Consider the following 56,792-nt stretch of genomic DNA (forward strand, 5'->3'; position numbering starts at 1 on the left):
CGAACCCGGAAGCTAAGCCTGACAGCGCCGATGGTACTGCACTGGGAACGGTGTGGGAGAGTAGGACACCGCCGGACCACCCTTCACGAAAGGGCCCGCCCACCAGGGCGGGCCCTTTCGCATGCCCTGGCCGTCTCGGGGGGAGTGTCCTGAGAGGATGAGGGGGTGGTCGAAGGAGGGGACTCATGACGTCAGGCAGGATCATGCACGGTCGACGCGTCCGCCGGCTGGCGGCGCGGACGCTGCCGCGGCCCGTGGCCGAGCGGGTGCGAGAGGTGCGCCGCCGACGCCGGCAGGAGGCGGCCGCGGCGCGCCGGGAGCAGCGTGCCGCCGAGCGGAGGGCGGAGCTGCTGGGGTCCGACCCGCAGGTGCGCGTGGTCGCAGCCGGCTCGTGGGAGGGCCCGGGCCGGGTGGTCGAGGACTTCACGACCGACCAGGCGCGCGAGCACAACCTCAGGCTGGTCGCCGACGTGCTCGACGCGGAGGGGGTCGGCTACTTCCTGGTGCGCGGACACTCGGCCCGACGGTGCGTGTTGGGCGTGCACCTGCGTGACCGGCCGACCGTGTTCCGGGCCATGCGGGCGCGTCACGACCTGAGCGCCGTCTGGGCGGTGAAGCCGGGTCCGGGCGGATCGGCCGCCGTCGCCTGCGCCTACGTCGACGGCGGGCTGGACAGCGGGATCAAGTCCAGCATGGTCGTCCGGTTCGCGGAGCCGCTGGTGTCCGGGTCGGGCCGGGTCGTCGGAGGTCTCGAGTTCGGCTGTGACGTCGAGTTCTGGCAGGACGCCGACGACCTGCTCGCAAAGGAGAGCGGCCGCCGTCGGCTGGACGAGCTGCGGTCGCAGACACCGCACCGGGCGCTGTCAGGTGCGCTGGTGGCCCCGCGGACGAACCGGGTGTCCGACGTGGTGCCGCGATCGGCGCAGCAGCCCGCCGTGGCCTGCGTCGGCGGACGTGAGGTCCCGACCTTTCAGCCGTTCACCTGGACGCTCACCGAGGACGTGAGCTTCCCGGTCGACGTGGTCTACACCTGGGTCGACGGAGCCGACCCGACGCACGCGGCCCGACGTGCTCTCTACTCGGGAGAGGCGCCGGTGGGTCTGGGCGCCAACGCCTCGAGGTATGCGAGCCACGACGAGCTGCGCTACTCGCTGCGGTCACTGCACATGTACGCCCCGTTCGTCCGGCACGTCTACGTCGTCACCGACGACCAGGTGCCGTGGTGGCTCGACGCGGGGGCCGAGGGGATCACGGTGGTCGACCACCGCGACATCTTCGCCGACCCGTGTGCGCTGCCGACCTTCAACTCGCACGCCATCGAGGCCCGTCTGCACCACATCCCGGGTCTGTCCGAGCACTATCTGTACCTCAACGACGACGTCTTCCTCGGGCGGATGCGCCGGGCTGAGGACTTCTTCCACGCCAACGGCATCGCCCAGGTGCCGTTCTCCTCCGCGCAGTTCGGCATCGGGGACACGGTCGAGGGTGAGGTGGCGCCGAACTCAGCCGGGAAGAACGTCCGTGCCCTCTTCCAGTCCGACTTCGGGCGGGGGATCACGCACAAGTTCAAGCACGCCCCCCACCCGCAGATCCGGTCGGTCATGACCGAGCTCGAGGAGAGGTACGCCGAGGTGGTGGACCGCACGACTCGGACCCGGTTCCGCTCCACCGCCGACGTGGCCATGGCCGGCACCATGCATCACCACTACGCGCTGTTCACCGGGCGTGCCGTGTCGGCACAGATCCGGATGCGATACGTCAACATCTCCTCCGCCGACGCCGTCCGTCGCCTCGAGCAGCTGGGTGCCTCGACCTCGGTCGACAGCTTCTGTCTCAACGACGTGGACACGCCGGAGGGATCGCGCGAGGAGGTCCAGGCGATGGTGGGCCGCTTCCTGGAGGAGCGCTTCCCGTTCCCGTCCCCGTGGGAGCGTCGACCGGTCTGACCGTCCTGCTGGGGACGACGTCTGCAAGTTCTTGCAGCTTCCTGTTGTGTTCTGTGCAGGATGGCTCTAGGTTGAGCAGCAACGTCCCTCAGCCCGACCCTGGAGACCGCAATGACGCGTCCGCTTCTCGCTGCCTGCGTGGCCACCGCCCTGCTCGCCACCACCGGGGCCGCCACGCTCGCCGGCCAGACCCTCGCCCCCGCACCAGCCGCGGCGCAGGAGCCGCGCACGGTCACCCTGGTGGGGGACCTGCAGGACGAGCTGGGGTGCGACGCGGACTGGGCTCCCGGTTGCGACGCCACCCGCCTCGACCCGGTGGAGGGCAGCCCCGACGTCTACCGGTCCACCTTCGAGGTCCCCGCGGGGCGCTGGGAGTACAAGGTGGCTCTCGACGGTGGATGGGACGAGTCCCACCCGGAGGGCAACCTCGCGGTGGAGGTGCAGGGGCCGGCCGCGCTCGAGTTCTCCTTCGACGACACGACCGACGAGGTCGGGCTGGTGCCGCTGCTCGACCCGCCGGACGCCGCGCAGGACGAGGCCCTCGCCGGGGAGAGCCTGCGGGCCCCGGTGACCCGGGAGCAGTTCTACTTCGTCATGGCCGACCGGTTCGCCAACGGCGACCCGTCCAACGACACCGCCGGGCTCGACGGCGACCGGCTGACCCACGGGTTCGACCCCACCGACAAGGGCTTCTACCACGGGGGCGACCTGGCCGGCATCATGGACCGCCTCGACTACATCGAGGGCCTCGGCACCACCGCCATCTGGCTGACCCCGAGCTTCAAGAACCGCCCGGTGCAGGGCAGCGGTGCCGATGCCAGCGCCGGCTACCACGGCTACTGGATCACCGACTTCACCCAGATCGACCCGCACCTGGGGACCAACGAGGAGATGAAGGCGCTCATCGACGAGGCGCACTCCCGGGGGATGAAGGTCTACTTCGACATCATCACCAACCACACGGCCGACGTCATCGACTACGCCGAGGGGGAGTACGGCTACGTCGACAAGGCGACCGAGCCGTACCGGGACGCGTCGGGGGCCGCCTTCGACGACCGCGACTACGTCGGCAAGCCCTTCCCGCTGCTCGACCCCGAGGTGTCCTTCCCCTACACGCCGGTGTTCCGGACCGAGGAGGACGCCGAGGTCAAGGTGCCGGCCTGGCTCAACGACCGCACGCTCTACCACAACCGCGGCGACTCCACCTTCGCCGGCGAGTCCAGCCTCTACGGCGACTTCATCGGGCTGGACGACCTGTTCACCGAGAACCCCGAGGTGGTCGACGGGATGGTCGACATCTACTCCACCTGGGCCGACCTGGGGATCGACGGCTTCCGCATCGACACCGTCAAGCACGTCAACCTGGAGTTCTGGCAGGAGTTCAGCCCGCGGGTGCTCGAGGCGGCGCGGACGGACAACGACGACTTCTTCATGTTCGGCGAGGTCTACGACTCCAACCCCGACTACCTGTCGGGCTTCACCACCGAGGGCGAGCTCCAGGCCGTCATCGACTTCGGCTTCCAGGCCCGCGCCATCGGGTTCGCCAAGGGGGGTGCCACGACCGACCTGCGCAGCTTCTACGCCCAGGACGACTACTACACCGACACCGACTCCAACGCCTACCAGCTGCCGACCTTCACCGGGAACCACGACATGGGGCGGGCCGCGATGATGCTGGCCGGTGACCACTCGGGGCAGGACCTGCAGCGCCGGGTCGAGCTGACCAACGCCCTCATGTTCCTCACCCGTGGCCAACCGGTCGTCTACTACGGCGACGAGCAGGGCTTCATCGGCAGCGGTGGCGACAAGGACGCCCGGCAGGACATGTTCGCCACCGAGGTCGAGCAGTACGCCACCGAGCCGGTCATCGGCGCCCCGTCCGGGGCGCGGGACCGCTACGACACCGGCCACCCGTTGTACCGCCAGATCGCCACGCTGAGCGACCTGGTCGCCGCCAACCCGGCGCTCGCCGACGGGGCGCAGATCCACCGCTACGCCAGCGACGACGCGGGCATCTACGCCTTCTCCCGGATCGACGCCGACGAGCAGGTGGAGTACCTCGTCGTCGCGAACAACTCCGAGGAGCCCCGGCAGGCCGAGCTGTCGGCCTACGGGCCGCGCACGATGTTCCGGGCCATCTACGGAGACCGTGGCCGCATCCTCACCGACGCCGGGGGCCGGCTCACGGTCGACGTCGACCCGCTGTCGGTCGAGGTCTACCGGGCGCAGAGCCCCCTGCGACCCCGGCGCGAGGCGCCCGCGGTGACGTTGCGCACCCCGTCAGCCGGTGACGTGGTGGGCGGTCGTGCCGAGATCGCCGCGGCGGTCCCGGAGAACGTCTTCGCCCAGGTCACCTTCGCCTACCGCCCTGTCGGCGTCTCCGACTGGACGGTGCTGGGCACCGACGACAACGCCCCCTACCGGGTCTTCCACGACGTCAGCGGTATGCCGCAGGGCACCCTGCTCGAGTACCGCGCCGTCCTGGAGGACCACTCCGGCAACGTGTCCGGGTCCTCCGGCTACGGCATCGTGGGGGAGCCGGGCACCGGAGGCGGTGGCGGCGGTGGGGTCGACCCCATCGGTCCCGTCGAGCAGCCGGACGCCGTCATCGTGCCCGGCAACCACAACGCGGCCATGGGCTGCGCCGGCGACTGGCAGCCCGACTGCGACGAGGCCCAGCTGTCGCTCGACGCCGCCGACGGCGTCTGGAAGCAGACCTTCGACGCCGGCACGATCCCGGCCGGCGACTACGAGTACAAGGCCGCGATCAACCGGTCCTGGGACGAGAACTACGGCGCCGGAGGCGTCCCGGGCGGGGGCAACATCGCCTACGCGGCGGACGGCGGACCGGTGAGCTTCTACTACGAGCACGCGCGCCACTACGTCACCTCGGACGCCGAGGGCCCGATCATCACCGCCCCCGGGTCGATGCAGAGCGAGCTCGGCTGCCCGGGCGACTGGTCGCCCGACTGCATGGCGCCGTGGCTCATCGATCCTGACGGGGACGGCACCTACACCTACGCGACCACGCAGATCCCGGCCGGGACCTACGAGGTCAAGGTCGCGCACGGGCTGAGCTGGGACGAGAACTACGGCGCCGGAGGCGCGCCGGGCGGGGACAACATCGGCTTCTCGGTGCCCTCGGCCGGGGTCCTCACCACCTTCAGCTACGAGCTGGAGACCCACGTCCTCACCGTCTCCACCTCGCAGGCGGGGGTCGCCCCCGACCTCACCTCGCAGCGGGCCTACTGGGTGGCCGACAACCTGGTCGCCTGGCCGGCCGACGACGTGGACGACCCGCGGCTGAGCGACTGGCGCCTGCACTGGTCGGCCGACGGCGGGCTCGCGGTGGACGCCGAGGCGGTCACCGGCGGCAGCAGCTCGGCGCTGACCCTGGTCCCGGAGGGTCTGCCGGCGCAGGTGCTGGAGGACTTCCCGCACCTGGAGGGCTACCTGGCGCTGCGTCTGGACCGGCAGAGCGCCCGCGCCGCCGACGAGATCCTCACCGGGCAGGTGGCGGTGGCGAGGTATGACGACCTCGGCCGGCTCGTGGATGCGACCGGGGTGCAGATCCCCGGCGTCCTCGACGACCTCTACGCCGAGAAGGCGGCCGACGCCGACCTGGGCGTCAGCTGGCGCGGACGCAGCCCGAGCCTGCGGCTCTGGGCCCCGACCGCGCAGGACGTCGACCTGCTGACCTGGCCCGCGGGCGGCTCCGGGGAGCCGCGACGGACGGAGATGCGCCGCACCTCCGACGGCACCTGGTCCGTCGCCGGCAAGACCGCCTGGACCGGCCGGGAGTACCTCTACGAGGTCGACGTCTTCGTGCCGTCGACCGGTGCGGTCGAGACCAACCTGGTGACCGACCCGTACTCCGTCGCGCTGACCCTGGACAGCCGCCGCTCGGTCCTGGTGAACCTCGACGACCGCCGCTGGCAGCCGCGGGCGTGGCGCGAGGCCTCGGCACCGCGGCTGGAGGACGAGGTCGACCAGACGATCTACGAGCTGCACGTGCGCGACTTCTCGGTGTCCGACCCCGACGTGCCCGCAGAGCTGCGGGGGTCCTACCTCGCCTTCGCCGAGGACGGCTACGGCCGACGGCACCTGGAGGCGCTCGCCGACGCCGGCATGAACACCGTGCACCTGCTCCCGACCTTCGACATCGCCTCGATCCCGGAGGCGACCGCGGACGCGGACGCCGTGCCGACGCCGGACTGCGACCTCGACGCGCTCCCGCCGGACAGCGAGGAGCAGCAGGCGTGCGTCATGGCGCAGGCCGACGCCGACGCCTTCAACTGGGGCTACGACCCGTGGCACTTCATGGCGCCCGAGGGCTCCTACGCCTCGACGACCGCGGCCGCGCAGGGCGGGACCCGGGTCGCCGAGTTCCGCACGATGGTCGGGGGCCTGCACGAGTCGGGCATGCGGGTGGTCCTGGACCAGGTGTTCAACCACACGGCGCAGTCGGGGCAGGGCGACAAGAGCGTCCTCGACAAGGTCGTGCCCGGCTACTACCACCGGCTCGACGACGTCGGCCAGGTGGAGACCTCGACCTGCTGCCAGAACATCGCCACCGAGCACGCCATGGCGCAGAAGCTCATGGTGGACGCCGTGGTGCTGTGGGCCCGCGACTACAAGGTCGACGGCTTCCGCTTCGACCTCATGGGGCACCACAGCCGGGAGAACATGGAGGCCGTCCGGGCCGCCCTCGACGAGCTGACCCAACGTCGCGACGGGGTCGACGGGACCCGGGTGACGCTCTACGGGGAGGGGTGGAACTTCGGCGAGGTCGCCGACAACGCCCGGTTCTACCAGGCCACCCAGGGCCAGCTGGACGGCACGTCCGTCGGCACCTTCAACGACCGGCTCCGCGACGGCGTGCGCGGGGGCGGGCCGTTCGACGAGGACCCCGGCGCGGAGAAGGGCTTCGCCACGGGCGGCTCGAGCGGCAACGACACCGACCTCGTGCAGCTCGGCCTGGCCGGCAACCTGCGCGACCTCGAGCTGCGCAGCCAGGAGACCGGCGAGGTGGTCACCGGGGAGCAGATCTCCTACAACGGCGCCCCCGCGGGGTACGCCGAGCACCCCGACGAGGTCGTGACCTACGTCGACGCCCACGACAACGAGACGATCTTCGACGCCCTGACCTTCAAGCTGCCCCAGGACCTGCCGATGGAGGACCGGGTGCGGATGAACACCCTCGCCCTGTCCACCACCGCCCTGTCCCAGTCGATCAGCTTCTGGCACGGCGGGGCCGACCTGCTGCGCAGCAAGAGCCTGGACCGCAACTCCTACAACAGCGGCGACTGGTTCAACGTGCTGGACTTCACCCGGACCGACAACGGCTTCGGCCGGGGCCTGCCGCCGGCGGCCGACAACGAGGACAAGTGGGACCTCATGCGCCCGCTGCTCGCCGACCCGGCGCTGGCGCCTGCCCCGGCCGACATCGAGCAGGCCTCGGCGATGGCCGCGGACCTGCTGCGGCTGCGCTTCTCGAGCGACCTGTTCCGGCTGGCCGACCCGGAGCTGGTCCGGGACAAGGTGTCCTTCCCCGTCTCCGGGACCGAGGACGGTGACGCCCAGGTGATCGTCATGCGGGTGGACGACACCGTCGGCGCGGACGTCGACCCGGAGCTGGACGGGCTGGTGGTCGTCTTCAACGCGAGCGCCCAGCCGGTGGACCAGGTCGTCCCCGACCTGGCCGGGGAGCAGCTGGAGCTGTCGCCGGTCCAGGCGGGCGGCGCCGACGAGGTGGTCAAGGACGCGTCGTGGGACCCGTCCACGGGCACCGCGACCGTGCCGGCCCGGACCGTGGCGGTCTTCGTCCAGCCGTGAGCGGCGGGGCAGGATGGGCCCGTGGAACTCGATGCCCTCGACCTGCTCGCCGCCCGTGCCCACTGGCTGACGCGTGACCTGGTCGCCGTCCCCGACCAGGACGAGGAGCCGCAGGGCGCGTCGTGGACCCTGGCGGTGGCGCCCCAGGGCGGGATGGACCGGCGGGGTCGGGGGGCGGCGGAGGAGCTGCCGCTGACCCCCCTCGACGGGCCCCTCCCCGCCGGGGTCGTCGCGAGCCGTCCGCACCTGGCGGCATACCGGGGCCTGCGGCTGGGCGTCGACGCCGCGGAGCGGGCCCGCACGCTGCTGACCGGGCAGGTCGCGCTGCTGTGCCGCGACGGTGCCGGCCGGCTCCTCCTGGCCACCTCTCTGCAGGTCCCCGGTGTCCTCGACGACCTGTATGCCGAGGCGGCCGCCGACCGGGTGCTCGGTGTCAGCTGGGCGGGGCCGCGAGGCCGCAGGGTTCCCACCGTCGCGGTCTGGGCACCCACCGCCCGCGCCGTCGAGCTGCTCCTGTGGGACGGGGTGCCCGACCCCGGCCGGGAGCGGGCGTGGCTGCCGGGCGGCGATCCGATGCGGATCCCGATGCGACGCGAGGACGACGGCGCCTGGACGGTGACCGGAGCCCCCGCGTGGGCGGACCGCTGCTACCAGCTCGAGCTCGACCACGTCCTGCCCCGCACCGGGGAGCGTCGCCGGGTCCGGTCGACCGACCCGTGGTCGGTGGGGCTGTCGCTGGACTCGCGGCACAGCGTGCTCGTCGACCTGGAGGACCCGGCACACGCCCCGCGCCGGTGGCTCGACGCCCCCCTGCCGACCGCTGTGCGGGCGGTCGACCAGACGATCTACGAGCTGCACGTGCGCGACTTCTCCCGGGACGACGAGGGTGTCCCGACGCAGGAGCGCGGGTCCTACCTCGCGTTCGCCGCCGAGGGGGAGGGTCGTCGCCACCTGCGCCGGCTCGCGGAGGCCGGGTTGACCAGCGTCCACCTGCTCCCGACCTTCGACCTCACCTCGGTGCCGGAGGACCCGGCCGCGCAGGCGCACGAGTCGGCCACCGCCCTGGCCGCACTGCCGCCGGACAGCACCGAGCAGCAGCGTCGCGTGCGCGCGCACGCCCCGCGCGACGCCTTCAACTGGGGCTACGACCCGTGGCACTTCCTCGCGCCCGAGGGCTCCTACACGAGCTCGCCCGGCCAGGCCCACGGCGGTGCCCGGACCGCCCAGTTCCGGACGATGGTGGCCGCGCTGCACGAGCTCGGGCTGCGGGTCGTGCTCGACCAGGTCTACAACCACACGACCGACTCCGGGATGCACCGCTCCTCCGTGCTCGACCGGGTCGTCCCCGGCTACTACCACCGGCTCGACGCGGACGGCCACGTCGAGACCTCTACCTGCTGCCAGAACGTCGCGACCGAGCACGCCATGGCGCGCCGGCTCATGGTGGACGGGTGCGTGCTGTGGGTGCGGCACTACCGGGTCGACGGCTACCGCTTCGACCTCATGGGGCACCACAGCCGCGAGGACCTGCTGGCCGTCCGGGCCGCCCTGGACGCGCTCACCGTGGAGCGGGACGGGGTGGACGGTGCCGCCGTGCACCTCTACGGCGAGGGCTGGGACTTCGGCGAGGTGGCGCAGGGAGCACGCTTCCGACAGGCCCGCCAGGGGGAGCTGGACGGCACCGGGATCGGGACCTTCAACGACCGCCTGCGCGACGCGGTCCGCGGCGGCAGCGTCCACGACGCCGACCCCCGCTCCGGGCTGGGGTTCGCCACCGGCGGCCTCGACCCGCGGCACACCGACCTGCTGCAGGTGGGCCTGGCCGGCGGTCTGCGGGCGTTGCGCCTGCGCTCGCAGCAGACCGGTGAGCCGGTGAGCGGCCAGGAGGTGGACTACGGCGGCCTGACCGGCGGCTACGCCTCCAGCCCGGACGAGGTGGTGAACTACGTCGACGCGCACGACAACGAGACGCTGTGGGACACCCTCGTCCTCAAGCTGGTCCCGGGGACGCCCATGGCGCAGCGGGTGCGACGCAACACCCTGGCCCTGGCGACCGTCACGCTGTCGCAGGGCATCTGCTTCTGGCACGCGGGGGCCGAGATCCTGCGCAGCAAGAGCCTGGACCGCAACAGCTACGCCTCGGGGGACTGGTTCAACCACTACGACCCCGCGCTGCGGGACAACGGCTTCGGCCGCGGGCTGCCGCCGGAGCCCGACAACGGGGCGCGCTGGGCCCTGATGCGCCCCTTGCTGGCGGACCCCTCGCTCGTCCCCACCACGGCCGACATGACCCTGGCCCGAGACTGCGCCCTCGACCTGCTGCGCCTGCGGCGGGCCCACCCGCTGCTCCGGCTGGGGTCGGCCGAGGCGGTCACGGCAGCCGTCTCCTTCCCGGTGTCCGGGACCGAGCACGGTGCCCCCGACCTCGTCGTCATGCTGGTGGACGGCCGCCGGCTGGAGCCCGCGCCGCGCGGGGACGACGCGGTGCTCGTGGTGCTCAACGCCTCGACCGAGGCACGCACGGTGACGGTGCCCGGGCTGGCCGGTCAGCGCTGGGAGCTGTCCCCGGTGCAGCGGGAGGGTGCCGACGAGACGGTCAAGGGCACCCGGTGGCGGCTCGCCGAGGGGCAGGTGCTGGTGCCCGGGCTCACGGCTGCCCTGCTCGTCCGGTGACCGACGGCGGCAGGGGGAGCGCGCAGGTGTAGACCACCACCCGCCGGGCCTGAGGGTTGCCCTGACCGACGCGGCGGTAGCGCTCCAGCACCTCCAGCAGCTCGGCCCGCAGCGCGGTGGCCTGCTCCGCGGTCACCTGCACCATGTGGTCCTCCAGGCCGCAGGTCTCGCGCCACGCCGGGTGCTCGTCGTCCTTCCGGAGCAGCCAGCTGCGGGCCTGGTCGCCGAAGTACGCGAGGTAGTCCAGCGCCAGCCAGTCGGCCGCCTGGGCGTCGTCCTCGTCCAGCGGCTCGTCCTCCTGGCCCATCGCCGGCGCGAGGTCCAGGGCCCGCCACACCCGCCGCCGCCCGGTGCCGGTACCGGTGTCCTCGACGAGGCCCACCTCGGCGAGCTTGCGCAGGTGGTACGACGTGGCCCCGGTGTGGGTGTCGAGCGCCTGGGCGAGCTCGGTGGCCGTCGCGTGACCGTGCACCCGCAGCTCGGCGAGCAACCGGCTGCGCAGCGGGTGGGCCAGCGTACGCAGGGCGGAACGCTCGGTCATCTCAGGTCTCCTGCTGGAAGCTCTCGCGGGTCGTCCCGGCCCGGGCCGTGTCGGGGTTGGAGGCGAGGAAGGCGTTGACCCACCGGGCCGCGGGGTCCGCGTCGATGAGCACGGCCTTGACGAGCAGCGTCGCCGGCAGCGCCAGCAGTGCACCCACCGGGCCCAGCACCCAGGCCCAGACGATGAGGGAGATGAAGGCCACCGTCGGGGTGACACCGACCGCGTCGCCGGTGAACTTCGGCTGGATGAGGCTCTGGATGACGAAGTTGAGGGCGCTGTAGACCACGACGACGAGCAGCGCGTTGACCGGCCCGTTGGCCAGCAGTGCGACCGCCGCCGGGGGGACCAGGCCGATGACGAAGCCGATGTTGGGGATGTAGTTGGTCAGGAAGGCCACGACGCCCCAGGCCAGGGCCAGGGGGACCCCGAGCCAGAACAGCGCGACGACGTCCAGCACGGCGACGATGAGGCCGAAGAGCGTGGTCACGACCCAGTAGCGGCGGACCCCCTGCGCGAAGCTCGCCAGGGCGTGGGCGACGTTAGGGTGCTGCTCGTCGACGAGGGCCATCCGGCGGCCGGCGCTCATGGTGTCGATCATGAGGAAGAAGATGACGATGACCGTCGTCGTCAGGAGGCCGAGGATCCCACCCAGGTTGCCGATGACCCCACCGAGGGCACCGATGAGGCGGGCCGGGTCCAGCACCGACTCCAGCTGTCGGGTCAGGGTGTCCTGCTGCAGCCCGTAGCCCTCGAGGAAGGTCACGGCCTGGGTGTAGAGCTCGCGGTAGCGCTGGCGGTACTCCGGGGAGCTGAGCTCTTCCACCATGGCGGCCGCCGACCACCCCAGGGCGGTGAAGAAGGCGATGAGGAAGGCGAAGATCGCGCCGCCGGTGAGCACGGCGGCGATGATGCGCGGCACTCCCACGCCGACCAGCCATCGTTGCAGCGGGGCCGCGGCGAGGACGAGGTTGAGGGCCAGGAAGGTGGGGGCGATGTAGTCACGCAGCTGGTTCAGCCCGAGCAGGACGGCGAAGGCCAGCGCGATCCCGAGCAGCACCACCACCGCCCGCGGCCACGGCGACCCCGCGGCGGGCGTGGGCGTCGGCGCCGGGGGAGTGACCGCCGGCGGTGGGTGGCCGGGCCTGCTGCGACGCAGGGAGGGTAGGACGGGCACGGCGGGCTCCTCTCGACCAGCCTGAGGCTACGCCACCCAGGCGTCGATGCACAATAGTTGTGCACCAAGCCGCGGCCGTCGCCGGGAAGCCGCCCTGCATACCCCCGGTGACCTGCTGTTTCGTCCTCTTTGGGGGATCTGCGGGCGCTCGGTAGACTTGAACGGTTGCCCATCACCAACTCTCGAAGAAGGTAGGCGAATGCGCACCTACTCCCCGAAGGCCGGCGAGGTCACCCGCGCCTGGCACGTCATCGACGCGACGGACGTCGTGCTGGGCCGGTTGGCGTCCCAGACCGCGATCCTGCTGCGCGGCAAGCACAAGACGATCTTCGCCCCGCACATGGACACCGGCGACTTCGTCATCATCATCAACGCCGACAAGGTCGCCCTGACCGGTTCCAAGCTGGAGCAGAAGAAGGCCTACCGCCACTCCGGCTACCCGGGTGGGCTGAAGGCCGAGACCTACGAGCAGCTGCTCGAGAAGCACCCGACCCGCGCCGTGGAGAAGGCCGTCCGCGGCATGCTCCCGAAGAACTCGCTGGGGCGGCAGATGATCTCCAAGCTGAAGGTCTACGCCGGTGGTACCCACCCGCACGCGGCCCAGCAGCCCGCCCCGTTCGAGATCTCCCAGGTCGCCCAGTAAGGAAGCCGAAGGACCTATGACTGTCAACGACATCGACACCGCCGACGGCGCCGACTTCGACGAGAACGCCGTCTCCGAGTACACCACCGAGTCCTCCGCGGCTCCCGAGGCTGCCGCGCAGCGCCCCAGCGCGTCCTCCCCGGGCGCCGGCACCGGTCGCCGCAAGCAGGCTGTCGCCCGCGTGCGCATCGTGCCGGGCACCGGCCAGTGGCGGATCAACGGCCGCACCCTGGCCGAGTACTTCCCCAACAAGGTGCACCAGCAGATCGCCGCCGAGGCGCTGACGCTGCTCGAGCTGGACGGTGCCTACGACGTGCTCGTCCGCGTGCACGGCGGCGGCCCCTCCGGGCAGGCCGGTGCGGTCCGCCTCGGCGTGGCCCGCTCGCTCAACGGGGTCGACTCCGAGCTGAACCGCCCGGCCCTCAAGCGCGCCGGTCTGCTGACCCGTGACGCCCGCGTCCCCGAGCGCAAGAAGGCCGGTCTGAAGAAGGCCCGCAAGGCGCCGCAGTACAGCAAGCGCTGACCCCCCGCGCCCGGCCCCGGCCGGCGCGCGACGACGGCCCGCCCGCAGCCTGGCTGCGGGCGGGCCGTCCCTCGTCCCGACGCGGCGTCAGCGCAGGCTGACGTCGTCGACGAGGAAGGACGTCGCCAGGGTCGAGTCCTCGGCGGCGACCAGGCGCAGGGTGACGGTCCGCCCGGCGAAGGCGTCGAGGCTGACGCTGCGCTGGACGTAGCCCGAGGACGCGTCGAGGTTGGACCAGGTGCCCAGCACCGTCGTGCTGCCCCCGGAGACGACCTGGACCTGCATGCGGTCGTAGGCGCTGGAGGTCGTCGTCTCCTGGGTCACCACCCGCAGCCACAGGTCGAGGTCGGCCCCGGCCGAGGGCACGCTCACCTGCTGGGTGATGGCCTCGGTGCGGCTCTGGCCGTAGCCGACGAGCCAGGCCTTCGCGGAGCCGCTGCGCGCGGCATACCCGGTCGTCCCGATCGACGCGGTGTCACCGCTCCACCCGGTGGTCCCGGACTCGAAGCCGCCGTTGGTGATCGAGCCGCCCGGCACCGGGGTCGGGTCCGGGGTGCTGCCGCCGGACTGCAGCGCCGGGGTGTAGAGCAGCCGGTTCGGCGACCCCGACCCGAGCCCGGTCAGCTGGCCGGTGGTCGAGGCCCCGGTCAGCGCCGTGGCCACCTGCGCGGGCGACGCCGAGGGGTTGCCCTGCAGGTAGAGCGCCGCCGCGCCGGCCACGTGCGGGCTGGCCATCGAGGTGCCCGAGATGGTGTTGGTGGCGGTGTTCGAGGTGTACCACGCCGAGGTGATCGAGCTGCCGGGGGCGAAGAGGTCCACGCAGCTGCCGTAGTTGCTGAAGCTCGACCGGGTGTCGCTGCTCGTCGTCGAGCCGACCGTGATGGCGCTGGGCGCCCGGGCGGGGGAGACGTTGCAGGCGTTCTGGTTCTCGTTGCCCGCGGCCACGACCACGGGGATGCCCCGGGCCACGAGCCGGTCGACGGCCGCGTCCGTCGTGGTGGACGCCGGGCCGCCCAGGCTCATGTTGACGACGGAGGGTCGGGGAGCGTTGTTCGCCACCCAGTCCATCCCCGCGATGACCCCGGCGTTGCTGCCGCTCCCGCTGCAGTCCAGCACCCGCACCGGCACGAGCGTGGTGCCCTTGGCGACGCCGTAGGTGGAGCCGCCGACGGTCCCTGCGACGTGCGTGCCGTGCCCGTTGCAGTCGGTGGTGCCCCGGCCGTCGTTGATCGCGGTGTACCCCGCGGCCGTCCGGCCGGAGAAGTCGCCGTGGGTGGTCCGGATGCCGGTGTCGATGACGTAGCTGCGCACCCCGCTGCCGGTGGCGGTCCAGGTGTAGGACCCGCTGAGGGGGCGGGTGCGCTGGTCGATGCGGTCCAGGCCCCACGGGGGGTTGCTCTGGGTGGCCGACACCGAGACGACCGAGTTCTCCTCCACCCAGGCGACGTCGGGGTCCCTGCGCAGGTCGGCGAGCTGGGCTGCGCTCAGCTCGGCCGAGTAGCCGCCGACGGCGGTGTAGGTGTGCCCGACCCTGATCCCCTTGCCCCGCGCCTGGGCGACCTTCTTCTCCGTCGCCGCCGCGACGGCCTGCTGCGCCCGCTCCGAGGCGCGGTCGCTCGGACCCCGCTTGCTCTGCGCGGCGACGTCGAGGACGACGATGTAGGACCCCTCCACCGCCTCGGTGGTGCTCTCGACCAACGGGGCCATGGCGTCCGGGCGCTCGGGCGCCGCGACCGAGGGCACGGCCAGGCCGACCGCGGCGGCCAACGAGGCCGTGACGGCCAGTGAGGTCCTACGGGTGCGCTGCATCTCTGCTCCTTCATGAGGCGGGGCGTTCGCGACGGTGCGGACGCTCGGCTCACTGTGCGCCCCTGACGCTGCGTCAAGGGCGGCCGGGGTGACGCTGCAGACGGAGTCTCTACCGAATGCTGACCGATGCTTGACCCGGTCGAGACCCCGGCTTGACCTGGGCCCCGGAGCGGGTGGGGAGCGGACCCGCCGTCACCTGGGTGCGGCATACTGCCCTGTCAGCCCTTCGACCCGCAGCGAGACAGGAACAGACCATGGGACGACTCTTCGGCACCGACGGCGTACGCGGCCTGGCCAACAAGGACATCACCGCAGAGCTGGCGCTCGACCTGTCGGTGGCCGTCGCCCATGAGCTGGGCGGGCACAGCGTCTTCGGTGGCAACCGGGCGACCGCGGTCGTCGGGCGGGACCCGCGGGCGTCCGGGGAGTTCCTGTCCGCCGCCGTCATGGCCGGGCTCGCCTCGGCCGGGGTGGACGTGCTCGACGCGGGCGTGCTGCCGACCCCGGCCATCGCCTACCTGACCCAGCGGATGAACGCCGAGATGGGGGCCATGCTGTCGGCGTCGCACAACGCGATGCCGGACAACGGGCTGAAGTTCTTCGCCAGCGGCGGCCACAAGCTGGCCGACGAGATCGAGGACCGGATCTCCGAGCGGATGGGTGGTGGGTGGGAGCGTCCCACCGGTGCAGGGGTGGGGCGTATCCGGCCGTTCGAGCGCGGCGCCGAGTTCTACATCGAGCACCTGCTGGAGGCCGCACCCGGCCGCCTGGACGGGCTGCGCATCGTCATCGACGCCGCCCACGGGGCCGCCTCCGAGGTCGGGCCGGAGGTGTTCCGCCGCGCGGGCGCCACCGTCGACGTCATCGGTGCCGACCCCAACGGGCTCAACATCAACGACGGCGCCGGCTCGACCTACCTCGACCAGCTGCAGGAGGCGGTACGGCTGCGCGGCGCCGACATGGGGGTGGCCTTCGACGGTGACGCGGACCGGTGCCTCGCGGTGGACGCGCGCGGCGACCAGGTCGACGGCGACCAGATCATGGCCATCCTCGCGCTGAGCATGCGCGAGCGCGGGGAGCTGCGCGACGACACCCTGGTCGCGACCGTCATGAGCAACCTGGGTCTGCTGCAGGCCATGGAGCGGGAGGGGGTGCGGGTGGTCCAGACCGCGGTCGGCGACCGCTACGTGCTGGAGGAGATGCGGGCCCACGGCTACTCCCTGGGCGGCGAGCAGTCCGGCCACGTCATCATGCTCGAGCACGGGACGACCGGTGACGGTGTGCTGACCGCCCTCGCGCTCGCCCAGCGGGTCGTCGCCTCCGGGCAGGCGCTGCACGAGCTGGCCGGCGTCATGACCCGGATGCCGCAGGTGCTCGTCAACGTCAAGGACGTCGACAAGGACCGCGTCGGGCAGGACGACGGGGTGAGCGCCGCCGTCGCCGAGATCGAGGCCGAGCTGGGCGACCAGGGGCGGGTCCTGCTGCGCAAGTCGGGGACCGAGCCGGTCGTGCGGGTCATGGTCGAGGCCGACTCGCCGGAGCGGGCGGCGGACTGCGCCGACCGGCTGGCTCAGGTCGTGCGCGACCGGCTGGCGCTGTAACCCAGCAGGGTCTCGATCTCCTCCACGCCGGTCACCGGGCCGGCGACGACGCCGTCGGCGTCGACCAGGACCCCGGCCGGCCGCCACCCGGCCCCCAGCGACGCGTGCAGCCGGCCGGCAGGGTCCCACCACACGTCGGTGACCCCGGCCACGCGTGGCTCGGACCACGGCGGCTCGGTGTGCACCAGGTGGACCCCGGTGCCGGGGTGCTCCCGGCGCCACCCCGGCAGCCGTCCGAGCACCTCGAAGGTCGGCCCGCACCAGCAGGTCACCAGCACGAGCACCTGTGGCCCGGACAGGCCCAGGGAACGGAGGGTGACGACGTCCAGGTCGCGGTCGACCAGGGGGGCGTCGGGCAGGGGCACCGCCACCCACCCGGGCCGGTGTCCGGGCTCGCCGGGTGCCCGGTCCTGCGCAGGGGCGCGTGACCGGCCGGGCGCGGCCGCCAGGACGGACTCCGTGCGGGGACGGGCGGGGGCGGCCGTGCCCCCGAGGGCGAGGGCCGCCACGGCGCAGACCACGAGGGCGGTGGTCAGCCACCACCAGTCCGAGCCCGCGAACGCCCTCATCAGCCCCCAGGCGGTGTGCCCGAGCGCGGCGCCGACGGTCGCGGTCGCGGCGAGGCCCACCAGCAGCAGGTTGCGGACCAGGGTGCGCGCGGTGATGCGGTGGTCACCAACCCTGCCGAAGCACGCGCAGTCCGGCCGGGGGTCCAGGCGCAGGGCGTGAGCCACCACGGCCGTGAACGCGAGGCAGAGCAGCAGCGCTGCGGCGGCGCCGACGGCATACGTCGACACCCAGGGCGAGAGCAGCAGCACCGCGGCCCCGAGCTCGGTCCACGGGAGCACGCGCTCGACCATCCGCGGCCGGACGGGGGCGGGCAGGCGCAACGCCCGGACCATGTCGGCGGTGGCACCGGGGGCGGAGAGCTTGGCGAGGCCGGCCAGACCCAGGACCACGACCAGGGCGAGGACGGAGAGCACCAGGGCGGCCGGCACGGGTCAGACGAGCTGCGTGAGACGCCCCGTGTCGACGTCGTACCGGAAGCCGCCCACCTGCGCCCGGCCCTGGATGAGCGGGTGGGAGGTGACCCGGTGGACGTCCTCGGCGAGAGCGGCCTCCTGGTCGCTCACCACGTGGAATCGCTGCCACCAGGCATCGATCCCGGAGCGCTCGGTGATGGTCTCGCGCAGCTCGTTCTCGGTCTTCGCGGCCATCGCGCAGCGGGTGTGCGGGATGACGAGGATGCGCTGCACGCCCAGCAGGTGGACACCGAGGACCAGGGCCTCGAGCGCCGCGTCGGTGACCCGCCCGCCGGGGTTGCGGAAGATCTTGGCGTCACCGTGGGTGAGGCCGAGTATCTGCAGCGGCTGGATGCGGGAGTCCATGCAGGTGACGATGGCGACGCCGGCCCGTGCGACGCCGTCGAAGCCCTCGAGCTCGTCGGCGTGCGCGACCGCGAAGGTCTCGTTGGCCGCGAGGAGGTCCGCGAACGGCGAGCCCTCCCGGGCGTCCGAGGTGGGGGAGGAGGAGGTGTCCATGGCCCTGGATCCTAGTGGCTGCGGTGCCCTGGCGGTGGCCGTCGCGCCCTCAGCCGAGGGAGAGGTCCTCCCGGGTCGGGGCGGCCGCACCGGCCCGGGCCACGGTCCAGCTGGCGCAGGCCACCGCCCGTTCCAGCGCGGGCGCGATGTCCTCGAGCTCGGCCCGGGAGAGCCGCTCCCGGGCGTCGGTCGAGCCGAGGAGCCCGGCGTCCAGCAGACCGCTGACGAGCCCGGACATGAAGGAGTCACCGGCGCCCACCGTGTCCACGACCTGCACCGTCAACGAGGGCAGCTCCAGGGTGGTGTCGTCCCGCGAGAGGTGCACCACGGCCCCGTCGCCGCCCCGGGTCACCACCACGAGGTGCGGGCCCAGCTGGCCCCAGCGGTGCACGATCTCGATGACGTCCGCCTCGTCGTCGGTGCCGTAGAGCCACGCGACGTCCTCGAGGCTGGCCTTGACCACGTCGCTGCGGCCGATGCACTCCTCCATGCGGCCCCGCGCGTCCTCCGGCGCCCCCATGATCGTCGGTCGCGCGTTCGGGTCGTAGGACACGGTCGCCTCCCGCCGTGCCCGCTCGATGAGGTCGACCACGGCCGAGCCGCCCGGCTCCAGCGTGGCGGCGATGGACCCGGTGTGCACGTGGCCGACGCCGTCGAGGTCCTGCGGCCCCACCTCCCAGGCCAGGTCGAAGTCGTAGGTGGCGACCGCGTCGGCGTCGAGGTGCGCCGTCGCGGTGGACGTCCGAGGTGCGTCGTCGGAGCCGGGGGTGAGCGTCACGCCGTGCTCCTCCACGTGGCTCCGGACCCGCTCGCCGCGCTCGTCCTGCCCGAGGTATGCCGTGAGGCGGCTCTCGTGGCCGAGCGCGGCCACCCCGATGGCGACGTTGGCGGGGGACCCGCCGACGTGCTCGCTGCGCTCGCCGCCGTCGTGCGGGACGACGATGTCGATGAGCGCCTCGCCGACGGTCAGCACCGCCGCCATCAGAGGGCGTCCGGCGAGAGCGCGTCGGCGATGGCGGCCACCTTGTCCAACCGGTGGTGGGAGGTGATCTCCCGGATGGTGCCGGAGCGCGAGCGCATGACCAGCGACTGGGTGACCGCGGTCCCGGAGCCGTACTGCACCCCGTGGAGCAGCTCGCCGGTGGTGATGCCGGTCGCGACGAAGAAGCAGTTGTCGCCGGTGACGAGGTCGTCGGTGGACAGCACCCGGTCGAGGTCGTGGCCGGCGTCGACGGCCTTCTGCTTCTCCTCGTCGTCCTTGGGCCAGAGGCGCCCCTGGATGACCCCGCCCATGGCCTTCATGGCGCACGCGGTGATGATGCCCTCCGGGGTGCCGCCGATGCCGATGAGCATGTCGACCGACGACCCCTCCCGCGCCGCGGCGATCGCGGCCGCGACGTCGCCGTCGGTGATGAACCGCAGCCGGGCGCCGGCCTCGCGCACCTCGTGGGTGTAGCGGTCGTGCCGGGGCCGGTCGAGCATGATGACGGTGAGGTCCTCGACATACCGCTTCTTGGCTCGTGCGATCCGACGCAGGTTCTCCCCGACCGGCAGCCGGATGTCGACCCGGTCGGCGACGTCGGCGCCGACGACGAGCTTGTCCATGTAGAACACCGCGGACGGGTCGTACATCGTGCCCCGCTCGGACACGGCCATGACCGCGATGGAGTTGTCCATGCCCTTGGCGGTCGGGGTCGTCCCGTCGATGGGGTCGACGGCGACGTCGACCGCGGGGCCGTTGCCGTCACCCACCTGCTCCCCGTTGAAGAGCATCGGGGCCTCGTCCTTCTCGCCCTCGCCGATGACGACCACGCCGTCCATGGCCACCTGGGAGATGACCTTGCGCATGGCCTCGACCGCGGCGTTGTCGGCGAGGATCTTGTCCCCCCGGCCGACCCAGCGGCCCGCGGCCAGCGCGGCGGCCTCGGTGACCCGCACCAGCTCGAGGGCGAGGTTGCGGTCCGGGAGGACCTGGTCGGTGGTCTTCGGTGAGCGGTCGGCCATGAGCCCCTCCTTGGGCGAGACGGTGCAGACATCACCCTATCGGGTGCGCTCGCCTGACGGCCGGGACGGCGGAGGTGCGACGATAGGAGGGTGAGCACCGCACCGGACACCGCACAGGGACCGCCGGCCGCCCCGGACCGTCGCCGGCAGCGGTTGGCGTCCTACTCGGTGCGCAACATGGTCTATTCCACCCTGCTCGTGCTCGCCGTCGTCCTGGTGTGGTGGTCGCTCACCTACAACCCGGACGAGCAGGAGCCGCGCCGGGTGGAGGTGGGGGCGACGGCGTCGTATGCCGTGGCCCAGGCGGACTGGCCGGTGTGGGTGCCGGACCTCGGTGAGGACTGGAGCCCGACCGTCGTCTGGTTCGAGCCGCTGGCGGAGGTGCCCACGTGGCACGTCTCGTACGTCACGCCGCAGGGGGAGTACCTCGCGCTGCACCAGGCGGCCGACGTGAACCAGGCCTGGCAGGACGAGGTGCTGGCCGGTGCGGAGCAGGTCGGCGAGACCGACCTGGCCGGGCCGACGGGGGAGCACACGTGGCAGGTGTGGGAGGCCGACTCGGGCAACGCCGAGAACGGCTGGCTGCTGGGCCCGCAGGACACCGACGGGAGCACGGTGGTCGTGCACGGCACGGCCGACGAGGCCGAGGCGGTCGAGCTGCTCGCCGGCCTCCAGGCTCGCGACTAGGTCGCCGGACCCGGTTCAGCCCGTCGCGTCGGCGTCGGCGTCGGCGGAGTCGGTGGCGCCAGCGTCCTCGCCCCGTCCGGTCGCCCGGTCCAGGGTCTCCTGGGCGGCGTCCAGCTTGCTCTGGCAGTGGGAGGCGAGCTCCTCGCCGCGCTCCCATAGGCCCATGGCCTCCTCGAGCGGCACCTGCCCGGACTCGATGCGGGCCACCAGCGCCACCAGCTCGTCGCGGGCCTGCTCGTAGCTCAGGTCGTCCACCGGGGGCAGGTCTGCGGTCGTCAGGCTGTCGTCGGAAGTCACCGGTCCACCGTACGCGGCCCCACGGCGCCGGGGGGTCTAGCTAGGACGTCCCACGAAGCACACCCTCACCACTGGTCGCACGCTGCGGGGAAGTGCGCATCAGCGGGCGTCATATCGCCGCCCAACCGCACTGTCGCCGCACCGCGAGGCCCCTGTGGTCGCTGTGCCGCCTGTGGCCGGCGTCCGGCGCCTACCGGGTGACGGGCCGCACCGCGAAGTCGCCGCGGGCCACGGTGACGCGCAGCATCTCCTGCCCGTCGACCTCGTCCCGGTCGCGGACGATGGTGCCGTCGCCGTGACGCACCACGGCATACCCGCGCTCCAGCGTGTGCTGCGGGGAGACCGCCCGCAGGTGCCGGACGAGCTGGTCGCTGCGGTCACGCTCGCGGTCCAGCCGGGACGCGAGCGCCGTGCGGCCCCGAGCGTGCAGCTCGGAGACCTCGCGGCGGTGCTGCGCGACGATCGCGGCGCGGTCGGCCATGACCGGGCGGGCCATGAGATCACGGAGGCGCTCGCGCTCGCGGTCGAGCCGGGTGAGCAGGGCGCGCCGGGCCCGTGCGGTGACGGTCCGCAGCCCGGCGAGCTCGTCCGCGACGTCCGGGACCACGGCGGCGGCGGCGTGCGTGGGGGTGGAGGCCCGCAGGTCGGCCACGAAGTCCAGCAGCGGGGTGTCGCTCTCGTGCCCGATCGCGGACACGACGGGGGTGCGGGCCGCCGCCACGGCCCGCACGAGCGCCTCGTTGGAGAAGGGGAGCAGGTCCTCGAACGAGCCGCCGCCGCGGGCGATGACGATGACCTCCACCTCGGGGTGGCCGTCGAGCTCGCGCAGGGCCTCGGTGACCGCGGTGACGGTCTCGGCGCCCTGCACCGGCACCTGTCGGACGTCGACGACCGCGGCGGGCCAGCGCCGCGCGACCCCTGCCAGCACGTCGCGCTCGGCGGCGGTGGCGCGCCCGGTGACCAGCCCGATGCGCCGCGGCAGGAAGGGCAGCGGGCGCTTGCGCTCGGCGTCGAAGACGCCCTCGCTGCGCAGGAGCTGGCGCAGGTGCTCGAGCCGGGCGAGCAGCTCGCCGACGCCGACGTGGCGCATCTGTCGCGCCTCCATCTGCAGGGTCCCGCGCTTGGTCCAGAACGTCGGCTTGGCGTGCACGACGACCCGGGCGCCCGTCTCCGCCGGCGCGGGCATGGCGTCGAGCGCGCCGGTGGGGATGGCCACCGAGAGCGACATGTCGACGTCGGTGTCGCGCAGGGTGAGGAAGGCCGTGGACATGCCCGGGCGGCGGTTGAGCTGCACGATCTGCCCCTCGACCCACAGCGGCGACATCTTGTCGACGTAGTCGCTGATCTTCATCGACAGGGTGCGCACCGGCCACGGGGTGGACGCGGTGGTCTCCCGCGCGGTGGGCGGCAGCTGGGGTGAGGGCACCGCCTCAGGGTATGCCGCGCCCGCTCGCCGACCGTGGACCTGCGGCCCGGGCGACGACGCCGCCGGTCGCCGGGCGTCCTCCTCGGTCGGCAGGGCACACTCGCGTCATGGACACGAGCGGCGACGGGTCGGCGCCCCACCTGGTGCTGGTCCACGGCACCCGGATGAACGCGGCGCAGTGGGAGCCCTACCGGGCGCTGCTGCCCGAGGTCGAGCTGCTGACCCTCGACCTGCCCGGTCACGGCGCCCAGGTGGGGCAGGAGTTCAGCGCCGGGTCCGCGCTCGCGGCGATCGACCGGGCGGTGCGGCAGGCCCGAGAGGAGGCCGGTGGCGTGCCGCCGGTCCTGTGCGGGCACAGCCTGGGCGGGTACCTCGCCATGATGTGGGCCGCGCAGCACCCCGGGGAGATCTCGGGCCTGGTGCTCCTCGGCGCGACGGCCGACCCGCGCAGCCGGCTCGCCGGGGTCTACCGGGGCTTCGCGAGGCTCCTGCCCGTCGTCGGTCCGGATCGCATGGCGCGGGGGGTGAACGCGGTCATGCGAGCCCTGGGCGCACGTGGCGAGCACGCCCAGCTGCTGCCGGACGGTGCGGCATACGCGGCGCTGCCCGCGGCCTGGGAGCTCGTCATGACCGAGGCCGACCCGCAGCTGCTCGGGGCGGTCCGGGTGCCGGTGACCCTGGCCAACGGGCAGTTCGACCAGATGCGGCTGCACGTGCACCGGTATGCCGCGGCGTGCCGGCAGGTGCACGTGGTCACCGTCCCGCGGGCGTCCCACCTCATGCCGGCCACCCACCCGGAGCAGGTCGCCGATGTGCTGCGCGGGGCCTGGGAGCGCGCCCGCTCGGCCTGAGGTGCGCCCCCGCCAGGGCCGGCCGGGGCTCGGGGAGCGCCCAGGACCAGCACCTAGACTGGTGGGGTGACTTTTGCAACGCCCTCGACCCGACCGACCGAGGCGATCGACGTGCCGGCCGACGCCTCCGCCACCAAGCGGGTGCTGCTCGCGGCCCCCCGCGGCTACTGCGCCGGGGTGGACCGCGCCGTCGTGACGGTGGAGAAGGCCCTGGAGCTCTACGGCCCGCCGATCTACGTCCGCAAGGAGATCGTGCACAACAAGCACGTCGTGCGGACCCTGGAGCGACGGGGCGCCATCTTCGTGGCCGAGACCGACGAGGTGCCGGAGGGGGCCCGGGTCATCTTCTCCGCGCACGGCGTCAGCCCCGCGGTGCACCAGGAGGCCGCGCGGCTCTCGCTGCGGACCATCGACGCCACCTGCCCGCTGGTCACCAAGGTGCACCGCGAGGCGGTGCGGTTCGCCGGTGACGACTACGACATCCTCCTCGTCGGCCACGAGGGGCACGAGGAGGTCGAGGGCACCTACGGCGAGGCCCCGGAGCGGATCACCGTGGTGGAGAGCCCGGATCACGTCGACGCCGTGGAGGTGCGCGACCCGGACAAGGTGGTGTGGCTCTCGCAGACCACGCTGAGCGTGGACGAGACGATGGAGACGGTGCGGCGGCTGCGGGAGAAGTTCCCCAACCTCCAGGACCCGCCCAGCGACGACATCTGCTACGCGACGCAGAACCGCCAGGTCGCGGTGAAGCAGATGGCGACCGACTGCGACCTCATGATCGTCGTCGGCTCCCAGAACTCCTCGAACTCCAAGCGGCTCGTCGAGGTCGCGCTGGAGTACGGGTCGCGCGACGGCCACCTCGTCGACTACGCCGACGAGATCGACGAGGCCTGGCTCGAGGGGGTGCGGACCGTGGGCGTCACCAGCGGGGCGAGCGTGCCCGAGGTACTCGTCCGGGACGTCCTGGACTGGCTCGCCGAGCGCGGCTACGAGGACGTGCAGGCGGTGACCGCCGCCGAGGAGTCCGTCCTCTTCGCGCTGCCGACCGACATCCGCCGCGACCTCAAGGCCGCCGGCCAGGAGGTCAAGAAGGTGCAGCACGACCCCAGCTCGATCCCGAGCGGTCGCGACGGCTCGCTGCGCTGACCGCGCCGCCAGGTCACGGTTGGGTCACGATCGGGTGACGGCCCACCGACGGCCCCTGCCGGCCCGACGCGCGCGTATGTAGCAAGGCCCGGGACGCCGTGCAAGTGCGTCGGCGGGCGTCGGTCCGGGCCGTTCGGTCGTGCCTATGGTGGCGGAGCGCCACAACCGCCCTGGACGCTCCGGGGTCGGACGGCGCGTGCCGAGGGAGCCCGCAGACCGGCGGTCCCGACGACCACAAGGAGCTGACCATGACCCGCGCACGACGTGCCCTGCCCGCCCTCGTCGCCGCCAGCGCGCTCGCCCTCGCCGCGTGCGGCGAGCAGGACGGCGGCTCGGACGCAGCCGGGGGCGGGGAGGTCTCGGGCGAGCTCATCGAGGACGGCACGCTGGTGGTGGCGATGAGCGGTGAGTTCCAGCCGTTCAGCTACGTCGAGGGCAACGAGCTGACCGGCTTCGACTACGACATCGGTGCGGCCGTCGCCGAGGAGCTGGGGCTGGAGATGCAGGCCGAGACGGCCGCCTTCGCCTCGCTCATCGGCGGCGTGCAGGCCAACCGCTACGACGTCCTCATCGCCTCGATGACCCCGACCGAGGAGCGCGACGAGGCGGTGGACTTCACCGACGGCTACTACAGCTCCGGCGCCCAGGCCTTCGTGCCGGCCGATGCGGAGTGCACGGACGTCTCCGAGCTGGACGACCCCACCATCGGGGTCGCGACCGGGACGACCTACCAGGCCTACCTCGAGGAGGAGGGCGCCGACTGGGTCGGGGAGATCCGTAGCTTCGACTCCGACGTCGTCGCGCTGCGCGACCTCGGGACCGGGCGCCTGGACGCCGTCATGACCGACCGGCTCGTCGGTCTGCACCAGATCGAGGAGGCCGGGCTGGACGTGGTGGAGTGCGGTGACCCGCTCTACACCGAGTCCCCGGCCTTCGCCGTGAAGGAGGGCAACTCGGGGCTGGTGAACGACCTCGACGGGGCCCTGGACGCGATCATCGAGGACGGCACCTACGCCGAGATCAGCGAGACGTACTTCGGCCAGGACATCTCGGCCGACGACGAGGGCTGAGGTCTGCCCGACGTGCGCTTCGTCGAGCTCCTCGTCGAGTACGCCCCGTTCTTCCTCGAGGCGACCTGGGTCACCCTCAGCCTGACCGCGGTCTCGTTGGCCATGGCGATGGTGGCGGGGGCGGGGGTGGCTGCCCTCGCCATGGGCAGGATCCGGCCGCTGCGGTGGCTGGCCACGGCCTACGTGGGTCTGGTCCGGGGCACCCCGCTCATCACCCAGATCTTCATCATCTACTTCGGCCTGGCCTACGTCGTCACGCTGCCGGCGTTCTGGGCGGGGGCGATCGCCCTGGCCTTCCACAACTCGGCCTACATCGCCGAGATCATCCGGTCGGGCTTCCTGTCCGTCCCGACGGGTCTGACCGAGGCGGCGCGCTCCCTGGGGATGTCGCGGCTGAAGGCGCTGCGACGGGTACAGGCGCCCCTCGCGCTGCGGACCATGCTGCCCGTGCTGGGCAACCAGTACATCATCGCGGTCAAGGACTCCTCGCTGGTCGCCTTCATCGGCATGACCGAGCTGTTCCGCACGTCCCAGAACATGGCAGCCTCCACCTACCAACCCCTCATCGCCTACACCGTCGTCGCCCTCTTCTACCTGGCGATCGTGCTGGTGCTCACCGTGGTCGTCAACGGCCTCGAGCACCGGCTCAGCAGGCACCGCAGGCCGGCCACCGCATGAACGAGGCAGACATGGACCAGACCGCCGACACCCCCGACACCCCGCTGGTGAGGATGAGCGGCATCGTCAAGAGGTTCGGCAGCACCACCGTGCTCGACGGGATCGACCTCGACGTCGCCCGGGGCGAGGTGGTCACCCTCATCGGGCCCTCGGGCGCCGGCAAGTCGACGCTGCTGCGGTGCATCAACGGGCTGGAGCGCATCGACGAGGGCTCGATCGAGGTGGGCGGCGACCTGCTGAGGTATGACGAGTCGCACCTCAACGACATCCGGGCGCGCATCGGCATGGTCTTCCAGGCGTTCAACCTGTTCCCGCACATGACGGCGGCCGAGAACATCGCCGTGGCGCAGCGCGAGGTCCTCGGCCGTTCTCGGGGCGAGGCGCTGGAGCGGTCGCGCCAGCTCCTCGACCGGGTGGGTCTGGCGCACAAGGAGCGGGCCTACCCCGACAACCTGTCGGGAGGTCAGCAGCAGCGGGTGGCGATCGCGCGGGCACTGGCCATGGATCCGGCCCTCATGCTCTTCGACGAGCCCACCTCGGCCCTCGACCCCGAGCTCGTCGGTGAGGTGCTGCAGGTCATGCGGGACCTCGCGCAGGAGGGCATGACGATGGTCGCGGTCACCCACGAGATGAGGTTCGCCCGCGAGGCCGCCGACCGGGTGGTCCTGCTCGCCGACGGCGGCATCGCCGAGCAGGGACCACCCCAGCAGGTCCTCGAGCGCCCGGGCAGCGAGCGCGGTCGGTCCTTCCTGCGCGAGCTCGACCAGCACTGAGGCGCTCGGGGCGGCTCGAGGTCAGCCCACGAACTGGCCGAGCCACTCCAGGTCGTCCGGGGTGTCGATGCGGTAGACCCCGCTGGTGCCCGCGCAGGTCGCGTTGACACCGAACGACGTCACCCCCACCACCGTGGTGGTGCTCTCGACGAAGGTCGGGCCTCCCGAGTCCCCGGAGCAGGTGCCGCCGGTGTTGGCGTTGTTGCTCAGGACGATGTACATGTCGTTGACCTTGCCGCCGCCGAACTGACGGGTGCCCAGGAGCACGCCGCCGGCCTGCAGACGGGTCCAGGCACCCTCGGACCCGCGGCCCTGCCCGTTGCTGTCGGGCATGCTCCACTGCAGGCCGTAGCCCACCGTGGAGTAGGTGGCGCGGTCCTTCGCCCGGGTCGCCAGCTGCGCGTCCCAGTAGCCCGCCTCGGGGAGCTGGCCGTAGGCCGTGAAGGTCGTGCCGGGCGCCAGCGTCAGGTCGTCGACCACGCCCACGTCGTGCAGGTAGAACGCGGCGTCGTCGTAGTCAGGGTGGGTCAGCGCGACGTCGCTCCAGGCGTCGGCCGCCAGGTCGCTGTCCTGGTCGATCGCCGCGTCGAAGGTGACGAACTCCCGGGCGGCCTGGACATCGGTCAGGTCCTCGTCGTACCAGATGGCGACCGCGTCGGCGCCGTAGGTGCAGTGCCCCGCGGTGAGGAAGGTGTCGGCGTCGACCTGGGTGCCGCTGCAGCGCCACGCGGCCAGCAGCTCGTCGTCGGTGACCTGGGTGTCGCCGTTCGCGTCGTCCCAGGTGTAGGCGACCATCAGCCCGACGAAGGGGTGCTCGCCGTCGTCGGGCTCGCCGTACTTGATCGCGGCGGCGGGCAGGGCGGTGGTGGCGACCGTCGCCACGCCGGCGAGGCCGGCCAGCAGGGTGCGCGTGCGCATCATGGGGTGTTCCTCTCACGGGGTCTGATGAGCTGGGACATTAGCCCGCGGTGCGCCGGTCGTCGTGCCGAGCGGACCACTCCTGCTCCTCCGGGTCGGAGGGGCCCGTCGTGGGCCGTGCCGGGGTGCCGAGCTCGAGCTCGGTGGCCAGCCAGTCCTCACCGGTGGGCCGGGGCGCGACCTCGAGGCCCGGCAGCGGGTCGTGGGTCGACTCGGCGAGCCCGAGCTCGGTCATCCGGCGTGAGGTCACCATGACCCGCGACTCCAGCGTGCCGACGAGCTGGTTGTAGGTCTCCACCGAGCGTCGCAGCGCCGTGCCCATGGCACGGGTGTGCCGCCCGACCGTGCCCAGCCGCTGGTGCAGCTCGGTCCCCAGGGCGAGGAGCTCGCGCGCGTTGCCGGCCAGGGCGTCCTGCTGCCAGGCCAACGCGGTCGCGCGCAGCACGGCGAGCAGGGTGGCGGGCGAGGTGAGCACGACCTTGCGCGACTGGGCGTGGTCGTAGAGCTCGGGCGCGGCCCGCAGCGCGGCCGCGAGCACGGCGTCGCTGGGCACGAAGCAGACGACGAGCTCGGGGGAGGTGGTGAAGGCCGACCAGTATTCCTTGGCCGCCAGGGCTTCGACGTGGCCGCGCAGGGCGACGGCGTGGTCGCGGAGCAGGTCGTCGACCTGGTCCGGGGGGCACTGCGGGGCCTGCGCCCGCAGGAAGGACGAGAGCGGCGCCTTGCTGTCGACGACGAGGACCTTGCCGCCCGGCAGCCGGACCACCGCGTCGGGGCGGACCCGTGCGTCGTGGCGGCTCACCGCGCTGACCTGCTCGTCGAAGTCGCACCGGGCGAGCATGCCGGCATGCTCCATCACCCGGCGCAGCTGCACCTCGCCCCAGGTGCCGCGGGTGCCGGACGCGGACAGGGCCCCGGAGAGGGCCGCGGTCTGCTGCTGCAGCGCCCGGGTCTGGGACGCCACCTGGTCGAGGTGCTCACCCACCTGGCCGAACTGCTCCACGCGGTCGCGCTCGAGGGTGCGGACCTGCCGCTCCACCCGCTCCAGCGCACTGCGCAGCGGCGCCAGCTCGGCGGCCGTGCGCCGGTCGGTCTCCTCCTCCCGCCCGGCCTCGGCCAGCAGCTGCTCCAGCTCGGCGCCCCGCGACCGCTCGCGGTCGCGGTCCGCCTGCGCCAGGGCCAGCTCGGTGCCGGCCCGGGCCAGCCGCGCGGCCGTCCGGGCGCGACCGAGCAGCCACCCCAGGACGAGGCCGACCAGGAGCGCGACGAGGAGGGGGAGGAGTCCCGTGACGGTGGTGCTCATGAGCCCACCGTGGCACGGGGTGCCGACAGACCTGGGTCACCACGACCTCCGGGCGTCGCCGGCGGCCTCGTTGACAACGACCCGACGCCCGCCTACCTTGTTCCCGAAACATGAATCATCTTTCATGTAGCCCGCACGAAGGAGTGTCGAAGGTGTCCGCACGCCCCATCCGCCTGATCACCCTCATGTCCGCGACCGCCGCCCTCGCCCTGGCCGGGTGCGCCCCCTCCGCCGGAGGGGGTGACGACGGCGGGTCGGCCGGTGGTGGCGAGGAGCAGCAGGCGGATGAGAGCGCCAAGGTCGGCATCATCTACTCCGAGACCGGCCCGCTGGCCGCCTACGGCGAGCAGTACCGCCAGGGGCTGGAGGCGGGCATCGACTACGCGACCGAGGGCACCGGCGAGGTCGACGGCACGGCCATCGAGCTGGAGTACCGCGACGACGCGGGCAACCCGGACACCGCCGTCGCGGCGGCCAAGGACCTCATCGGTCAGGACTACCGCATCCTCGGGGGCACCGTCGTCTCCGGCATCGCGACGGCGATGGCCGAGCAGGCCGCCCAGAACGAGGTGCTCTACATCTCCGGTCCCGCCGCCACGGACGCGATCACCGGGGTCAACGAGTTCACCTTCCGCTCCGGCCGGCAGAGCTTCCAGGACGTCGCCACCGCGGGCGCGATGCTCGAGGACGAGTCCGGCACGGTCGTCGTGCTGGCCCAGGACAACGCCTTCGGGCAGGGCAACCTGGCGGCCGTCGAGGCCGTGCTGGGCGGCGAGGGGGCCGAGGTCGCGAGCGTGCTCGTCCCCGAGGACGCGACCGAGTTCACCGGCTTCGCCCGCCAGGTGGTGGACGAGGACCCGGACCTCATCTTCGTGGCCTGGGCCGGGGCCACCGCCGGCAACATGTGGCAGTCCCTGTCCCAGCAGGACGTCTTCGAGGCGGCCCCGGTCGTCACCGGCCTGGCCGACTCGGCGACCTTCGCGGCCTACGGGGACGCGGGCGAGCAGATCTCCTTCCTGTCGCACTACTTCCCGGAGGCCACGGACAACGAGGTCAACCAGGCTCTGGTGGACTCGGTCACCGAGGCCGGCGGCACGCCCGACCTCTTCACCGTGGACGGCTTCGTCGCCGGCCAGATGATCGCCCACGCCGTGGCCGAGGGCGGCGGTGACGTCGAGGGCATGATCGAGGCGCTCGAGGGATGGGAGTTCGAGGGTCCCAAGGGCACCGCGACGGTCCGCGCGGGCGACCACGCCCTGGTGCAGGACATGTTCACCGCCCAGCTGGTGCAGGACGGTGACGCCTGGGTCCCGGAGGTCATCGACACCGTCCCCGCCGACGAGGTCGCCCCGCCGGAGGCCTCGGGCGAGTGAGCGCACCCCACCCGGCGGCCGCGGGGCCGGGGACGGCGACCGTCGCCGCGGCTCCCGCCCTGGAGGTCCGGGACCTGTCGCTGCGCATCGGCGGCGCACAGATCCTCGAGGACATCACGTTCACCATCCCCACCGGCCAGATCGTCGGTGTGATCGGCCCCAACGGCGCGGGCAAGACCACCCTGTTCAACCTGGTCTCCGGCGTGCGCGAGCCGACGTCCGGACAGGTGCTCCTGGCCGGCCGGGACGTCACCCGTGCGAGCATCACCAGGCGGGCCACCGCTGGCCTGGGCCGCACCTTCCAGACGTCCTCGATCTTCCCCGGGCTGACCGTGCACGAGAACGCCCGGCTCGCGGCCCAGGTGACCGAGGGCCGGCCGCTGTCCCTCTTCGCCCGTCCCCGCCGGGCGGACGCCGCGTCCCGGCGGGCCGACGCGTTGCTGGCAGAGGTCGGCCTGGCCCACCGGTCGGAGCACCGGGCCGGCGACCTCTCGCACGGTGACAAGCGCAAGCTGGAGATCGCCATGCTGCTCGCGACCGACCCTCAGGTGGTGCTCCTCGACGAGCCCATGGCGGGGGTGGCCTCGGGCGACGTGCCCGGGCTCACCGAGGTGATCCGCGGGCTGCACCGCGACCACGGCTGCACCGTGCTCATGGTCGAGCACCACATGGAGGTCCTGCTGGGCCTCGTCGAGCGGGTGGCCGTCCTCCACTTCGGTCACCTGCTCGCCCTCGACACCCCGGAGGCGGTCATGGCCGACCCGACCGTGCAGAGCGCCTACCTGGGGGAGTCGGTATGACGAGCGCGTCACCCTGCGAGGACACGCGCGCCGGCGCGAGCCTCACCGCCGAGCCCGTGCTCCGGGTGCGCGACCTGCAGGCGCACGTCGCCGGCCAGCAGGTCGTCGAGCACGTCGACCTCGACGTCGCGCCGGTCGGGGTGACCGCGCTGCTCGGGCGCAACGGCGTCGGCAAGACCTCGACCATCAAGGCGATCCTCGGGCTCGTCGGACGCTCCGGCACGGTCGAGCTCGACGGCACCGACCTCGTGCCGCTGCCGACGCACCTGGTGGTCCGGCGCGGCGTCGGCTACGTCCCCGAGGACCGCGAGGTCTTCGCCGGCCTGACGGTCCGCGACAACCTGCGGCTGGCCGAGCGGCGCGGCAGCACGCACCACTACGACCTGGTCTACGACCTCTTCCCCGAGCTGCACCAGCGCGGCGGGCAGGCGGCGGGGACCCTCTCCGGCGGGCAGCAGCAGATGGTCTCCCTCGCCCGTGCCCTGCTCAACGACAACCAGGTCCTGCTCGTCGACGAGCCGACCAAGGGGCTCGCCCCCCGCCTGGTCGCGGAGGTCAGCCGGGTGCTGGCGCGCGCCGCGCAGGTGGCCCCCGTCCTGCTCGTCGAGCAGAACCTCCAGGTGGTCCGGGACCTGGCCCAGCATGCCGTCGTGCTCACCGACGGCCGCAGCGTGCACCACGGGCCGGCCGCGGACCTGCTCGCCGACGACGAGCTCACCCAGCGGCTCCTGGGGGTCCACGCGGACACCGGCGACCAGGGGCGGCCCGCCGACCCGGAGGCACCCGCATGAGCACCGTCGTCCTGCTGCTCTTCACGGGGGTCGGGCTGGGGGCGATCTACTTCCTGGTCGCCTCGGGCCTGTCCCTCATCTACGGCCTCATGCACGTCCTCAACTTCGCGCACGGGGTCTTCCTCTCGCTGGGCGCCTTCCTCGGCTTCGAGGTGGCCTCCCGGCTGGGCGCGACGACCTGGACCGGGTTCGCCGCGTCGTTGCTGGTCGGCGCCCTGGCGGGAGCGGTCTTCGCGGCGCTCACGGAGCGGCTGCTCGTCCAGCGGCTCTACGAGCGGCACATCGAGCAGGTGCTCGTCACCGTCGGGCTCGGACTGGCGGCGGTCGCCCTCTTCGACGGCATCTGGGGGACCGACCCCAGGTTCATCTCCGGCCCGGCGTGGATGGGCCGGACCACCTCCGTCCTCGGCGCCAACGTGCCCAACGACCGCTTCGTCGCCATCCTCGTCGCCGCCCTCGTGCTGCTCGGCATGGTGCTCTTCCTGCAGCGCACCCGCTACGGCATGATCATCCGCGCCGGCGTGGAGAACCGCGCGATGGTCACCGCCCTGGGCATCGACGTCCGGACCGCGTTCACCCTCGTCTTCACCATCGGCGGGGTCGCCGCGGGCCTCGGCGGTGTCCTCGCGAGCCACTACTTCGGCTACGTCTCACCGCTGCTCGGGCAGACGCTGCTCATCTTCGCGTTCATCGTCACCGTCATCGGCGGGCTGGGCAGCCTCACCGGCGCGGCCATCGCCTCCGTGCTGGTGGCGCTGCTGCAGCAGTTCGCCAACTACTACCTCGCCGGCACCGGCGACCTGGCCGTCGTCGTGCTGCTGGCCGTGGTCCTGCTGACCCGGCCCTCCGGACTGATGGGGAGGCGCGCATGAGCTCGTCGACGTCCGCGACAGGCACGGCATACCGGGGTGGGGCTCGCGCCTGGGTCCGGCGGCTCGTCCCGCCCGCCCTGGTCGTGCTGCTCGCCTGCCTGCCGCTGCTCGACCTGCGCCTGCCGGGGGTGCTGCCCGGCCCGACCTACACCCCGGGCACGCTGCACCTGCTAGCGCTGGCCATGGTCATGGCGGCCCTGGCGCTGTCCTACCACCTGCTGCTCGGTGTCGCCGGGCTGCTCTCCTTCGGCCACGCGCTGTACTTCGGCCTGGGCGCCTACCTGCTCGGCATCGTCATGTCCGAGCTCGGGCTGGGCCTGCTGCCCTCCGTGCTCGTCGTGCTGCTGGTCGGGGTCGCGGTCTCGCTGGCCCTCGGCGCCGTCAGCCTCCGGGTGACCGGCATCCCCTTCGCGATGGTCACCCTGGCCTTCGCCCAGGCCGGCTCCGTGCTGGTCCGCCGCGACCCCGGGCGGGTCACGGGGGGCGAGGAGGGCCTGCGCCTACCCACCGAGCAGGTTCCGGACGCGCTCGTGGGGGTCGCCGACACGCGCAACCTCTACTGGCTCGCGCTGGCCGCGCTGGTGCTGGCCTTCCTGCTCGTCTCCTGGGTGCAGGGCAGCCGGGCCGGGCACGTGGCGGAGGCGGTGCGGGAGAACGAGCTGCGGGTCCGGGTGCTCGGGATGCGGCCGTTCCTCGTCAAGCTCGCCATCTTCGTGGCCGCCTCCGTCATCGCGGTCGGCATGGGCATGGTCCACCTGCTGCTCAACTCCGGCGCGGTACCGCACATCGTCAGCGCCGAGCTCACCATCTCGCTGCTGCTCATGGTCGTCATCGGCGGCGTCGGCTCCCGGTGGGGCGCGGTGGCCGGCGCGGTGCTCTACGTCCTGCTCAACCAGCGGCTGACCGTCCTGGCGCAGGCCCCCTGGGTGCACGACCTGCCGGCTCCGCTGCGCATCCCGTTGTCGGAGCCGCTGTTCATCCTGGGCACGCTGTTCGTCCTGGTCGTCATGTTCCTCCCCGGTGGGCTGGCCGGCACGGTCGGGCGGCTCCGACGCCGCCAGGAGCGTGCCGACCGTGGCGAACCCCCTGGCGGTGCTGACAGGCTGGAGGACGTGGACGACGAGCAGCAGGTGCCGGCGGCGGACGGCGCGCGCCGGTGAGCATCATGGCGACCGGTGGCGCCGCGGTCGACGGGCTGCACACGCTGGGCCGGTGGCCGGCCGACCGGGCGCGCATCGCCCCAGCCCACCCGGCGGTCGTCGACCGCGGCGTGACGCTGGGCTACGGAGAGCTGGAGCACCGGGTGGAGCACCTCGCGACCGTCCTGCGGGCGGCCGGGATCGGTCGCGGTGCGCGGGTCGCCACGCTGGTCGGCAACAGCGCCGACCACGTCGTGCTGCTGTTCGCCTGCGCGCGGGTGGGCGCGGCGCTCGCCCCGCTGTCGTGGCGGCTGACCCCCGCCGAGCTGGCCCGCCAGGTGAGTCTGCTCGACCCGGCGCTGCTCGTCACCGAGGAGGAGACCGGCTCCCTGGCGCGCGAGCTCGGCGCCCTGCTGAGGGCGCCGGTGCCCACGGCATACCTCACCGAGCTGGGGCGTCCCGGCGTGCTGGACGCGCTCACCCGCCGTCCGCCCGTGCCCGCCGCGCCGGTGCAGGACGAGGACCCGCTGCTCGTCGTCTTCACCTCCGGCAGCTCGAGCGCGCCCAAGGCGGCGGTGCTGTCCCACCGCACGTGCTGGTGGACCAACCTGTCGCTCTCCCGGACCCTCGAGCTCACCGAGCGTGACGTGGTGCTCTCGGTGCTCCCGCAGTTCCACGCCGGCGGGTGGAACATCCAGCCGCTGCTGGCGTGGTGGACCGGCGCCACCGTCGTGCTGGAGCGCACCTTCGACCCCGGCCGCGTCCTCAGCCTCGTCGCCGAGCACGGTGTGAGCACCATGATGGGGGTGCCGACGCACTACCTGCTGCTCGCCGAGCACCCCGCCTTCGCGGACGCCGACCTGACCAGCCTGCGCAGCGCCGTCGTGGGCGGCGCGCCGATGCCGCCCCCGCTGCTGCGCACCTTCCACGCGCGTGGGGTGGCGCTCACCCAGGGCTACGGGCTCACCGAGGCCGGCCCCAACGTGCTGTGCCTGCCCCCGCACGAGGCGGCCCAGCGAGCCGGGTGGGCTGGCGTGCCCTACCCGCACGTGGAGGTGGCGCTCGCCGACCCGGTGACGGGGGAGCGGGTCGAGGGCGCGGGCACCGGTGAGCTGCTGGTGTCGGGGCCGGGGCTGTTCACCGGCTACCTGCACGACGAGGAGGCCACCGCCGCCGTCCTGCACGACGGCTGGTTGTGGACCGGCGACGTCGCCACCCGCGACGAGGACGGCTACCTGCGCATCGTCGACCGGCTGCGCAACATCTACATCAGCGGCGGGGAGAACGTCGCCCCCGCCGAGGTGGAGGCCGCGCTGCGCCGGCACCCCGCGGTCGCGCAGACCGCGGTCGTCGGCGTCCCGCACGAGCGCTGGGGTGAGGTCGGCGTCGCCGTGGTCGTCCTGCGGCCGGGTGTCGCGACGGACGAGCACGACCTGCTCGAGCACTGCCGGGGGCTGCTCGCCGCGTTCAAGGTGCCCGAGCGTGTGCTCGTCGTCCCGGACCTGCCGGTCGTCGGCATCGGGAAGACCGACCAGGCCGCCGTGCGCGCCCTCGTGACGCGACGGGTGCAGGAGCGGGAGGAGCACCGGTGAGCGTCGAGGAGACCGCACCCCGTCCGGCGCCGCGCACCGCGCGCGGGGCCCGCACGCGGGCACGGCTGCTGCAGGCGGCCGAGGACGTCTTCGCCACGGTCGGCTACCCGGACGCCTCGATCGTGCGGATCACCGAGCTGGCCGGGGTCGCGCTCGGCACCTTCTACGTCCACTTCACCGGCAAGAAGGAGATCTTCGACGAGGTGGTCCGCGACCTCTCGCGGAGGGTCCGCCAGGCGATGAGCGAGGCGTCCTCCGCCGCGGCCGACCGGCTGCAGGCCGAGCGCGAGGGTTTCCGCGCGTTCTTCGCCTTCACCGCGGAGCACCCGGCCCTCTACCGGATCATCCGGCAGGCGGAGTTCGTCTCGCCGGAGGTGATGCGCGGGCACTACGACGACATCTGCTCGGGGTATGCCGCGGGCCTGGACGCCGCGATGGGGCGCGGCGAGATCCGTGGTCTGGACCCCGAGGTGGCGGCCTGGGCGCTCATGGGCGCCGGCGAGCTCATCGGCATGCGCTGGGTGCTGTGGGAGCAGGAGGGCCGCATCCCGGACGCGGTCTTCGACCAGCTGATGACTCTGATCGAGGGCGCCCTGGCGCCCGCCCCGACGACGGACGGAGAGCAGACATGACCCGCACAGCGATCGTGACCGGCGGGGGGAGCGGCATCGGCGCCGCGGTCGCCCGCCGGCTCGCGGCGGACGGCCTGCACGTCGTCGTCGCCGACCGGGACGAGCAGGCCGCGCACGGCGTGGCCGACGAGGTCGGGGGCCGGGCCTGGGTGGTGGACCTGTCGGACACGGCGGCGCTGGAGGCGGTGCCGGTGGACTGCGACGTCCTCGTCAACAACGCCGGCGTGCAACGGGTGGCGCCGGTGCACGAGCTCGCGCCCGAGGACTTCCGGCTCATCCACCGGCTCATGCTGGAGGCGCCGTTCCTGCTGGCCCGGGCCGCGCTCCCGGGGATGTACGCGCGCGGCTGGGGCCGGGTCGTCAACATCTCCTCGGCGCACGGGCTGCGGGCCTCGGCGTTCAAGTCGGCCTACGTCTCGGCCAAGCACGGGCTGGAGGGGCTGTCGAAGGTCGTCGCGCTCGAGGGCGCCGGGCACGGCGTGACGAGCAACTGCGTCAACCCGGGCTACGTCCGCACCCCGCTGGTGGAGGCGCAGATCGCCGACCAGGCGGCCACCCACGGGATCGGCGAGGACGAGGTGGTCGAGCAGGTCATGCTCGCTCGCTCCGCGGTCAAGCGGCTGGTCGAGCCGGCCGAGGTCGCCGCGCTGGTGGCCTTCCTCGTCTCCGACGACGCGGGCATGGTGACGGGCACGTCCTACACCATGGACGGCGGGTGGACGGCCCAGTGAGCACGACCACGCTGCCCCTGCCGGAGACCGTCTCGTCGGTCCTCGGTCCCCGCTACCGCGCGGTCTCGGTGCCGGTCGACGGGGGTGACCTGCACGTCGGCGTCTGGGAGCCCGAGGCAGCCGGGGAGGGGGTCGAGGCCCCCACGGCGGTGCTCGTCCACGGCATCACCGCGTCCCACGTGTCCTGGGCGGCGCTCGCGCAGGCCCTCCCTGGGGTGCGCCTCGTCGCCCCCGACCTGCGCGGACGGGGCCGCTCGCGCGACCTCCCCGCGCCCTACGGCATGCCGAGGCACGCCGACGACGTGGCCGCCGCGCTCGAGCACCTCGGCGTCCGGGAGGCGGTCGCGGTCGGTCACTCGATGGGCGCCTTCGTCGCCCTCGTGCTCGCCGACCGGCACCCGCACCGGGTGCGAAGCCTGCACCTCGTCGACGGGGGCATGCCGCTGCTGCCGCCCCCGGGCGTCGCGCCGGAGGACATGGCGGCCGCCGTCCTCGGCCCGGCCGCGGACCGGTTGCGGATGACCTTCCCCAGCCGCGCGGCATACCGGGAGTTCTGGCTCGGGCACCCGGCGCTGGGGCCGCACTGGGACGAGGTCGTCGCCGCCTACGTGGACTACGACCTCGTGGGGGAGGAGCCCCGGCTCTCGCCGGCGACCCGGCCGGCGGCGCTGGAGGAGGACATCCGCGAGCTCGTGGACGGCGCGTCCGTGCGGCAGGCCCTGGAGAGCCTCGCGTCGCGGTCGGCCACGTGGCACGTCGCGCCCCGCGGCCTCATGGACGAGGTCCCTCCGCTCTACCCGGACGCGGCCCGCGACCGCTGGACCGCCGAGCTGCCCACCCTGCGGCTGGTGCCGGTCGACGACGTGAACCACTACACCGTGGTGCTCGCCGAGCGCGGGGTGCGCCAGCTGCTGCCCCACCTGGAGGCCGACCTCGGCTGACCCGCCCGGCGGACGACGGAGGCGCCCACGGCACGGGCGTGCGGGAGACTGACCGGGTGGACGACCTCGACGTGACGCCGGGACCCGGTGCCCCCCAGGGCCTGCGGGTGCCCGCCGGGGAGCTCGCCGAGCAGTTCTCCCGCGCCTCCGGACCGGGAGGGCAGGGGGTCAACACGGCCGACACGAGGGTGCAGCTCAGCCTGGACCTGGCCACGACCACGGCCCTGAGCGACGAGCAGCGCGAGCGGGTCCTGTCGCGGCTGGCGGCCCGCCTGTCCGGCACCGTGCTCACCGTGACCGCCAGCGAGCACCGCACCCAGCTGCGCAACCGCGGCGCCGCCCGCCGACGTCTCGCGGAGCTGCTGCGGGAGGCCGTGGCCCCGCGGACCGCCCGGCGCCCCACCCGGCCCACCCGGGGGTCCCAGCGCCGCCGCGGCGAGGCGAAGTCGCGGCGCTCCCAGCTCAAGCAGCAGCGCCGCCGGCCCCGACCCGAGTGAGCGGGAGGGCTCCGTCGCGCAACGGGCCCGGGTCGGGGCGGTGGCGGGGCCGCCGACCCGTCCGGCGACTCCTGGCCCGGTCCGGACAGGCCGCCGCGCCCACTAGACTGCTGACCCCGTGGCACTCACCATCGGAATCGTCGGCCTGCCCAACGTGGGCAAGTCCACCCTCTTCAACGCGCTGACCAAGAACTCCGTGCTCGCGGCGAACTACCCGTTCGCGACGATCGAGCCCAACATCGGCGTGGTGCCGCTCAAGGACACCCGGCTGGACCGGCTGGCGGAGATCCACGGCAGCGCCAAGATCCTCCCGGCCACGGTGAGCTTCGTCGACATCGCGGGGATCGTGCGCGGCGCCAGCGAGGGGGAGGGCCTGGGCAACAAGTTCCTCGCCAACATCCGGGAGGCCGACGCGATCTGCCAGGTCGTCCGCGCCTTCCGCGACGACGACGTCGTGCACGTGGACGGGCGGATCAGCCCGAGCGACGACATCGAGACGATCAACACCGAGCTCGTCCTGGCGGACCTGCAGACGCTGGAGAACGCCATACCCCGCCTGGAGAAGGAGGTGAAGGGCAAGCGCACGGACAAGGAGGTCCTCGACACCGCCCTGTCCGCCCAGCAGGTGCTCGAGCGGGGCGACACGCTGTATGCCGCCGGCGAGACCGCGGGCGTCGACATGGCCATCGCGCGCGGCCTGGGCCTGCTCACCACCAAGCCCTTCCTCTACGTCTTCAACCTCGACGAGGACGGCCTCACCGACGAGGCCCTGCACGCCGAGCTGGCGGCGACCGTCGCGCCGGCCGAGGCGATCTACCTCTCCGCCAAGCTGGAGGCCGACCTGGCCGAGCTCGAGGAGGACGAGGCGCGCGAGCTGCTGGAGTCGGTCGGGGTCACCGAGCCGGGGCTGGACCAGCTGGCCCGGGTCGGGTTCGACACCCTCGGCCTGCAGACCTACCTCACCGCCGGCCCCAAGGAGTCGCGGGCCTGGACCATCCGCAAGGGCTCGACCGCGCCGCAGGCGGCCGGGGTCATCCACACCGACTTCGAGCGCGGCTTCATCAAGGCCGAGGTCGTCAGCTTCGAGGCCCTCGACGAGCTCGGCTCCATGGCGAAGGCCAAGGAGGCGGGCAAGGTGCGCATCGAGGGCAAGGACTACGTCATGGCCGACGGCGACGTCGTGGAGTTCCGCTTCAACGTGTGACCGACGCGGCGGGTGACCCCCTGGCGGCCCTCAAGTCCGATACAAGGTGGATGCAAGGAGCCGGGCCCACCCTGGGACCGGACGTCGGGCATGCCGGCGCCCCGGCTCCGCTGCCCGGAGCTGCCCGCCACCGGCCTCCACGTGGTCGAGGACGTCCACCGTCCTGACCACGTGTGGATGCGCCACCTCGTGAAACGGAGCACCACCGTGACCATCGACGCCACCGTCAGCCCTGCCGAGCCGCTGCGCGACCGCATACCCGGCGGGAGCTATCTGCCCGGCGACATCGGCTACGACGCCGCCCGCCTGCCCTGGAACGTCGCCGTCGACCAGCGGCCCGCAGCCGTGGTGACGCCCCGCGACCCTGCGGAGGTCCGAGAGGTCGTCCGCATCGCTGCCGAGTGCGGGCTGAAGGTCGCCCCGCAGTCGACGGGCCACAACCCGGGGCCCCTGGCCGCGCGTGGTCTGGAGAACACCGTCCTGCTGCGGACCTCCAGGATGAGCTCGGTGGTCGCGGATCCGGTCCGCGGGATCGTCCGGGCCGAGGGGGGAGCGCTGTGGGAGCCGGCCGTGGACGTGGCGGCAGACCACGGAGCGGCGGTCCTCCACGGCTCGTCCCCGGACGTCGGGGTGGCGGGCTACAGCCTCGGCGGTGGGATCGGCTGGTATGCCCGCAAGCTGGGGATGGCGGCCAACAGCGTGACGGCCGTGGAGCTGGTCACCGGCGACGGCTCGCTCGTCCGCGCGTCCGCGGTGGAGAACGCCGCGCTCTTCTGGGCGGTGCGGGGTGGCGGTGGGAACTTCGGGGTCGTCACCGCGCTGGAGTTCACGATGTACCCGGTCACCTCGGTCTACGCGGGGTTCATGCTGTGGGAGCTCACCGACATCGAGCCGGTCCTGCGTGAGTGGGCGTCCTGGGCGCCGACCGCGCCCGAGGAGGTGACCACCTCCTTCCGGGCCATGCGCTTCCCGCCCCTGCCCGAGCTCCCGGACTTCATCCGCGGACGACAGATCGCCATCATCGACGGCGCCGTGCTCGACGGGTCCGACCGACCTGAGGAGGTGCTCGCCGGGCTGCGGGCCAAGAAGCCGCTGATGGACACCTTCGCGCACGTGCCGACCTCTGCGCTGAAGCGGCTGCACATGGACCCCGAGGGTGGCGCACCGGCGGTCTCGGACTCGACCATGCTCGCCGGGCTGCCGGACGCGGCCGTGGACGCCTTCCTCGACCAGGCCGGGCCGGACGCGGCCACCTCGCTGCTGAGCGTCGAGCTGCGTCAGCTCGGTGGGGCCCTGGGCCGCCCCGCCGAGGGGGCCGGGGCGCTGGATCGGCTCGACGGCGCGTTCGCGGCGTTCGGCGTCACGATCGCCGCGACCCCCGAGCTCGGCGTCCGAGGGCACGCGGACGCCGTGCGGCTCACCGACGCGCTGCGCCCGTTCAGCACCGGGAGCGAGCTGCTCAACCTCCAGGAGAACCCCACCGATGCCTCGCGCGCCTTCTCGGCCGAGCGGTGGAGCCGGCTGAGGGAGATCCGCCGGACGGTCGATCCGCACGACGTCTTCTCCGCCAACCACCACGTGCCCCTGGCGGAGGAGGCTGAGCACGCGTCGCTGTGACCACATGCGGGGTCGAACGGTGCCCGGTCCGCTGACACGCGGACCGGGCCCCCACGTATCTCCTGCCTCGAGCTCGCCTCCGATGGTCAGGACGACCGCTCGCCGACGGCGGCGTCCGAGGAGGGCTCGACCATGGACATGACCAGCTGCCCGGAGTGCGGGGCGGTCGCCGAGGTGCAGTGGCGCGACGTGCTCGAGAGCACCGACGGTCCGGTCGAGCACGCCAAGGTCCTGTGCCTGCAGCGGCACTGGTTCCTGCTGCCGGTGGCCTGGCTCGTCCGACCGGCGGCACCGCCGGGCCGGGACGCTTCTCGCCTCAGCGACGGGCCGGTGCGTTCCCGTCGCGGGTCGAGGTGAGGATCTGGGGGCCGTCGTCGGTGATGGCCACGGTGTGCTCGCTGTGCGCGGTCCGGCAGCCGGTCGCGCTGCGCAGGGTCCAGCCGTCCGGGTCGGTGACGAGGCGGTCGGTGTCGGCCATCACCCAGGGCTCGAGGGCCAGGAGCATGCCCGGCCGGAGCCGGTAGCCACGCCCGGGGCGGCCGTCGTTGGCGACGTGCGGGTCCTGGTGCATGGTCGTGCCGATGCCGTGCCCCCCGAACTCGAGGTTGACGGCATACCCGGCGTCGGTCAGCACGGAGCCGATGGCGTGGGAGATGTCGCCGGTACGGGCCCCCACCGTGGCCGCGGCGACGGCCGCGGCCAGCGCGCGCTCGGTCGTCTCGATCATCCGCTCGTCCCCGGGGTGGCGCGCCTGCCCCACCACGAAGCTCACCGCCGCGTCCGCAGCCACCCCGTCCAGGCGGACGGCGAGGTCGAGGCTGAGGAGGTCGCCGTCGGTCAGGGCGTAGTCGTGCGGCAGCCCGTGCAGGACGCCGTCGTTCACCGAGGTGCAGATGTAGTGGCCGAAGGGACCGCGGCCGAAGGAGGGTGCGTAGTCGACGTAGCACGACTCCGCCCGGGCGTCGCGGATCATCTCCTCGGTCCACCGGTCGATCTCCAGCAGGTTGGTCCCGACCCGCGCCCGCTCGCGCATGCTGCGCAGGATCTCGCCGACGAGCCGACCGGTGACGCGGGCCCGGTCGAGCTGGTCAGGGCTGAGGATCTCCACCATGTCGATAACTATACCGGTATGATCGTCCCGCCATGGTCAGACTTCCGCTCACCGCCCAGGACCGCGAGCGCGGTCGACGTCTGGGGTCCGTGCTGCGGCAGGCCCGGGGCGACAGGCCCATCTACGACGTCGCCGACGCGGCCGGGGTGTCTCCGGAGACCCTGCGCAAGATCGAGACCGGTCGTATCGCGACGCCGTCCTTCGCCGTCGTGGCGTCCCTGACCGGCGTGCTGGGTGTCTCCCTCGACGAGCTGTGGGGCGAGGTGCTCGCGGCGGAGGGTGGCGTCGAGCCGGTCGGGGAGCGGCTCAGGCGGTGACCTGTTCAGAGACCGGCCTGGTCCGCGCCGTACGTCGCCTGGTCCTGCGTGTAGCCCTCGAACACCAGTTGGTCGATGAGCCCGCTGCGTGAGAAGCCCATCATGTCCAGGTAGCTCTGCGCGGACTTGGCGGCCTGTGCGTTGTAGTCCACGTCCAGGCTGTCCACGGCTGCCGTCGCGTCCTCGGTGGAGTAACCCTCGAACTCCAGCTGTTCGATGAGGCCGGTGCGCGAGAAGGCGGTGAACTCTAGGTAGCTCTGAGCGGAGCGGACGGCGTTCTGCTGCGCGTTGGACATGCCTGACGTGTCCGCTGCCGGAGTGTCGGCGGCCTCGTTCGCGGCGGCCTGCTCGACCTGCTCGGCCTGCTCCTCCGCGACGGCCAACGCCTCGGCCTCGGCGTCCTCGGCCCGCGTCAGCGCCTCCTCGAGCTCGGTCTCGGCGTCCGCCGCCCGAGCCTCCGCGGCCCCGAGCTCAGCCTCGGCCTCCGCCGCACGAGCCTCGGCGTCCTCGGCCCGTCGGTCCGCCTCGTCGGCGCGGTCCTGCGCATCCTGCTGGGCCTGCTCGGCCTCCTCCGCCCGTTGCTCCGCATCAGCCAGGCTGGCTGCCGCGGTGCTGCTCTCGTCCTGCGTCGGGGACGGGGAGGAGGCGGTGTCCTCTGAGGCTCCCGCGCACCCGCTCAGCAGCGCCACGCTGGCCAGGATCGCAGCGGTACGACGGTGTGGTCGCGTCATCGTGAACTCCTCGAGATGTGCCCCGCCCGGTGGTGGCGCAACTCTAGGTCAGCAGTCGCGGTGTGTCCGGTCAGGCGTTCCCGTCGTGGATTGGAAGAGCTCAGGCGGTGACCTGCCGGCGGCGCTCGCGGCGCACGGCGATGAAGGACCGGACGCCGAGGACGAGGTAGATCACGAGCAGCACGAAGGTGATCGTCCCGGCGACGACGGCCAGCGGGCGCTCGGCGTCCCCCGACACGAGGTCGCCGAGGCCCAGGACGTTGCGGATGGTGCCGAGGGCACCCAGGAGCGCCACCACCAGCGCAGCGTGGATCCAGACCTTGGGGTTGGTGCGGCCCAGCACGCCGCAGACCGCGAGCACGACGCCGAGGATCGCCGGGATGAGGGCGGTCCAGCTGGACATGCCCGCGGCGAGCCACCCGACCACCCCCACGACGACGAGCACGATCCCCAGGAGGAGGGTGGTGCGCGGCATGGACGAGTTCTGCATGGTGCTCCTTCACGGATCGGTGGGGGCACCCAGGATATCGGCGCCGAGGCTCGCTCCCCCGCCCGAGGGAAGCGTGGTGGCGTGGTGCCTGGGCCGACAGGCGGGTGTCGGTGGCGGCGCCTAGCATGAGGCGGTGACCTGGACGAGCACGACGTGACGGCGGACCGCGCCACCCGCACCGAGACCACCACCGACCCTGATCCCGCCCGCTGGCGCATCCTGGCGGTGACCCTGGCGGTCGGCTTCATGTCGCTGCTGGACGTGACCATCGTCAACGTCGCCATCCCCTCGATGCGCGAGGGCCTGGACACCTCGGCGGCCTCGATCCAGTGGGTCGTGTCCGGGTATGCCCTCACCTTCGGCCTCATGCTCGTGACCGGGGGTCGGCTCGGGGACGCGTGGGGGCGGCGCCGCATCATGCTCGTGGGGCTGGCCGGGTTCGTGCTGGCCAGCGCGGCCTGCGGGCTGGCGCCGACCGCGGGGGTGCTCGTGGCCGCCCGCCTGGTGCAGGGGCTGTCGGCAGGTCTGCTGGCGCCGCAGAACACCGGGCTCATCCAGGACCTCTTCACCGGGGCCGAGCGGGGCCGGGCCTTCGGCCTGTTCGGCCTGGTGGTGTCGGTGGCGTCGGGCATCGGGCCGGTCCTCGGCGGCATCATCATCACCCTCGCCGGGGAGGACGGCGGCTGGCGCTGGGTCTTCCTCGTCAACGTCCCGATCGGCCTGGTGCTCCTCGTCGCCATCGCGCGCATCGTCCCCGACCTGCGCGGCTCGGACCAGGACCCGCGGCTGGACCTGGTCGGCGCCCTGCTGCTGGGGGTCGCCGTCATGTCCCTGCTGCTGCCCGTCGTGGCCCTGGAGTCGGGGGACACCTGGGCCCTGGGCCTGCTCGTCGGCGTCCCGGTCTTCGCCTGGGCCTTCGTGGCCTGGGAGCGGCGGCTGTCCCGCACCGGCGGGATGCCGCTGCTCGACGTCGGCCTGCTCCGGCGCACCCCCGGCTATGCCAACGGCATCGTCGTCGGCACGCTCTACTTCACCGGTTTCACCGGGGTCTTCCTCGTCCTGTCGATCTACCTGCAGGACGGTCTGGGCTACTCCACCCTCGTGACGGGGCTGCTGCTGACGCCCTTCGCGGTCGGCTCGGCCATCTCCTCCCCGTGGGCCGGGCGAGCCGTGACCCGGGTGGGTCGACCGCTGGTGGTGAGGGCGCTCCTGGTCATGATGAGCGGGCTCGTCTTGCTCGGGGTGCTCGTCGGCCCGGCGCAGGACACCCGGTGGCTGTGGCTGGCGCTGGCCGCGCCGCTGCTGCTCGCGGGGCTCGGCGGTGGCGCCGTGGTCTCGCCCAACTTCACCCTCACGCTGGCCAGGGTGCCGCAGCGGATGGGCGGCGCCGCCGGCGGAGCGCTGCAGACCGGGCAGCGCGTGGGGTCGGCCATCGGCGCAGCGGTGCTGGTCACGGCCTACCAGATGGGTGCCGGCGGCGGCGACGACGCGGCCGGCGGGCTCCGGGCCGCCCTCGGGGCGGCGCTCGTGCTGCTCCTCGCGGCCCTGGCCGCGGCGTTCTGGGACGGCCGGCGCCGGGCCGCCGCGCAGGACGCCGACGAGGAGTCCGACGAGGAGGAGAGCGGCGTCCCGGGCTAACCCTGGCCGGTCGGCGGGGCGGTGAACGCGGCCAGGAAGTCCACCAGCAGGCGCGCGCTCTGCTCGCGGGGCAGCGCCTCGACCAACGCCAGCACGGCGGGCAGGTCGAGCTCTCCGCCCTCCCGCGCGGCCCGCGCGAGCGCCACCGGGTCGGGCACCTCGGCCGCTCCGGCTCCGTCGTCGGTGCGGGGAGCCGCGCGCCCGCGCACGTCGTCCGCCCCCGCGACGAGCGCCTCGGTCAGCTCGAGCAGCACGCCCAGGCTGGCCGGGGTCAGCGTCAGGTGGGTGGTGCGCGGCAGCGCCGTGCCGTCCTGCTGCGTCAGCGCGGGCTGGCCCTGCAGCACGAAACCGCGGGCGGCCACCGCCTGCGCCCACGCGTGCGGGTCGACCTGCTGGTGCGCGGGCACGCCGGGGTCGGTGCCGACGGCCAGCAGGGGCCCGGTCGGCTCGCCGACCACCCGCAGACCCGCGATGCCGTCGACGACCTCGCGGACCTCGGCGGTGGCGCGGGCCACCCCGGCCGTGAGATCGGCATACCCCTGCGTCCCGAGGTGGGTGACCACGGCCCAGGCGGCGGCGAGCGACATGGCCGAGCGGGAGCCGAGCACGGTCGGGTTGACGACGGGGTACCCGGGCCAGTCGGTCAGCGCGTAGTAGCGGGCCCGGTCCAGCGCCGGGTCGGTGACGAGCAGCACCGAGGCCCCCTTGGGGGCGTAGCCGAACTTGTGCAGGTCCGCCGAGATGCTCGTGACGCCCGGCACCGAGAGGTCCCACGGCTCCGCCCCCTCCCACCACGGGAGCACGAAGCCGCCGACGCACGCGTCGACGTGGCACGGGATGCCCCGCTCGGCCGCGGCGGCCGCGATCCCGGTCACCGGGTCGAGGACGCCGTGGGGGTATGCCGGAGCGCTCGCGACCGCCAGCGCGGTCGCCTCGCCGAGGTGCTGCGCGAGGCGGTGCGCCGGCAGGGTGCCGGTGGCGGGGTCGACCGGCACCGGCACCACGTCGAGGCCCAGGTAGTGGGCGGCCTTGTGGAACGCGGCGTGCGCGGTCGTCGGCGCCACGACCCGCGGGGTGCGCGGGTCGCCGGGGTGGGTCTCGCGCCAGCGCTCCCGCGCCGCGAGGACGGCCAGCATGATGCTCTCGGTGCCGCCGGAGGTCACCGCCCCGCTGGTGGCGGGTCCGCCCCGCAGCACCTCGCGCGCGAAGGTCACGAGGTCGGCCTGCATGAGGGCCACCGAGGGGAAGGTGGTCGGGTCGAGCCCGTTGACCGCCTGCACCCGGGCGGCGGCCTCACCGGCGAGGGCGTCCAGCTCGGCCAGCCCGCTGTCGTAGACGTAGCTGAGGACGCGGCCACCGTGGGTGGGGGCGTCGTGGGCGCGGTAGGCGTCGAGCTGGGCCAGCACCTGCTCGCCGTTCGGGCTCATGGGGGACCTCCTGGGATCGGGTCGGGCACCGCGCCCGCGCTGACGGGGTCGGTGTAGCGACGGAGGACGAGCAGGCTCGCGGCCACCAGCAGGGCGGGGACCACGGAGAACGCCAGGACGATGGCGACGCCGGCCGCGGCGGGCTGGGCCAGCTGCTCGCCGGCGGTGCTGGAACGGAAGCCGGTGGCGCCGAGCAGGAGGAGCAGCACGACCGGGCCGAGGGCCAGGCCGCTGGTCTCACCGGCGGTCCACAGGCCGCTCATCGCGCCACCGCGCGCGCGTCCGGCCGCGGTGACGACGTCGGGCAGCATCGCCAGCGGGAAGAGCTGCATCCCGGCGTAGGCGACGCCGGCCACGCCCACCACCGGGTAGACCCACCACCCGGGCAGCCACAGCAGCCCCACGAGCGCGAGGGAGGCTGCTGCGAAGATGGCCGACGCCAGCCCGAGCCCGGCCGGTTTGCCACGGGACGCGGCATACCGCGCCCACAGCGGCATGACCAGCAGGGCGGGCGCCACCAGCGCGGCGAAGAGCAGCGTCAGCGCGCCCTCGTCGCCCAGGGTGTACGCCGCGACGTACTGCGCCGCGGCGAGCATGACGCCCGTGGCCAGGGCCTGCAGCACGAAGACCGACAGCAGCACGCGGTATGCCGTCACCTCGCGCCAGACCACGAGGCCCTCGCGGTAGCCGGCGACGGCACCGGGTGACGTGGAGGGGGTGCGCCGCAGGTGAGGGCGCGTGGCGACGACGGTGGCGAGCATCCCGGCCAGGAGCAGGGCCGCGATGCCGAGCGCCATGACGAGGTAGCCGGGCCGGCCGCCCCCGGCGGCGTCCCGCAGGGCGGGGCCGCCCGCGCCGACGAGCAGGATCGCCAGCGCCAGCACCGCGATGCGCCACGCCATGACGCGGGTGCGCTCGTCGTAGCCCTGGGTGAGGTCGGCGGGCAGCGCGATGTAGGGCACCTGGAAGCAGGAGAAGGAGGTGGTGGCGAGCACGAAGAACACCAGCACCCACAGCCCGGCGGCCGCGGGGCCCAGGCCGTCGGGGGTGGCGAACATCCCGACGAAGCCCACGGGCAGGGTCAGCGCGCCGGCCAGCATGAGCCGTCGACGCCCGACGTGCGAGGCGGCGTCCCGGTCGCTGACGGCACCCACCAGCGGGTCGATGAGCACGTCCCAGACCTTGGGCAGCACGACGACGACCGTCGCCAGCAGGGCCGGCACCGCGAGCGTGTCGGTGAGGTAGTAGGCGAGCACCAGGCCTGGGAGGGTGCTGAAGCCGCCGGTGCCCACGCTGCCCGCGGCATACCCCGCCACGGCCGAGCGCGGCAGGCGAGGGTGCATGCCGAGCAGCGTAGCCAGCGGACCCTGCGACCGGGTCCGACGCGCGGGACAGCCTCGTGAGACAGCCTCGTTGGCGGCCTCGTGCCGACCGGCGTCAGCCGGCGAGGAAGTCCAGCCGGACCCTCCGGTCGGCGTTGTCGACGTTGAGGTCGACGAGGCAGATGCTCTGCCACGTCCCGAGCGCGAGCCGACCGCCGTCGACCGGGACGGACGCGTAGGGCGGGACGAGCGCGGGCATGACGTGGGAGCGGCCGTGGCCGCGGCTCCCGTGGGCATGGCGCCACCGGTCGTCGGCCGGCAGCAGGTCGCCCAGGGCCGCGAGCAGGTCGTCGTCCGAGCCGGCGCCGGTCTCGATGATGGCGATGCCCGCCGTGGCGTGCGGGACGAACACGTGCAGCAGCCCGTCGCCCAGTCCGGCGACGAAGCGCTCGCAGTCGCGGGTCAGGTCGTGGACGACCTCGTCGCCCCCGGTCCTCAGGTCCAGCGTCGTCGTCTGCATGACTCCAGCATCGCCGATGGCCCCGGGTGCTGTCAGGGCGGGGAGACGGCCACCCCGAGCAGCTCGGCCAGCCGCCGGGCGTCCTCGGGTGCGTGCACCTTCACGTCGTTGTCGAAGTAGACGTAGACGTCGGCCTGCTCGCGCCAGCGCTCGATGCGACCGGCCCAGGTCGCCAGCGCCTCGTCGGAGTAGCCGCTGACGTAGAGCTCGGTGTCTCCGTGCAGGCGGACGTAGACGACCGGGCTCGTCACCGCGTCGTAGAAGGGCCACAGGCCGGCGCTGTCCGCGACGACCACGCCGACCTGCTGCTCGCGCAGGAGGTCCAGGAACTCCTCGTTGCCGGCGAAGGAGTCGTGGTGGCGCACCTCCAGGACGTGCTCCAGCGGGCGGTCCGCGTCGATCTCGAGCCACGTGCGGTCGGCCACCCGGTCGTCGTGGCCGCGCGCCACCTCCAGTGCCGCCCCCGTGGTCCGGGGGAGGCGGGACAGGAAGTCGGACAGCTGCTCCCGGTCGTAGCGGTGGCGGGCCGGCAGCTGCCACAGCAGCGGACCCAGCTTCGGGCCGAGGGCGAGCACCCCGGAGGCGAGGAAGTTGGCCAGCCCGGTGTCGACGTCGCGCAGCCGCTTCATGTGCGTGATGAAGCGGCTGCCCTTGACGCCGAAGACGAAGTCCGGCGACGTCTGGTCGGCCCACTCCTGGTAGCTCGCCGGTCGCTGGAGGGAGTAGAACGACCCGTTGAGCTCGATGGTGGCGAAGCGCTGCGCGGCGTACTCCAGCTCGCGCCGCTGCACCAGGCCGGGCGGGTAGAAGACGCCGCGCCACGGGCGGTACCTCCAGCCCGAGATCCCGACGCGCACCGTGCCCATCGTCCGACGGTATGCCCTCGGCCGGGGCCCCGCAGGTCGCACCGGTAGCGTGCAGCCATGGCACGGATGGACGGGACCTTTCTGCTCACGGGACTGCGCGGGACGGTGGCGCCCAAGGTGGCGGCCCGGCTGTCCGAGCTGGGGGGCGACGTCGTCGGCTGGGACCGGTCGGCCGTGCCCCCCGACGACGTGGCCGCGGGGGAGGCCTTCCTCGCCGACGTCCGGCCGGCCGGCATCTTCCACCTCGGGATGGGGGCGGAGGCGTGGGCCGGCCGGCTGGCGGCGTACGCCCGGGACCACGAGCTGCCCTTCGTGGTGACCAGCTCGGTCTCGGTCTTCGGGGACGCCCCCGGCGACCCCGACGGCCCGTTCCGTCCCGCGGACACCCCGACCGCCCGGGACGACTACGGCAGCTACAAGGCGCGGTGCGAGCAGGCGGTGCGCGAGGCATACCCGGAGGCGGTCGTCGCCCGCATCGGCTGGCAGGCCGACCCCGACGGGGTGGGCAACAACATGGTGGCCCAGCTCGCCGCCCAGGCCGACTCCGCCGGTGGCGTCGTCCGGGCCAGCCGGGGGTGGCGACCCGCCACGTCGTGGATGGAGGACACGGCGGTCGCGCTGGTGGACCTGGCGGGGTCGGGGCGCTCGGGCACCGTCCACCTGGACGCCAACGCCGCGGACGCGTGGACCTTCCCGGACGTGGTCCGGCACGTCGCCCGCGTCACCGGGCACGCCTGGACCGTCGAGGAGCACGACGAGCTGGAGCACGACTCCCGCCTCGTGGGTGACGAGGACCTCATCCGCCCGCTGTCCGCGCGGTCCTGATCCTGCGGTCCTGCGCCGGCGGGCCACCCGGCCCCGGCCGGTGCCGACCCGCGACCCGGGTGGGTCAGAGCATCATGCCGCGCAGGGCGAAGTAGAAGAGGGCCGAGAGCAGTGCCGAGGCCGGCACCGTGATGATCCAGGCCGAGACGATGCGGAAGAGGTGCTCGCGCCGGACCTGCTGCCGCTTGAGCGCCTTCTTGAGCTTGCGCCGCTGGGCGGCCGTGATGACGGCCTCGTGCCCCATGTCGCTGAGCTGGCGCAGCATGTCGCGCTTGGTCTCCGCGTCGGCGTTGACGAAGGTGTAGAGCATCCGCTCCACCTCGGCGATGTGCTCGTCGCCCTGGTGGCTGTGGAGGACGTCCTCGACGGCCTTGGCCATCCGCTGGTCGAGGTACTCCCGGAGGAACCCGACCCCGAAGATGCCGCCGAGCGCCACGTGGGTGGAGCTGACGGGCAGCCCGAGCTGGCTGGCCACGATGACCGTCATGGCGGCGCTGAGCGCGACGCAGAAGGCCCGCGAGCGGTCCAGCTGGGTGATCTCGGAGCCGACCGTGCGGATGAGGCGCGGGCCGTAGAGGGCCAGGCCCAGCGAGATGCCGACGGCCCCGATGACCAGCACCCACAGCGGGATGCCGGCCTCCCCGTCCGCGCCGATCCCCCCGCTGGTCAGGGCCTCGACCACCCCCGCCAGAGGCCCCACCGCGTTGGCGACGTCGTTGGCGCCGTGGGCGAAGGACAGCAGCGCGGCCGCGCACACGAGGGGCACGGTGAACAGCGCGTTCACGCCTTCCCTCGAGTGCTGCAGCGTGGGCGAGCGGCGGGCGATGCCCGGGCGGGTGAGGAAGAAGGTGAGGACACCCGTGACGACACCGAGGGCGAAGGCGACCGGGCTGCTCACCTCGACGATGTTCTGCACGCCCTTGAGGGCCAGGTAGGTGGTGAACGTGCCCGCCATGAGGCCGAGCAGGTAGGGCAGGTAGCGGGTGGCGGCCTCGACCGGGTCGACCTGCCACAGCACCTTGCGCTCCAGGACGTAGAGCAGGGCGGCGGCGAGCAGGCCGCCGGCGACCGGCGAGATGACCCAGCTGGCGACGATCGCGCCCATGACCGGCCAGTTGACGATGGCGAAGCCGGAGGCCGCGATGCCGGCGCCCATGACGCCGCCGACGATGGAGTGGGTGGTCGAGACGGGGGCGCCGAGCCAGGTGGCGATGTTGAGCCAGATCGCCGCGCCGAGGAGCGCCCCGATCATCACCCAGACGAAGACCATCGGGTCGCCGATGTCGGCGGGGTCGATGATGCCGTTCTTGACGGTGCTGACCACGTCGCCGCCCGCGATGATGGCGCCGGCGGCCTCGAAGACGGCGGCGATGACGATCGCCGTCCCGAGGGTCATCGCCCGGGACCCGACCGCGGGCCCGACGTTGTTGGCCACGTCGTTGGCGCCGATGTTCATCGCCATGTAGCCCCCGATGAGCGCGGCGGCGATGAGCAGCCAGGCGTGGTCGAGGTGGCCGAACTGGGCGCGGGTGAAGATGAGGACCCCGGCCAGGAAGACGGCCGCCAGGGCGAGCCGGCGCAGCTGTGCCGGACCGCGGGTGGTGATGGACTCGATCTGGCGATACTCCGTCAGCTTCACCGGGCCATACCTTTCACCCGCGACGCGGGGACGGGAGGCCCTGAGGCCACTCACGAGACACCTGACGGTAACCGCCTCGTAGCGCAGGAGCAATCTGCGCTCAGTCCGGGCCGGACGGGCCCTCCTCCGCCCGCGGGTCGACCGGCTGCGTCCCGCCCGCGCCGGCGAGCCGCCGGTAGACCTCGACCAGGTGCGCGGCCGCCGCGGTGCTGTCGAAGCGGGCGGCGATCCGCGCGGCGCCCCGGCGGGCCGCGGCATACCTCTCCGGGTCGGTGCGCAGGGCGCTGATGGTGGCCCCGAAGGCCTCCTCGCCGCAGCGCACGACGTCCTCGCCGAAGGTGTCGTCGTACTCCCGCAGGTCGCGGACGACCACCGGCAGACCCGCGGCAGCGGCCTCCAGGACGCACACCGGGTGGTTCTCCTGCTCGGCGGGCAGGCAGAAGGCGTCGGCCGCCCGCAGGTATGCCGTCACCTCCTCGCGCGGGACGGCGCCGGTGAAGGTGAGGTTCGCGGGCGCGGTCTCCATCAGCCGGCGCATGGCACCGTGCTCGGCCCCGAGGCGGCCGAACGGGATGCCGCCGAGCCACACGAAGCGGACCTCGGGAAGCTCGCGCGCCAGCCGGACGACGACGTCGACCCGCTTGCGCGGCTGCACCTGGCCGACCCCGACCACGAGGAAGGTGCCAGGGTCCACCCCCCGGTGCCGGCGCGCCGCCACCCGCCCCGCCGCGTCGGTGGCGAAGACCCTCCTGTCGACCGTGTTGGGCACGGTCTCGACCCGCTCGGGCGGCACCCCCAGCTCGTCCACCAGCGTCCGCGCCACCGCGTCCGAGACGGCCAGGACCCGGTCCGCCCGGCCGTAGAACCACCGCATGTACCGCCGGGCGAGGGGACGCCACGCCCGCGCCCACCGCACGGAGCCCACGAGCGAGTCCGGGACGACGTGCGCCGACACCACCGTCGGCGTGCGCGGGTCGAGGAGCTTGGGCCACACCGCCCAGCCCAGGGTGTGCAGGTGGTAGACGTCGCAGTCCACCCGCCGGCCGTAGACCCCCCTCACCACGTCCACGTCGCCACGCCGCTCGAGGGCCTGCGCCATCTCGAGGTAGGCGGAGTGCACGCCGTGGCCCTGCACGCTGATGTCGCTCTCGCTGGCCATGTTGACCACGAGCGGCCCCGTCCGGCTCATGGCTGACCCCTCATCCGGTCAGCCCGGGGACCCAGCGGTCCAGGACGGCGAGGACGCCGAAGGTGTAGGCGACCAGCGCCCACGGCTTGAGCGCCAGGACGAGCAGGACGAAGGTGCGCCAGCGCATCCGGGACAGGCCGGCCAGGCAGCACAGCAGGTCGTCCGGGGCCAGCGGCAGGGCGATCCCCAGCGCGAACCACCGGGAGAAACGGCGGTGCTGCAGCCAGCCGAGCCACCGCCGGACGGTGCCGGGGCGGAAGCGGGCGGTCAGCAGGTCCTGCCCGACGTGCCGGGACAGGGCGAAGACCGCGACGGAGCCCAGGCAGGTGGCGCAGTAGGCCGCCACCAGACCGACGACCGGCCCGAACAGGACGGGCCCGGCGATGATCGTCACCGATCCCGGGACGACCGGGAAGACCGCCTCCGCCGCCCCGGCCAGCGTGTAGACCACGGGGGCCAGGACCCCCAGACCGGCCAGCAGCTCGCGCAGCTCGGTGACGGAGGTGAGCGTCCCGGACCGGACCCCCCAGACCACGGCCAGGCCCAGCGCCACCCAGCCGCCCACCGCGGCCCGGCGGGCCCGGCGCAGCCACGCTTGCGCCCGGGCGGACCCGGCCGGAGTCCGTGCGGGACCCTCCGGACCGGCGGTGGACGCGGTGGTCGTGGCCGCGTCGTCCGGTGCGGCAGGGGCGGGGTGCCGCGTCACGAGCAGCCCGGTGCTCACGCGGCCATCCCGGCGCGCTGCGGCCCCGCGGCCTGGTCGTAGGCAGCGCACACCGCGCTCGCGAAGGCCTGCCGGCCGAGGCCGGCGGCGGTCCGGACGGCCCGCCGACCCCACCGCCGCCGCAGGTCCGGCTCCTGCAGCAGCCGGGTCAGCGACCGGGTGAACTCCTCCGGCGTGGTGCAGCGCTGGCCGTTGCGGCCGGCGACCACGACACCGTCGAGGGCGGCGTCGTCGCGGCAGACCACCGGCACCCCGCTGGCCAGGGCCTCCAGGAAGGTCAGCCCCTGGGTCTCGGTGCGCGAGGCGGAGACGAAGACGTCCGCCAGCCGGTAGAGCTCCGGGACCCGGGACGGGTCGACCGCCCCGACGAAGCGCACCCGGGAGCCCATCCCCAGCCGGTCGACCTGCCGTCGCAGGGCGCCCGCCTGGGGCCCGTCACCGGCGACGACGAGCTGCCACGGACCCGCCACCCCGGCGAGCAGGTCGAGGACCTCGGTGACGTTCTTCTCGACGGCCAGGCGCCCCAGGCTCAGGACGACCGGGACGCCCGGGGCCAGTCCCAGCGCCGCCGAGAGCTCGCGCGACGGCGCGCCCGGCGCGAACCGGGCCAGGTCGACACCGGTGGGGACGACGGCGATCGGCGGGCGGACGGCATACCCCTCCAGCAGCCGGCGGATCTTCTCGGTGGGGGCGATGACGAGGTCGGTCCGGTCGAGGGTGCGCCGCGCGAAGGAGGCGCACAGGGCCCGTCCCAGCCGCTCGTGCGGGCAGAAGTAGTGGGTGTAGTCGGCGTACAGCGTGTGGTAGGTGTGCACGTGGGGGACCGAGAGGCGGTGGGCGAGGCGCCGGGCCCACCAGAAGGCGACGAACTCGGTGTGCGAGTGCAGGACCGCGGGCCGCCACCGGACCAGCTCGGCCAGCAGGTCGCCGTCGACCGGCCGACCCAGCCGGGCGTGCGGGTAGATGTGGCTGGCGTCCAGGGAGGGCAGCCGGTAGACCCCGCCGTCGAAGGTGGTGCGGCGGGTGGGCCCGACGGTCAGCACGCGCACCTCGTGCCCGGCCTCCAGCAGCCCTCGGCGCAGCTCGTCGACCGAGCTGACCACCCCGTTCACCGTGGGGCGGTAGGAGTCGGTGAGCAGCAGGACCCGGCGTCGGCCGGGCTGCGACCGCGGCGTGAGCAAGGGGTGCACGGGCATACCGCCAGCGTGGCCGCCCGCGGGCCGAGGCCACCAGGGGGCGGGCCACCACGGTGGCGGGGGGCTACCCCACGGCCCGCCCGGGGGCGACGTGGTCGGTGCCGCGTTAGCGTGGCAGCCATGGACGCCTTCCAGGACCTGCTCGTCGACGGCTTCTCCCGGGTGCAGGAGGGGGTCGGTGCCGTCCTCGACGGACTGTCGCCGGACCAGCTGCGGTGGCGGCCCGACGACGCGGCGAACCCCGTGGGCTGGCTCGTCTGGCACCTGCTCCGCCAGCAGGACGCCCAGCTCGCGCAGCTCGCGGGTCTGGGGCAGGCCTGGGACCAGGGCTGGCGCGAACGCCTCGACCTGCCCTACGCCCCGGACGCCATGGGCTACGGGCAGGACGCCGCGGAGGTCGGCCGGTTCGAGCTGGGCGACCCGCAGCTGCTCGTGGGGTATGCCGGCGCCGTCCACGAGCTCACCCGCCGGCTGGTCGAGGGGCTGGACGCGCAGGGGCTGGAGCGGGTGCTGGACGACTCCTACGATCCCCCGGTGACCGTCGGGGTGCGGGTGTGCTCGGTGCTCGAGGACGCGCTCAAGCACCTGGGGCAGGCGGAGTACGTCAAGGGCCTGGCCCAGCGCCGGTGACGCCGGCCCGCGGGGGTGCCGCGGAGCTCAGACGGGGGCATCCTCGAGGGTGGGTGGGCCCAGCTCGTCGTCGACGAAGACGGGACGGGCGGCCCGCACCCCGGCGACGGCCAGCGGCACGCCGCTGAGGGCGAGCAGCACGAGGACCAGCTGCCAGTCGCCCGTCCAGGAGTGGATGAGGCCCACGAGGAAGGGGCCGGCCGCCGCGAACAGGTAGCCGATCGGCTGCACGAAGCCGGACAGCCCGGCGGTGACCTCAGGTCGGCGGCTGCGGGCGGTGAGCAGGGCGATGACGGTCGGGAAGGCCCAGCCCGACAGTCCCAGCACCGCGACCCACAGCCAGGGCAGGGCGGCCGGCGCGAGGAGCAGACCAGTGTAGCCGAGGACGGCGAGGACCCCGAAGCCCACCATCCAGGGGGTGAGGGTGCGGGAGCGGTGGATGACCGTCGGCATGAGCAGCCCGCCCACGATGCCGGTCGCGGTCAGCGACCCGGTGAGCAGCCCGGCGGACGTGGCCGAGAGCCCCGCGTCGCGGTAGA

At 73.4% G+C, this 56,792-nt stretch carries 52 protein-coding genes and 1 rRNA gene (1 of these 53 running past the window's edge); 30 read left to right on the plus strand and 23 right to left on the minus strand.

The annotated features are described in order from the left end of the window. The 4 genes from rrf to pulA (EUS26_RS13270) form a co-directional block, all read left to right on the plus strand. A 5S ribosomal RNA gene (gene rrf, locus EUS26_RS17710) occupies positions 1-77 on the plus strand; the annotation flags it as partial. Between the two features lie 108 nt (positions 78-185). Further along, a complete protein-coding gene (locus EUS26_RS13260) occupies positions 186-1,946 on the plus strand; it encodes a stealth family protein (protein ID WP_238148983.1) in 1,761 nt (586 codons plus the stop codon). Positions 1,947-2,057: 111 nt separating this feature from the next. Next, complete coding sequence (gene pulA, locus EUS26_RS13265) at positions 2,058-7,781, plus strand: pullulanase-type alpha-1,6-glucosidase (RefSeq protein WP_130014304.1); 5,724 nt, start codon at positions 2,058-2,060, stop codon at positions 7,779-7,781. Between the two features lie 21 nt (positions 7,782-7,802). Next, positions 7,803-10,454 (plus strand): pullulanase-type alpha-1,6-glucosidase, encoded by a 2,652-nt coding sequence (pulA, locus tag EUS26_RS13270; RefSeq protein WP_130014305.1) that lies wholly within the window; start codon positions 7,803-7,805, stop codon positions 10,452-10,454. On the opposite strand, the gene EUS26_RS13275 is transcribed toward pulA (EUS26_RS13270), so the two are convergent. Continuing rightward, positions 10,429-10,995, minus strand: coding sequence for a winged helix-turn-helix domain-containing protein (locus EUS26_RS13275; protein ID WP_130014306.1), 567 nt, complete (start codon positions 10,993-10,995; stop codon positions 10,429-10,431). The two genes, pulA (EUS26_RS13270) and EUS26_RS13275, sit on opposite strands and share 26 nt — an antisense overlap. Before the next feature lies 1 nt (position 10,996). Then, on the minus strand, positions 10,997-12,169 hold the full coding sequence (locus EUS26_RS13280) for an AI-2E family transporter (protein ID WP_130014307.1): 1,173 nt from the start codon (positions 12,167-12,169) through the stop codon (positions 10,997-10,999). 199 nt (positions 12,170-12,368) lie between these two features. On the opposite strand from EUS26_RS13280, the gene rplM reads away from it, so the two are divergent. Further along, positions 12,369-12,812: a 50S ribosomal protein L13 gene (rplM, locus tag EUS26_RS13285; protein ID WP_130014308.1), complete on the plus strand. Its 444-nt coding sequence runs from the start codon at positions 12,369-12,371 to the stop codon at positions 12,810-12,812. Positions 12,813-12,828: 16 nt separating this feature from the next. Continuing rightward, a complete protein-coding gene (gene rpsI, locus EUS26_RS13290) occupies positions 12,829-13,335 on the plus strand; it encodes a 30S ribosomal protein S9 (protein WP_130014309.1) in 507 nt (168 codons plus the stop codon). An 87-nt stretch (positions 13,336-13,422) separates the two neighbouring features. On the opposite strand, the gene EUS26_RS13295 is transcribed toward rpsI, so the two are convergent. Then, positions 13,423-15,144, minus strand: a complete 1,722-nt coding sequence (locus tag EUS26_RS13295) for a S8 family peptidase (protein WP_130014310.1) — start codon at positions 15,142-15,144, stop codon at positions 13,423-13,425. Between the two features lie 254 nt (positions 15,145-15,398). Between EUS26_RS13295 and glmM the strand changes: the two genes are divergently transcribed. Then, positions 15,399-16,745, plus strand: coding sequence for a phosphoglucosamine mutase (gene glmM / locus EUS26_RS13300; RefSeq protein WP_130014311.1), 1,347 nt, complete (start codon positions 15,399-15,401; stop codon positions 16,743-16,745). On the opposite strand, the gene EUS26_RS13305 is transcribed toward glmM, so the two are convergent. The 4 genes from EUS26_RS13305 to glpX are packed head-to-tail and all read right to left on the minus strand — an operon-like array spanning position 16,715 to position 20,290. Further along, positions 16,715-17,743, minus strand: coding sequence for a MauE/DoxX family redox-associated membrane protein (locus EUS26_RS13305; protein WP_130014312.1), 1,029 nt, complete (start codon positions 17,741-17,743; stop codon positions 16,715-16,717). The two genes, glmM and EUS26_RS13305, sit on opposite strands and share 31 nt — an antisense overlap. A gap of 3 nt (positions 17,744-17,746) precedes the next feature. Beyond that, positions 17,747-18,286, minus strand: a complete 540-nt coding sequence (locus EUS26_RS13310; protein WP_130014313.1) for a beta-class carbonic anhydrase — start codon at positions 18,284-18,286, stop codon at positions 17,747-17,749. Between the two features lie 49 nt (positions 18,287-18,335). Then, positions 18,336-19,268, minus strand: a complete 933-nt coding sequence (locus tag EUS26_RS13315) for a carbohydrate kinase family protein (RefSeq protein WP_130014314.1) — start codon at positions 19,266-19,268, stop codon at positions 18,336-18,338. Further along, positions 19,268-20,290 (minus strand): class II fructose-bisphosphatase, encoded by a 1,023-nt coding sequence (gene glpX, locus EUS26_RS13320; RefSeq protein WP_130014315.1) that lies wholly within the window; start codon positions 20,288-20,290, stop codon positions 19,268-19,270. The genes EUS26_RS13315 and glpX overlap by 1 nt, the downstream gene beginning before the upstream one ends. Positions 20,291-20,380: 90 nt before the next feature. Between glpX and EUS26_RS13325 the strand changes: the two genes are divergently transcribed. Next, complete coding sequence (locus EUS26_RS13325; RefSeq protein WP_130014316.1) at positions 20,381-20,977, plus strand: DUF4245 domain-containing protein; 597 nt, start codon at positions 20,381-20,383, stop codon at positions 20,975-20,977. A gap of 15 nt (positions 20,978-20,992) precedes the next feature. On the opposite strand, the gene EUS26_RS13330 is transcribed toward EUS26_RS13325, so the two are convergent. Both EUS26_RS13330 and xseA read right to left on the minus strand, forming a co-directional pair. Beyond that, positions 20,993-21,274 carry an exodeoxyribonuclease VII small subunit gene (locus EUS26_RS13330; protein ID WP_130014317.1) on the minus strand — a complete coding sequence of 94 codons (282 nt, stop codon included), beginning with the start codon at positions 21,272-21,274 and terminating at the stop codon, positions 20,993-20,995. Between the two features lie 190 nt (positions 21,275-21,464). Beyond that, on the minus strand, positions 21,465-22,700 hold the full coding sequence (gene xseA / locus EUS26_RS13335; protein ID WP_130014318.1) for an exodeoxyribonuclease VII large subunit: 1,236 nt from the start codon (positions 22,698-22,700) through the stop codon (positions 21,465-21,467). Between the two features lie 107 nt (positions 22,701-22,807). On the opposite strand from xseA, the gene EUS26_RS13340 reads away from it, so the two are divergent. From EUS26_RS13340 to EUS26_RS13360, 5 genes are all read left to right on the plus strand, one after another. Then, on the plus strand, positions 22,808-23,551 hold the full coding sequence (locus tag EUS26_RS13340) for an alpha/beta fold hydrolase (protein WP_165368623.1): 744 nt from the start codon (positions 22,808-22,810) through the stop codon (positions 23,549-23,551). 105 nt (positions 23,552-23,656) lie between these two features. Continuing rightward, positions 23,657-24,697: a 4-hydroxy-3-methylbut-2-enyl diphosphate reductase gene (locus EUS26_RS13345; RefSeq protein WP_130014363.1), complete on the plus strand. Its 1,041-nt coding sequence runs from the start codon at positions 23,657-23,659 to the stop codon at positions 24,695-24,697. Positions 24,698-24,945: 248 nt separating this feature from the next. Next, on the plus strand, positions 24,946-25,767 hold the full coding sequence (locus EUS26_RS13350) for a transporter substrate-binding domain-containing protein (protein ID WP_130014320.1): 822 nt from the start codon (positions 24,946-24,948) through the stop codon (positions 25,765-25,767). Positions 25,768-25,779: 12 nt separating this feature from the next. After that, positions 25,780-26,445, plus strand: a complete 666-nt coding sequence (locus tag EUS26_RS13355; protein WP_130014321.1) for an amino acid ABC transporter permease — start codon at positions 25,780-25,782, stop codon at positions 26,443-26,445. Positions 26,446-26,456: 11 nt separating this feature from the next. Further along, positions 26,457-27,218 (plus strand): amino acid ABC transporter ATP-binding protein, encoded by a 762-nt coding sequence (locus tag EUS26_RS13360; RefSeq protein ID WP_130014322.1) that lies wholly within the window; start codon positions 26,457-26,459, stop codon positions 27,216-27,218. 21 nt (positions 27,219-27,239) lie between these two features. Here the strand turns inward: EUS26_RS13360 and EUS26_RS13365 are convergent, their stop codons facing one another. Then, entirely contained in the window at positions 27,240-28,139 is a 900-nt protein-coding gene (locus tag EUS26_RS13365) for a trypsin-like serine protease (protein WP_238148984.1), read from the minus strand. 37 nt (positions 28,140-28,176) lie between these two features. Continuing rightward, the gene (locus EUS26_RS13370; protein WP_130014323.1) at positions 28,177-29,439 is read right to left on the minus strand and encodes a DNA recombination protein RmuC; all 1,263 of its coding nucleotides are present in this window, start codon (positions 29,437-29,439) and stop codon (positions 28,177-28,179) included. Between the two features lie 185 nt (positions 29,440-29,624). Between EUS26_RS13370 and EUS26_RS13375 the strand changes: the two genes are divergently transcribed. From EUS26_RS13375 to EUS26_RS13435, 13 genes are all read left to right on the plus strand, one after another. Next, positions 29,625-30,812 (plus strand): substrate-binding domain-containing protein, encoded by a 1,188-nt coding sequence (locus tag EUS26_RS13375; RefSeq protein WP_130014365.1) that lies wholly within the window; start codon positions 29,625-29,627, stop codon positions 30,810-30,812. Continuing rightward, entirely contained in the window at positions 30,809-31,612 is an 804-nt protein-coding gene (locus tag EUS26_RS13380; RefSeq protein WP_420330015.1) for an ABC transporter ATP-binding protein, read from the plus strand. The genes EUS26_RS13375 and EUS26_RS13380 overlap by 4 nt, the downstream gene beginning before the upstream one ends. After that, positions 31,609-32,403, plus strand: coding sequence for an ABC transporter ATP-binding protein (locus tag EUS26_RS13385; RefSeq protein WP_130014324.1), 795 nt, complete (start codon positions 31,609-31,611; stop codon positions 32,401-32,403). Before EUS26_RS13380 ends, EUS26_RS13385 begins: the two co-directional genes overlap by 4 nt. Continuing rightward, positions 32,400-33,275 carry a branched-chain amino acid ABC transporter permease gene (locus EUS26_RS13390; RefSeq protein ID WP_130014325.1) on the plus strand — a complete coding sequence of 292 codons (876 nt, stop codon included), beginning with the start codon at positions 32,400-32,402 and terminating at the stop codon, positions 33,273-33,275. Before EUS26_RS13385 ends, EUS26_RS13390 begins: the two co-directional genes overlap by 4 nt. Then, a complete protein-coding gene (locus tag EUS26_RS13395; protein ID WP_130014326.1) occupies positions 33,272-34,435 on the plus strand; it encodes a branched-chain amino acid ABC transporter permease in 1,164 nt (387 codons plus the stop codon). The genes EUS26_RS13390 and EUS26_RS13395 overlap by 4 nt, the downstream gene beginning before the upstream one ends. A gap of 5 nt (positions 34,436-34,440) precedes the next feature. After that, positions 34,441-36,006, plus strand: a complete 1,566-nt coding sequence (locus EUS26_RS13400) for a class I adenylate-forming enzyme family protein (RefSeq protein ID WP_130014367.1) — start codon at positions 34,441-34,443, stop codon at positions 36,004-36,006. Further along, complete coding sequence (locus EUS26_RS13405) at positions 36,003-36,638, plus strand: TetR/AcrR family transcriptional regulator (RefSeq protein ID WP_130014327.1); 636 nt, start codon at positions 36,003-36,005, stop codon at positions 36,636-36,638. Before EUS26_RS13400 ends, EUS26_RS13405 begins: the two co-directional genes overlap by 4 nt. Beyond that, positions 36,635-37,369, plus strand: coding sequence for a 3-hydroxybutyrate dehydrogenase (locus EUS26_RS13410; protein WP_130014328.1), 735 nt, complete (start codon positions 36,635-36,637; stop codon positions 37,367-37,369). The genes EUS26_RS13405 and EUS26_RS13410 overlap by 4 nt, the downstream gene beginning before the upstream one ends. Beyond that, a complete protein-coding gene (locus tag EUS26_RS13415; RefSeq protein ID WP_238148985.1) occupies positions 37,366-38,310 on the plus strand; it encodes an alpha/beta fold hydrolase in 945 nt (314 codons plus the stop codon). Before EUS26_RS13410 ends, EUS26_RS13415 begins: the two co-directional genes overlap by 4 nt. A 56-nt stretch (positions 38,311-38,366) precedes the next feature. After that, entirely contained in the window at positions 38,367-38,807 is a 441-nt protein-coding gene (gene arfB / locus EUS26_RS13420; RefSeq protein WP_130014329.1) for an alternative ribosome rescue aminoacyl-tRNA hydrolase ArfB, read from the plus strand. 118 nt (positions 38,808-38,925) lie between these two features. Further along, on the plus strand, positions 38,926-40,011 hold the full coding sequence (ychF, locus tag EUS26_RS13425) for a redox-regulated ATPase YchF (RefSeq protein WP_130014330.1): 1,086 nt from the start codon (positions 38,926-38,928) through the stop codon (positions 40,009-40,011). Between the two features lie 189 nt (positions 40,012-40,200). After that, the gene (locus EUS26_RS13430; RefSeq protein WP_202865152.1) at positions 40,201-41,628 is read left to right on the plus strand and encodes an FAD-binding oxidoreductase; all 1,428 of its coding nucleotides are present in this window, start codon (positions 40,201-40,203) and stop codon (positions 41,626-41,628) included. A gap of 132 nt (positions 41,629-41,760) precedes the next feature. Further along, positions 41,761-41,985, plus strand: coding sequence for a hypothetical protein (locus EUS26_RS13435; protein ID WP_130014331.1), 225 nt, complete (start codon positions 41,761-41,763; stop codon positions 41,983-41,985). Here EUS26_RS13435 and map read toward each other — a convergent pair. Continuing rightward, on the minus strand, positions 41,945-42,739 hold the full coding sequence (gene map, locus EUS26_RS13440) for a type I methionyl aminopeptidase (RefSeq protein ID WP_130014332.1): 795 nt from the start codon (positions 42,737-42,739) through the stop codon (positions 41,945-41,947). The two genes, EUS26_RS13435 and map, sit on opposite strands and share 41 nt — an antisense overlap. A gap of 32 nt (positions 42,740-42,771) precedes the next feature. On the opposite strand from map, the gene EUS26_RS13445 reads away from it, so the two are divergent. Beyond that, positions 42,772-43,056, plus strand: a complete 285-nt coding sequence (locus EUS26_RS13445; RefSeq protein ID WP_130014333.1) for a helix-turn-helix domain-containing protein — start codon at positions 42,772-42,774, stop codon at positions 43,054-43,056. 5 nt (positions 43,057-43,061) lie between these two features. Here the strand turns inward: EUS26_RS13445 and EUS26_RS13450 are convergent, their stop codons facing one another. Both EUS26_RS13450 and EUS26_RS13455 read right to left on the minus strand, forming a co-directional pair. Next, positions 43,062-43,787, minus strand: coding sequence for an Ltp family lipoprotein (locus EUS26_RS13450; RefSeq protein ID WP_130014334.1), 726 nt, complete (start codon positions 43,785-43,787; stop codon positions 43,062-43,064). A gap of 100 nt (positions 43,788-43,887) precedes the next feature. Continuing rightward, a complete protein-coding gene (locus tag EUS26_RS13455) occupies positions 43,888-44,277 on the minus strand; it encodes a hypothetical protein (protein ID WP_130014335.1) in 390 nt (129 codons plus the stop codon). Between the two features lie 153 nt (positions 44,278-44,430). Here EUS26_RS13455 and EUS26_RS13460 point away from each other — a divergent pair, with 153 nt between their 5' ends. Next, the gene (locus EUS26_RS13460) at positions 44,431-45,915 is read left to right on the plus strand and encodes an MFS transporter (RefSeq protein WP_238148986.1); all 1,485 of its coding nucleotides are present in this window, start codon (positions 44,431-44,433) and stop codon (positions 45,913-45,915) included. Here EUS26_RS13460 and EUS26_RS13465 read toward each other — a convergent pair. From EUS26_RS13465 to EUS26_RS13480, 4 genes are all read right to left on the minus strand, one after another. Beyond that, positions 45,912-47,342, minus strand: a complete 1,431-nt coding sequence (locus EUS26_RS13465) for a pyridoxal phosphate-dependent decarboxylase family protein (RefSeq protein WP_130014336.1) — start codon at positions 47,340-47,342, stop codon at positions 45,912-45,914. The two genes, EUS26_RS13460 and EUS26_RS13465, sit on opposite strands and share 4 nt — an antisense overlap. Continuing rightward, complete coding sequence (locus tag EUS26_RS13470; protein ID WP_130014337.1) at positions 47,339-48,685, minus strand: MFS transporter; 1,347 nt, start codon at positions 48,683-48,685, stop codon at positions 47,339-47,341. The genes EUS26_RS13465 and EUS26_RS13470 overlap by 4 nt, the downstream gene beginning before the upstream one ends. A gap of 94 nt (positions 48,686-48,779) precedes the next feature. Then, positions 48,780-49,184, minus strand: a complete 405-nt coding sequence (locus EUS26_RS13475; protein ID WP_130014338.1) for a secondary thiamine-phosphate synthase enzyme YjbQ — start codon at positions 49,182-49,184, stop codon at positions 48,780-48,782. A gap of 32 nt (positions 49,185-49,216) precedes the next feature. Continuing rightward, complete coding sequence (locus EUS26_RS13480) at positions 49,217-50,050, minus strand: DUF72 domain-containing protein (RefSeq protein WP_130014339.1); 834 nt, start codon at positions 50,048-50,050, stop codon at positions 49,217-49,219. A 57-nt stretch (positions 50,051-50,107) separates the two neighbouring features. Here EUS26_RS13480 and EUS26_RS13485 point away from each other — a divergent pair, with 57 nt between their 5' ends. Continuing rightward, positions 50,108-50,875, plus strand: coding sequence for a sugar nucleotide-binding protein (locus tag EUS26_RS13485; protein ID WP_130014340.1), 768 nt, complete (start codon positions 50,108-50,110; stop codon positions 50,873-50,875). A gap of 64 nt (positions 50,876-50,939) precedes the next feature. On the opposite strand, the gene EUS26_RS13490 is transcribed toward EUS26_RS13485, so the two are convergent. From EUS26_RS13490 to EUS26_RS13505, 4 genes are all read right to left on the minus strand, one after another. Next, positions 50,940-52,514 (minus strand): inorganic phosphate transporter, encoded by a 1,575-nt coding sequence (locus tag EUS26_RS13490; RefSeq protein WP_238148987.1) that lies wholly within the window; start codon positions 52,512-52,514, stop codon positions 50,940-50,942. Between the two features lie 100 nt (positions 52,515-52,614). Next, a complete protein-coding gene (locus EUS26_RS13495; protein ID WP_130014341.1) occupies positions 52,615-53,703 on the minus strand; it encodes a glycosyltransferase family 4 protein in 1,089 nt (362 codons plus the stop codon). A gap of 10 nt (positions 53,704-53,713) precedes the next feature. Continuing rightward, positions 53,714-54,427 carry a TVP38/TMEM64 family protein gene (locus EUS26_RS13500; RefSeq protein WP_238148988.1) on the minus strand — a complete coding sequence of 238 codons (714 nt, stop codon included), beginning with the start codon at positions 54,425-54,427 and terminating at the stop codon, positions 53,714-53,716. Next, positions 54,424-55,623, minus strand: a complete 1,200-nt coding sequence (locus tag EUS26_RS13505) for a glycosyltransferase (protein ID WP_130014342.1) — start codon at positions 55,621-55,623, stop codon at positions 54,424-54,426. The genes EUS26_RS13500 and EUS26_RS13505 overlap by 4 nt, the downstream gene beginning before the upstream one ends. A gap of 120 nt (positions 55,624-55,743) precedes the next feature. Between EUS26_RS13505 and EUS26_RS13510 the strand changes: the two genes are divergently transcribed. Then, positions 55,744-56,253 carry a mycothiol transferase gene (locus tag EUS26_RS13510; protein WP_130014343.1) on the plus strand — a complete coding sequence of 170 codons (510 nt, stop codon included), beginning with the start codon at positions 55,744-55,746 and terminating at the stop codon, positions 56,251-56,253. 27 nt (positions 56,254-56,280) lie between these two features. On the opposite strand, the gene EUS26_RS13515 is transcribed toward EUS26_RS13510, so the two are convergent. Further along, positions 56,281-56,792 carry the final stretch of an MFS transporter gene (locus tag EUS26_RS13515; protein WP_130014344.1) on the minus strand. It continues 736 nt past the right edge of the window, so the window shows 512 of its 1,248 coding nt (coding positions 737-1,248); its start codon lies beyond the right edge, outside the window; its stop codon occupies positions 56,281-56,283.

Source organism: Serinicoccus sediminis, from assembly GCF_004153545.1.
Lineage (GTDB): Bacteria > Actinomycetota > Actinomycetes > Actinomycetales > Dermatophilaceae > Ornithinicoccus > Ornithinicoccus sediminis_A.

Coding starts and splice junctions, on each gene's coding strand:
- glmM (WP_130014311.1), top strand. CDS start 15,399: ATGGGACGACTCTTCGGCACCGACGGCGTACGCGGCCTGGCCAACAAG.
- EUS26_RS13470 (WP_130014337.1), bottom strand. CDS start 48,685: ATGCACCCTCGCCTGCCGCGCTCGGCCGTGGCGGGGTATGCCGCGGGC.
- EUS26_RS13400 (WP_130014367.1), top strand. CDS start 34,441: ATGGCGACCGGTGGCGCCGCGGTCGACGGGCTGCACACGCTGGGCCGG.
- EUS26_RS13475 (WP_130014338.1), bottom strand. CDS start 49,184: ATGCAGACGACGACGCTGGACCTGAGGACCGGGGGCGACGAGGTCGTC.
- EUS26_RS13505 (WP_130014342.1), bottom strand. CDS start 55,623: ATGCCCGTGCACCCCTTGCTCACGCCGCGGTCGCAGCCCGGCCGACGC.
- EUS26_RS13260 (WP_238148983.1), top strand. CDS start 186: ATGACGTCAGGCAGGATCATGCACGGTCGACGCGTCCGCCGGCTGGCG.
- EUS26_RS13455 (WP_130014335.1), bottom strand. CDS start 44,277: ATGCAGAACTCGTCCATGCCGCGCACCACCCTCCTCCTGGGGATCGTG.
- EUS26_RS13340 (WP_165368623.1), top strand. CDS start 22,808: ATGGACACGAGCGGCGACGGGTCGGCGCCCCACCTGGTGCTGGTCCAC.
- EUS26_RS13295 (WP_130014310.1), bottom strand. CDS start 15,144: ATGCAGCGCACCCGTAGGACCTCACTGGCCGTCACGGCCTCGTTGGCC.
- EUS26_RS13450 (WP_130014334.1), bottom strand. CDS start 43,787: ATGACGCGACCACACCGTCGTACCGCTGCGATCCTGGCCAGCGTGGCG.
- EUS26_RS13495 (WP_130014341.1), bottom strand. CDS start 53,703: ATGAGCCGGACGGGGCCGCTCGTGGTCAACATGGCCAGCGAGAGCGAC.
- EUS26_RS13410 (WP_130014328.1), top strand. CDS start 36,635: ATGACCCGCACAGCGATCGTGACCGGCGGGGGGAGCGGCATCGGCGCC.
- EUS26_RS13375 (WP_130014365.1), top strand. CDS start 29,625: ATGTCCGCGACCGCCGCCCTCGCCCTGGCCGGGTGCGCCCCCTCCGCC.
- EUS26_RS13350 (WP_130014320.1), top strand. CDS start 24,946: ATGACCCGCGCACGACGTGCCCTGCCCGCCCTCGTCGCCGCCAGCGCG.
- EUS26_RS13315 (WP_130014314.1), bottom strand. CDS start 19,268: ATGGCGGCGGTGCTGACCGTCGGCGAGGCGCTCATCGACATCGTCGTC.
- EUS26_RS13310 (WP_130014313.1), bottom strand. CDS start 18,286: ATGGACACCTCCTCCTCCCCCACCTCGGACGCCCGGGAGGGCTCGCCG.
- glpX (WP_130014315.1), bottom strand. CDS start 20,290: ATGGCCGACCGCTCACCGAAGACCACCGACCAGGTCCTCCCGGACCGC.
- EUS26_RS13360 (WP_130014322.1), top strand. CDS start 26,457: ATGGACCAGACCGCCGACACCCCCGACACCCCGCTGGTGAGGATGAGC.
- EUS26_RS13485 (WP_130014340.1), top strand. CDS start 50,108: ATGGCACGGATGGACGGGACCTTTCTGCTCACGGGACTGCGCGGGACG.
- pulA (WP_130014304.1), top strand. CDS start 2,058: ATGACGCGTCCGCTTCTCGCTGCCTGCGTGGCCACCGCCCTGCTCGCC.
- EUS26_RS13365 (WP_238148984.1), bottom strand. CDS start 28,139: ATGATGCGCACGCGCACCCTGCTGGCCGGCCTCGCCGGCGTGGCGACG.
- EUS26_RS13445 (WP_130014333.1), top strand. CDS start 42,772: ATGGTCAGACTTCCGCTCACCGCCCAGGACCGCGAGCGCGGTCGACGT.
- EUS26_RS13390 (WP_130014325.1), top strand. CDS start 32,400: ATGAGCACCGTCGTCCTGCTGCTCTTCACGGGGGTCGGGCTGGGGGCG.
- EUS26_RS13465 (WP_130014336.1), bottom strand. CDS start 47,342: ATGAGCCCGAACGGCGAGCAGGTGCTGGCCCAGCTCGACGCCTACCGC.
- rplM (WP_130014308.1), top strand. CDS start 12,369: ATGCGCACCTACTCCCCGAAGGCCGGCGAGGTCACCCGCGCCTGGCAC.
- EUS26_RS13480 (WP_130014339.1), bottom strand. CDS start 50,050: ATGGGCACGGTGCGCGTCGGGATCTCGGGCTGGAGGTACCGCCCGTGG.
- rpsI (WP_130014309.1), top strand. CDS start 12,829: ATGACTGTCAACGACATCGACACCGCCGACGGCGCCGACTTCGACGAG.
- EUS26_RS13370 (WP_130014323.1), bottom strand. CDS start 29,439: ATGAGCACCACCGTCACGGGACTCCTCCCCCTCCTCGTCGCGCTCCTG.
- EUS26_RS13385 (WP_130014324.1), top strand. CDS start 31,609: ATGACGAGCGCGTCACCCTGCGAGGACACGCGCGCCGGCGCGAGCCTC.
- map (WP_130014332.1), bottom strand. CDS start 42,739: ATGGTGGAGATCCTCAGCCCTGACCAGCTCGACCGGGCCCGCGTCACC.
- EUS26_RS13435 (WP_130014331.1), top strand. CDS start 41,761: ATGGACATGACCAGCTGCCCGGAGTGCGGGGCGGTCGCCGAGGTGCAG.
- EUS26_RS13275 (WP_130014306.1), bottom strand. CDS start 10,995: ATGACCGAGCGTTCCGCCCTGCGTACGCTGGCCCACCCGCTGCGCAGC.
- EUS26_RS13395 (WP_130014326.1), top strand. CDS start 33,272: ATGAGCTCGTCGACGTCCGCGACAGGCACGGCATACCGGGGTGGGGCT.
- EUS26_RS13510 (WP_130014343.1), top strand. CDS start 55,744: ATGGACGCCTTCCAGGACCTGCTCGTCGACGGCTTCTCCCGGGTGCAG.